A 54,173-nucleotide genomic window follows, 5' to 3' on the forward strand; every position below is an offset into this window, starting at 1 on the left:
ACTCACTCTCAAACAACTCTCCGCCCAACCCTCGCCTCTCCAAGCATCAACTCAACCTTTGTTCAGCGGATGACTCACGATCCTTCTGTTCTGCATCGCGTGTCGGCTTGGCACTCGATCCTTGCTTGCGTCCTAGAGCCAAGAACAGCACAACACGTCTGCCGCTGATCTCGGGCGCGGATTTATAATGCACCGATGCGAATGAATCACTCTGCCGGCCGAAATCACGCCGGCTCTGTACCTTTTTTGACCGCGGATGCGCGTCAGATTCGAAACTTGCAGCGCGACCTCGCGCGGGCTGTCGGGGAAAAAAAGGCCACGCTTCAGGCCAATCTGGCAGCGCTACTCGCCCGCTCGAGCGAACAGGCCGCCAAACGTCTGGGTGCGTTACCGAAGCCGACATTTGATGATGCCCTGCCAGTCAACGAGCGCCGCGATGAGATTGCGGCGCTGATTGCTGCGCATCAAGTCGTGATTGTCTGCGGCGAGACCGGATCCGGGAAAACCACGCAACTCCCCAAGATATGCCTCGAGCTGGGCATCGGTGCGCGGGGGCTGATCGGTCATACCCAACCTCGTCGCCTGGCGGCGCGCTCCGTGGCGACACGGCTCGCTCAGGAGCTGCAAACGCAGGTGGGGGCAGGTGTCGGGGTGAAAATCCGCTTCCACGACAAGTCGACCGTCGAGAGCTGGGTCAAACTGATGACGGACGGCATCCTCCTGGCCGAGTCGCAGTCCGATCCGTATCTGAATGCCTATGAGGCGATCATCATCGATGAGGCCCACGAGCGCAGCCTCAATATCGACTTTCTGCTGGGTTATCTCAAACAGTTGCTGCCGAAGCGTCCGGATCTGAAGGTGATCATTACCTCGGCGACGATCGATGCCGAGCGCTTCTCCGAACACTTCACGCTGAATGGCAAAAAGGCGCCGGTGATCGAGGTGTCCGGGCGCCTCTATCCGGTCGAGGTCCGTTATCGCCCGGTTGACGATCTCGACAAGCAGGACGATGAGCGCGACTTGTACGATGCCATTGTCGATGCCGCCGATGAACTGGCCCGCCTGGGGCCCGGCGATATTCTGGTTTTCCTGCCGGGTGAGCGCGAAATCCGCGAGGCGGCTGAAGCCTTGCGCAAACGGGCTTTGGCGCGCCCCGGCATGAGTGCGGCCCATGCCCCGGAAATCCTGCCGCTCTTTTCCCGTCTCTCTGCCGCCGAGCAGGATCGGATCTTCAAGCCCTCCGGCAATCAACGGCGCATCGTTCTGGCCACGAACGTTGCGGAAACCTCGCTGACTGTCCCCGGCATCCGCTATGTGATCGATACCGGCCTGGCTCGGATCAAGCGTTATTCCTATCGCAACAAGGTTGAACAGTTGCAGGTTGAACGCATTTCGCAGGCGGCCGCGCGGCAGCGTGCCGGCCGTTGCGGCCGGGTAGCCTCGGGCGTTTGCGTGCGCTTGTACGATGAGGCTGATTTCAACGCGCGTCCGCCCTTTACCGATCCGGAAATCCTGCGTGCCTCGCTGGCGGGCGTGATTTTGCGCATGAAGTCGCTGCGCCTGACCGATGTTGAAAGTTTTCCCTTCATCGAGCCGCCGCCCGCCAAGGCCATCAACGACGGCTACGCGCTCTTGCAGGAACTCGGCGCGCTGGATGACGACAAGCGCCTGACCCGGGTAGGGGATGCGCTCGCCAAGCTGCCGCTCGATCCGCGTATCGGACGGATGCTGGTCGCCGCGCGGGATCTGGGCTGCTTGAAAGAGGTGCTGATCATCGCTGCGGCCTTGTCGGTGCAGGACCCACGTGAGCGGCCGCAGGACCGTCAGCAGGCTGCCGACGAGAAGCACAAGCTGTGGGCGGATGAGAAATCGGAGTTCCTGACCTGGGTGAAACTCTGGGCGTGGTTCAAGCAGGCGGTCGACCATAAAAAATCGAACAAATCGCTGGTCGATGTCGTGCATGGCCACTTCCTCTCTTACCTGCGTTTGCGCGAGTGGCGGGAGGTACATGGGCAGCTGCATGCCATGGTCACCGAACTGGGCTGGAAGGAAAACGAGCTGCCCGGGACCTACGATGCCATTCATATGGCCTTGTTGTCCGGTCTGCTTGGCAATATCGGCTGTAAATCCGATGAGTCTGGCTATTACCTCGGCGCGCGGGGCATTCGCTACCTGATTCATCCCTCATCGCCGTTGCAGAAAAAGGGGGGGAAATGGATCATGGCCGCCGAGGTGACCGAAACGACCCGCCTGTTCGGCCGCTGTGTTGCAAAGATCGAGGCAGACTGGATCGAGAAGGTGGGCGCGCATCTGATCAAGCGTCAGTATTTCGACCCGCACTGGGAAAAGAAGGCGATGCAGGTCGCGGCCTGGGAGCGGACGACGCTGTATGGGGTGGTGATCAATCCCAAGCGGCGCATTCACTATGGCCCGCTGGCGCCCGCCGAATCACGCGAGATCTTCATCCGCCAGGGTCTGGTCGGGGAGGAGATCGACGAAGCCTTTGCCAAGCGCTGGCCGTTCTTTCAGCACAATCAAAAGCAGATCCGGGATATCGAGAAGATCGAGCACAAGCAGCGCCGCCAGGATGTGCTGGTTGATGACGAACTGATCTTCGCGTTTTACGACCACCTGATTCCCGCCGAGATTCACAACGGGGCGAGTTTCGACCACTGGCGTAAATCGGCCGAACAAGACAATCCAAAACTGCTCTACCTCGCCAAAGACGACCTGATGCGCCATTCAGCCGCCGGCGTGACGACCGAGGCGTTTCCGCACCACATCAAGGTGGGCGGCATAGAGTACGCGCTGACCTATCATTTTGAGCCGGGCTCGCCGCGTGACGGGGTTACGCTCACCTTGCCGCTGGCCCAGTTGAACCAGATTCCCGCTGCGCGCATGGAGTGGCTGGTGCCCGGCCTGATCAAGGAAAAGCTGGTGCAACTGATCAAGACCCTGCCCCAGCGGATTCGCGCCAAGCTGGTGCCGGTACCGGAATTCGTCGATGAATTCCTGTCGACCGTCGCCAGCAATGAAAAGAAGCTCGCGCAGGGTCTGATTCAGCCGCTGATCGACTACATTCTCGAAGCGCGTGGCCTGAATGCCCGCGGCTGGGCTGTGACGCCGGACGCCTTCCGTCCGGATGCGCTGCCCGCGCATTTCTCGATGAACTACAAGTTGATCGACGAGCATGGTCGCCAGCTGGATATGAACCGCAGCCTGGTCGCGCTGCGTGCGGAATGGGGCAAGGAGGCGAAACAGGAGTTTGCCGAGCTGCATGAAACGCCCTCTGAATACACCCGCCTCACCGACTGGACCTTCGGCGAACTGCCGGAACTGATGGAAGTCCCGGTTGGCGGCCAGACCATCATCGGCTATCCCGGGCTCCATGATGACGGCGAGACGGTCAGCCTGAAGGTCTTCGATTCTGCGGAGGAGGCTGCAGCCGTCCATCGCCAGGGCCTGTTGCGTCTCTTCATGCTGCAATTCAAGGAGCTGGTGAAGTATTTCGACAAGAATGTGCCGGGGCTGACCCAGATGGGCATGCAGTACATGGCGCTGGGCACAACCGACGAACTGAAGCGCCAGATTGTCGATCTGACTTTCGAGCGGGCCTGCCTGACCGAGCCGCTGCCGGCCACGGCCGAAGCGTTCAAGGGGCGTTGCGCGGAAGCGAAGGCGCGCCTTGGCCTGATCATCCAGGAGATCAGCCGCCTGGTCGGGACGGTGCTGACCGAGTGGCAGGCTGTCAGCAAGAAGTTGCCGGCTTACAAGGCCTATCCCGCGGTGATTCAGGATATCGAGGGGCAGCTCAAGCGGCTGATGGGCAAGCAGTTTGTGCTCGATACGCCTTTTGAGCGTTTGCAGCATTACCCGCGTTACCTCAAGGCCATCGGGGTCCGGCTTGATAAGCTGAAGGCCAATCCGGCGCGCGATACCCAGTCGATGGCGGAGTACAGCAAGCTGTGGACCAATTATGAGCGCCGGGCGATCCAGTTGGCCAAGCTGCAGGCGGCCGATCCGCAGATCGAGCAGTTCCGCTGGCTGCTGGAAGAACTGCGCGTCGGCTTGTTCGCACAGGAACTCCGGACGCCGGTGCCGGTCTCCGTGAAACGTCTGGAAAAACAGTGGGAGGGCATCAAGCATGGCTGAGGTGATGCAGGCCTTGTGGCGAACGCTGGCCAGCTTGCGCGAGGGCAAAGTCTGGCTCTATGTGCTGACGCCGGCCTTGTGCTCCCTCATTGCTTCTCTGGCGCTGGCGGTATGGGGCTTGGGCGTGCTGGTCGATGAAATGCTGACCTACCCGCCGATGACCCTGCTGATTGGCTGGGGCCTGGTCTGGCTGGCGCACCTCCTGGCCTATCTGGGCGGCTGGATGGCCATTTTTGCAGCGGCCTATCTGGTGGGTTCGCTGCTCGCGGCGATCGTGGTCATGCCCTTGATGCTGCGCCATCTCTCCGCAACGCGGTATCCGGACGTAGCCCTCATGGGGCGGGACAGTTTTACGTCGGCGACGGTCAACAGCCTGGGTGCTGCCATTTTGTTCGTGCTGGCCTGGGTGCTGACCTTGCCCTTATGGCTGATCCCTGGCTTCTCGCTGCTGATTCCCATGCTCTTGATGGCATGGCTGAACCGTCGTACCTTCGCCTACGATGCCTTGTCCATGCATGCGACGGATGCGGAATGGCTGGCCTTGCGACGCCAACATGCGGGGCCGTTTTTCATGCTCGGGCTGACCATGGCCCTGCTGGCCCATGTCCCGATCCTGGGCTTGCTGGTGCCTGCTTTGGCCGCCCTGGCCTTCGTTCATTACGCCCTGGCCGCGCTACAGGCAAGCCGCCGGGGCGCGTTGGTTACTCAGGAAGGAGGCATGCGATGACGCGTACTTTCGGCGCCATCATCATTGGCGATGAGATTCTTTCCGGCAAGCGCCAGGACAAGCATTTTGCGAAGATTGCCGAGTTGCTTGGCGCACGCGGCTTGCGCCTGAGTTGGGTCGAATACCTCGGCGATGACCGTCAGCGTCTGGCCGCGACTTTCAAGCGCACGATGGCTGCAGGCGATGTCGTTTTTTCCTGTGGCGGGATCGGCAATACGCCGGATGACCATACGCGGCAGGCCGTTGCGGCGGCCTTGGGCGTCGGCCTGCAGTTGCATCCCGAAGGCTTTGAGGAACTCAAGGTCCGCTTTGCCAACGAGGAGATCACCGCTGAGCGTAAGCTCCTGGTGACCTTCCCGGAAGACGTCGAGATCGTGCCTAATCCCTTCAACCGGATTCCCGGCTTCAGGGTGAATGAGCATTACTTTGTGCCGGGTTTTCCGCAAATGGCCCACCCGATGATCGAATGGGCACTCGATACCTTTTACAAGGATCTCTGCCAGCCCGTTGCGGCTCGTGTGGAAAAGGCCTTTTTGCTGACGGGCCCGAATGCCTACGAAAGTGCTTTGCTCGATCTGATGGAGAAGATCGTGGCCGCCTATCCCGACTTGCGCTTGTTTTCCCTGCCTTCTTTAGTCGGCAAGGAGCGCAAGCATCTCGAACTTGGCGTGGAAGGAACGCCTGAGCGGGTGGAGCAGGCGATGGCAGAAATTCGCAGTGAGATCGAGCGCCGCGGGATTACCTGGGTGTGGCGCCCTTGAGCGGGGCCTGACGGTCGACGTAAAAAAACCCGCGATTTCAAGCGCGGGTTTTTTATTGGGCTGTGTCGCCGGATTACTTGGCGGCAGCCTTCTTGGCGGCAGCCGAGGTGGCGCTCTTGGCCGGTGCGGCAACCTTGCCTGCGACTTGCAGGTTGGCTTCAGCGATGTCAGCCAGTTGCTTGGCCATGGAGCTCATGTTGCCGAAAGCCTGGTTGGAGGCGTTCAGCATGGACTGCATGGTGGCGGCGAAGACATCACCACCGACCGGTGCGGAGGCCTTGGCCTTTTGCACGGCGGATTCGGCATTCTTGGTGAAGCTGCTGTACTGCGCTTCCATGACAGAAGTGACTTCCTTCTGCATGTCGGACACCAGGTCATACACGTTGCGCGAGTATTCCATCAGCTTGTCGACGTTCGGCTTCGACAGGTCGGCATTCAGCTTGGCGACAGCACCGGCGTCCTTGGCGGACATCAGTTGCTGGGTGTTGGCGACGGACGCGTTGAAAAACTCGCGGGAAGCTGCCATGTTCAGGGCGGTCAGGCGCTCGATACCGTTGAAGGCAGTGCGCACCAGGGCCATCATGACTTCGGCGTTGGCTTTTTGTGCCTGCGCCAGTTGTTCGATATTTGCGTTGCTCATCTTCTTCTCCTGTCAGTGAAACTGGGTGTGGATGAAACAAAAACCCCCGCCGGAGCGGGGGTTGGAATGCATCGATTACTTCTTCTTGGCAGCAGCGGCAGTGGCGCCGACAGCCTTGACGGTGGCGTTGGTCGCGGCAGCCACGTTGGCTTCAGCGATTTCGGCGACTTGCTTGGCAGCCTTGTTCATGTTGTCGAAGGCGGAGTTGGCGGCAGCGATGGCGCTCTTGACGGCAGCGACGGCAACGTCGGAGCCAGCCGGGGCAGACTTGGCAGCCTTGTCGAGCAGGCCGGCAACGCTCTTCTGGAATTCGCCAAACTGGGACTCGACCATCTTGGCCAGTTCTTCCTGGGTCTGGGCGGTGATTTCGTAGACAGAACGGGAGTAGGCAACGGCCTTCTCAACGTTCGGCTGGGCCAGGGAAGCCTGGATGGACAGGGCTTCCTGTGCGTCCTTGGCACCCATCAGGGCCTTGGCGCCGGAAACGGAATCTTCCATCACGGAACGGGCGGTGTTCAGGTTCAGGGCAGCGATGCGCTCAGCAGAGGCCAGGGCGGTGTTAGCCAGGGACAGCAGGGAATCGACGGTAGCCTTGTTGGCGGCAGCGAATTGCTCCGGGGTGGTGAACATGGTGTTTCTCCTCAAATAATAAAGGTCATGCAAGACAGTACTTAAACCGTTGCAGCGCTTTTTGAAGCAATGTTGCACTGCACCATGTCTGTATTATTCGCGAAAAGAATCCCGCTGTCAACCTGATTTTGTGCAGTGCACAAAAAAACAATTTATACTTTTAAATCAAAGAATAAACGCGCTTTGTATTCTTTTGGTATGGCGTGTTTGTTGCACCCTCTGCACAATCAGGGTGCGCGGTCGCTGAGTTCCAGCGAGGTCGAACCACGTAAATCCAGTCGCTCCCCTTTGGTGGGGGCGATCGGGGCTTCACTGCCCTTGTTTTTGGGTTGCAGGATGGCGCGCACTCGCGGCGGGCCGGCCTTGGGATTGCGCTGCTCACCAGCAGTGGCGAGGTATTTTTCGTTGACCGAGTCGTACCAGATGTAGTCGCCCTTCACTTCATCGCCACCGCTTTTTACCCAGGCGCGGTGAAAAAGTTCGGCGATTTCCGTATTGGTGTCGTACTCGATACGCTCGGCCTCACCCTCGATGTATTCCTCTTTGCCTTCGCGCTTCTGGCGAAAGCGTGCCAGGCCGTCCTTGCCGGCGAAGGCGACGCCTTTTTGAAAACCATAGGCATCTTCCGTGATCACGACGCGGTCGGCCTTCAGGACCATGGTGCCTTTGGTGATCAGGACATCGCCTTCCAGAATCTGCAGTTTCTTGGCGTCGTCGATAGAGACGCGATTGGCCTCGAGTTGCATGGGCTTGTCGCGATCAGCGCGTTCGGCGTGAGCGGATGCGGCAGCAAGAAGGGCAATCGCCAGGCAGAGAGAGCGGAGCATCATGGCGTGGGTCGGATGTAGAGGCCGGTCACCTGCGAGCGCAGCACCAGGGTGGCGGCATTGTTGTCGAGTTCGGCGCCCGTGCCGCGCACCCAGGATTTGCCCTGGGTGATTTCAACGGGGCTGTTGGTGAAGGCAAAGCCGAGATCGGGCTGGATAACGAGATCGGGCATGCGCGCGGTCAGGGCGGCACGATCCGGGGTGGCGGCACGATGCGCGACCACGTTGTCCCACAGGAAGACGGTTTCGGCTTGTGCAGTGACTTTGGCGTGGTCGCCGGAAAGCGTCATCGGCGGGGCATCAGGCCGGTAGGCAACGAGGACCGGCGATTTGAGCAGCGCGGTGTCGTCATCCGGGAAGTGCATCATGTGCGGCCCGGTCAGTCGATATTTGATGGTGCCCGTTTCATCAAAACGGCGCATCTCGAAGTTTTCGGCGATCGAATCGGGATCGTGGCGTTGTTTGCCGTCGCGTCTGGGGTCTTCCATCTGGACGGCTTGTTGCAGCCAGAAACTCAGGGCAGCCACACAGCTGACCAGGACAAGCGGGAAGAGTTGGCTGGACCCGAGTTTCATGCGGTGGCGAGGTAGGGCGCGAAGGCGGCGGTCAACTTGTCCTGCGCGGCCAAAATGAATTCACAGGCTTCGCGGACAGCCCCCGCGCCGCCACCCGCCTGGGTGTGCAGGTGGATGAATTGGCGGACGACCGGGCGTGCGTTGGCGGGGGCGATGGCCAGGCCGCAGCGACGCAGGGCCGGGATATCGATCAGGTCGTCGCCCATGAAGGCGCATTCAGCCCATTCAAGTCCCAGTTGGCTACGTAGCTGATCCATGGTCGCCCCTTTGTCGCGTACGCCTTGAAAGACGTGTTCGATCTCCAGATCGCGCGCGCGGTTGGCCACGACGCCGGAGGTGCGGCCCGTCACGATGGCGATCTCGAAGCCGGCGCGCTGCATCAGCTTGATGCCGAGCCCGTCCTGGACGTTGAAGGTTTTCAATTCACCGCCCTCGTCGGTGTAGTGCAAGCCGCCATCGGTCATGACGCCGTCGATATCGAAGGCAATCAGGCGAATCCGGGCGGCGCGGGTGGTGGCATCCATCAGATGACTTTCGCGGTGAACAGATCGTGCATGTTGAGTGCGCCCAGCAGGCGCGTATCGGCGTCAGTGACGAGCAGGGCGTTGATGCGCAGCCGCTCCATCATCTCGACGGCTTCCACGGCCAGACGCTCGGCGCCGATGGTGCGCGGGGTCGGGTGCATCACGCTGGCGATGCTGCCTTGTTGCAGGTCCAGCCGTTTTTCAAAGGCGCGGCGCAGGTCACCGTCCGTGAAAATCCCCGCGATTTTGCCGTCGACCGTCGTGATGACAACCAAGCCGAGGCCGCCGCGCGACATGGCAATGATGGCATCGGTGATGGCCGTGTCGCCGGCCACGCAGGGCACCTTGTCGGCCGGGCGCATGACGTCGCGCACATGGGTCAGCAGACGCCGGCCCAGCGAGCCGCCCGGGTGCGAGCGGGCAAAGTCTTCCGGGCCAAAGCCACGGGCGTCCAGCAGGGCCACGGCCAGGGCATCGCCCAGCGCCAGTGCCGCCGTGGTGCTGGCCGTCGGGGCCAGATTGTGCGGGCAGGCCTCCTGCTCAACCCCCGCATCAAGATGAATGTCTGCTTCTTTGGCCAGCGTCGAGCCGGGCACGCCGGTCATGGCGATGACTTTCGCACCCTGGCGCTTGATGGCGGGCAGGATGCTGACGATTTCCGCCGATTCACCGGAGTTTGAGAGGGCAAGCAGGACATCGTCGCGCGTGATCATGCCAAGATCGCCGTGGCTGGCTTCAGCCGGATGGACAAAATAGGCCGGCGTGCCGGTACTGGCCATGGTGGCGGCAATCTTGCGTCCGATGTGGCCGGATTTTCCCATGCCGCTGACGATCAACCGGCCTTTGCTCTCGAGAATGAGGGCAACGGCAGCAGCAAATTGGTCGTCGATGCGTCCTTGCAGCGCCTCGACGGCGGCCGCTTCGATGCGCAAGGTCTGGCGACCCAGCTCCTGTGCGCGTTCCGGCGAAAAACGGGTGGGCGAAATGCTTGGGTTCATGGGCGAGCAGCGGTTATGATGGCCGAAGTATACCTGATTCAAGAAAAGCCCCCTTGAGCGCACTGTCTCTCGTCCTGCTCCTCCTTGGCGCTTCGGTGTTCGCGGTGGTCCTCTTCCGCCGCTTGAACCTGCCTCCTGTCCTGGCCTATCTGTTGGTCGGCAGTGTCATTGGGCCGCATGCACTGAACCTGATGCACGACGTGCATCGGGCCGAACATCTCGCCGAATTCGGCGTGGTTTTCCTGATGTTCTCGATCGGCCTCGAGTTTTCCTTGCCCAAGCTTTATGCGATGAAGCGCATCGTGTTCGGACTGGGCCTGCTGCAGGTCGGGCTGACCATGCTGCTGACGCTGGGCGGGGTCATGCTGCTGGGGGTCAGTTGGCAGCTCGGTATTGCGCTGGGCGGGGTCTTTGCCATGTCGTCCACGGCGGTGCTGACCAAATTGCTGGCCGAACGCTTGCAGCTGGATTCGGCCCACGGGCGCGAAATCATGGGGGTGCTGCTCTTTCAGGATCTCGCCGTCGTGCCCTTGCTGGTCTTGATTCCGTCCTTGACCCAGCCGCCGGAGAAACTCGCCATGTTGCTCGGCGTGGCCATCATCAAGGCCACGCTGGTGCTGGCGCTGATTCTGGTCTTCGGCCAGCGTCTGATGCGCAAATGGTTCCATTTTGTGGCCCGGGCCAAGTCGGCAGAGGTGTTCGTGCTCAACGTGCTTCTGATCACGCTGAGCCTGGCAGCTTTGACCGAGATTGCCGGCCTCTCGTTGGCCTTGGGGGCCTTTGTCGCCGGGATGCTGATTTCGGAAACGGAATACAAGCTACAAGTGGAAGAAGACATCAAGCCCTTCCGGGATGTCCTGATGGGCCTCTTCTTCGTCACGATCGGCGTGAAGCTCGATCTCCATATTCTGGTTGGCTTGTGGTGGCAGGTTCTGCTCTCCCTGCTGGTGTTGCTGCTGGTCAAGGCGGCGGTGGTGGGGATGCTGTCGTGGCGTCTGGGCAGTACCCCCGGCAATGCCATCCGCTCTGCGCTCTGGCTCTGTGCCGGCGGTGAGTTCGGTTTCGTGCTCTTGGGCGAAATTGCGCATCTGCCCAAGACCATCGAGCAAATCGCCCTGACCGTGTTGGTCCTCTCCATGTTGCTCGCGCCCTTCATCGTTCAGTACAGCGAAAAAGTCGTGATGCGTTTCGTGGCCAGCGAATGGTTGTTACGCTCGATGCAACTGACCAGCATCGCGGCGCAATCGATGGGGACCGACAAGCATGCCATCCTGTGCGGCTTTGGGCGGAATGGTCAGTATCTGGCCCGTTTTCTGGCGCAGGAAGGTGTGAACTACATTGCATTGGACCTCGATCCCGACCGGGTGCGTGAAGCTGCGGCAGGCGGTGAGTCCGTGGTCTTTGGTGATGCCGGACGCAAGGAAGCCTTGGTTGCGGCGGGTTTGATGCGGGCCAGCGTGATCGTGGTGACCATGTCCGATACGGCACTGGCAGAAAAAATCCTGCACCATGTTCAGGAGACACGGCCTGATTTGCCGGTGGTGGTACGTACCAGCGATGAGCGGGATATGGCGCGCCTTTCCAATGCGGGCGCGGCCGAAGTCGTTCCGGAAACCTTGGAAGCCAGCCTGATGCTCGCCTCGCACGCGCTGGTTCTGGTTGGGGTGCCGATCAACCGGGTGTTGAAACAGATTCGCCAGATACGATCCCAGCGCTACCGTTTCTTGCGTGGTTTTTATCGTGGCCTTTCCGATCGTGAAGAGGATGATGCCATCCAGCCCCGTCTGCATTCCGTCTGGCTGAATGAGGGCGCGGCGGCGATCGGGATGCATCTGGCCGATCTGGCGCTGGACAGCCTGGGGTGCGAAGTCAGCGCTATTCGCCGGCGCGGCATCCGGGCCTTGGAGCCGGATCCGGAGACCTGCCTGGAGGTCGGCGATGTGGTCGTCCTGCTGGGACCGCCGGAGGCGGTGGCGGCAGCCGAGTTTCGTTTGCTGAAACGTGAGCGGCCGCCGAAGCCGCTGGCTCAGAACGCGTAGCAGACGGTATAGCTGGACTGATCCAGCGGGTTTTCGACCGGGTCGGCTGCGGTCGACGTCGTGCCGCTGGCGTTTTCCATGACCTGAACCGAGCCCGTTCTGCTGTCGCCGTCATCCATCATGGTGTCAATTTGCTTTGCATAGCGGCCGCTGATCCCTTGGGAGCATGCAATGAAGGTGCCGGCGAGCGTTTTGATCGGTGAGGATGCGCCTCCCGTGATCCCCATCGGCCCGCCTTCGGCGTTGCGGGGGAGATAGTCCGCGTTGCCGGGGGTACTGCTGCCGCTGCTTAATCCCGCCAGGCGAACGTGCTGCCAGAACAGATAGCTTTCATCCGTCTGCGTGCTGGAGTTCCAGGCACCGTTGAGCGTGCCATTGCCCAGGGTGCCCGTCGGTGTGCTGGCTTTTGTGCCGTTTTGCAGGTGTGTGTCGGCCTTGGGGTCATCACCGGGCAGGCTGCGGAAACGATCCTGGTAGGTGTAGATCATGGTCGGCAGCGTGCGCAATTCGGTCGCCAGGCTTTTTACCCGGGCGCTGTGAATGAGCTCCTGTCCTTTGAGTGCGCCACCGAGCAAGAGGCCGATGACGACCAGGACCACGGCGATTTCAACCAGCGTAAAGCCTCGTTGGTGTGAGGGCATGAGATGTCTCCTGATAGGGTGAAGGAAATATGGTTATGCAATTTGCATGCCGCGTTGTGCGTGCCTTACGGCCTTGCGCTGTCTTGCTCGTCTGTTCGTATTGCCGGCTTTTCGACACTGTTTGACGGTTGACCGTCGCTCATGGGAGTTTGCCGACGCTGAGCAAGCGGGATTTGAGCAAGGCGGGACCGAACCAGAAGAGCCGGTCATCAAAGCCCGGACTTTCTGCATCGCTGACGAATTCAAGGTCGTTGTCCTGGTTTTCCTGTTCGTCGCTGCTCCGCGCACTCGCCAGGGCGCCGCGGCTGACGATGACTGCCGCGATATCGATGGCAATGCGCTGGCCGCCATGCACGTTGAGATTGCGGATATTGGCCAGGCCGGCATTGTTGGGCGCGACGCCCGTCTCGAGATCAAAGCCGGCAAGCACACCAGGCCCCGGTGTGCGGGTAAAGGCGCTCGCGGCAAAATAGAGGTAGCGGTTTCCCTCACATGCAGCGTGCCATCGTGATCTAAGGCGCGGTAGCGAAACCACATGGCGGTCCAATCACGCGCTCAACCTCTTCGAGCGTGGTATGCCCAGCTGCTGCGCACTGCAGGGCGCGTTGTTCGAGGGTGACCATGCCCGATTTGGCGGCATGTTGCCGGATGGCACTCAGGCCCGCCTTTTGGCTGATCAAGGCGGAGAGCTGAGGGTCCATGGCGAGGATTTCCAGGATGGCTCTGCGTCCGCGGTAGCCTTGTTGCGCGCATTGCGAGCATTGTCCGGCGGAGTAGACGGCTTGCGGGGGCTGGATGCCTGCGGTGATGAAGCGTGCTTGCTCTGCAGGAGTGGGCGTTCGGGGTTTGGTGCAGTGGCTGCACAATTGCCGGAGCAGGCGTTGCGCCAGAATGCCGTTCAAGCTGTTGGCGAGAATTTCCCCGGAGACGCCCAGATCGTACAGGCGGGGCAGGGCGGCGGTCGTTGCGCCGGCGTGCAGAGTACTTAATACCAGATGGCCGGTCAGTGCTGCGCGGAATGCCATTTGGGCCGTTTCACTGTCGCGGATTTCGCCAATCATCAGGATGTCGGGGTCTTGGCGCAGCAATGCCCGAATCCCTGAGGCGAAATCCAGCTTGGCGGATTCGCCGAGGGCAGTTTGACGGATACCGGGCAGGGTGTGCTCGACCGGATCCTCCAGGGTCATGATACTGACCGAAGGATCCTTGAGATGGGCCAGCGCCGCATACAAGGTGCTGCTTTTCCCGCTGCCCGTTGGGCCCGTGACCAAAAGCATGCCTTCCGGGCGTTGCAGGAGGCGTTTTAATTCACTCAGTTCGCCAGCGCTCAGGCCCAGGGTATCGAGCGCGGGATGCTGCCGGTGTTTGTCAATGATGCGCAGGACAATCGATTCTCCATGCAGGGTGGGCATGCAGGCGATGCGAAACTCGGCATCGAGGCCCGCTTGGCGCATGGCGCATTGTCCATCCTGGGCCAGCCGGGTTTCCGCAATATTGAGACCGCCCAGCACTTTCAGGCGGATGGACATGGCTGGCCAGAGCGAAGCATGCAGAAGGTGCATCGGGCGCAATAGGCCATCGATGCGGTAGCGAATGCGCAGGCAATTGGCGTCCGGCTCGAAGTGTACGTCCGACGCCCCTTGGTAGAGGGCCTCCCTGAGCAGGTGGTCGATCATCCGGACTGCAACGGTATCGTGTGGCACGGCCGGAGGGGCTTCCGTGCTGTGTAGTAATTGCTGGATCGCATCGTCCTGGCCGTAGTGATGCTCAAGCGCATGGTCCAGCGCCTGCTCGCTGGCCAAGCTGGTTTCAATGGAGACCTCGTCCCCGAGGGTGGCCTTGATTGAGGCCAGTGCGGTGAGGTCGTGAGGGTTGCTGACGGCAATTTCCAAGTGGCGGCGGATACGGTCGAATGCCAATGGAAGGATGCGGTGGCGGCGCGCCAGTTCCTTGGGGAGCGCATCAAGTGCTTCTTGAGAAATCGGCCTTTTCCAGAGGTCGACCGCCGGACGCGCAAGTGTTTTTGACAGGGTTTCGAGCAGGGCTCTCTCGCCGATGAAACCCATATCCGTGAGAATCCTGCCCAGGCGGCGCGGATTGCTGCGCTGGTCATGGAGTGCGACCCGGAGCTGATCCGTGGTCAGGTGGCCTGCTTCGATCAGGCATTCTCCGAGCGGCTTGAGATGAGGGCGATCAATCATGGTCGAGTTCGTTCAGTCGTTGCTGGAGCGTTTGAGAGGAAAAAAAGGCGGGACGGGATTGGCGGTGTTGCTGGGCCAGTCGATAGTGGTGGCGGGCGAGTTGGCTTTGATGCAGTCGATCGAGGCTGACTGCCAGGTTGTAGCGATAGTCGGGGTTGTTGCTGTCGCCACGAAGCGCCTGTGTGTAGGCGAGGTGCGCTTCGTGCCATCGACCTTGCTCGGCCAGCTGGTTGCCCAGCGCAAAGTGCAAGGGGCTGGCGCCAGGGCGATGGGCAAGATAGGTTCTGAGTTGTGTCTCGGCTTGTTCGGAGGGGAAGTGTTCCAGCAGCAACCAGCGATCATTGCCTCGTGCACTGAGTGGGGGAATTCTGATGCTCAGCACATTGAGTCGGTGGTAGAGGTCCTCCCTGAATTGGCCCGCCAGAATCATCGCGCGAAGATCCCGATTGGTGGCGGCGATTATCCGGGCCTTGGTGTACCGAGGGGTGGTGTCTCCCAGGCGGTGGTATTCCCCGTTTTCGAGCACACGCAACAGCTTGACCTGAAGTGCCAGCGGTAGATCGCCCACTTCGTCCAGAAAGAGGGTGCCGTTTGCTGCTTGCGTGAAATACCCGTCATGGTCTTGGTGTGCGCCCGTGAAAGCGCCTTTTTTATGGCCGAAGAGCGTGCTTTCCAGCAATTCCGGACTCAGGCTCGCGCAGTTGATGGCAAGCCAGGGGGCATCCTGGCGTATCGACTGGGCATGCAGATAGTCACGCGCTGCAATTTCCTTGCCGCAGCCTGATTCGCCAAGCAGCAGAATCGGCAGGGAGAGACTGGCGTAGCGCGCGAGGGTGTCACGCAGCCGCGTCATGCAGGGGTGCTGGCCGATCAGTGAGTGATTCATGCGTGATGACAAATGAATTTTTTGCCGATTCTACTCCTAGTTTTTCTGCGGTGCGACATGCATTTCTGCTAACATTCGCAAAATTTTTCGAAAGCGTTTTACCTTGGCTGATACCCCCCTCGTCGATATCGAGGATCTTCATTTCAACTATGATGGCCGGCCCGTGCTGCAGGGAATCAATATGAAGATTCCGCGTGGCAAGGTGGTGGCCATCATGGGTGGTTCCGGTTGTGGCAAGACCACGTTGCTGCGTTGTATCGGTGGGCAGTTGCGCCCGACCGGCGGACGCGTGCGCTTGGGCGACGCCCAGGTCTCAGCCATGAGCCAAGCGGAGTTGTATGCCTTGCGTCGGCAGATGGGGATGCTGTTTCAGTTCGGCGCCTTGTTTACCGACATGAATGTTTTCGAAAACGTGGCTTTCCCTATGCGTGAGCACACCGATTTGCCGGAAGAGTTGATCCGGGATCTGGTCTTGCTGAAGCTGGAGGCGGTGGGATTGCGCGGCGCTCATACCCTGATGCCGGGGGAGTTGTCCGGTGGCATGGCGCGCCGTGTTGCGCTGGCACGTGCTTTGGCCTTGGATCCGATGCTGGTGATGTACGACGAGCCTTTTACCGGGCTTGATCCGATCGCACTGGGCGTGATTGGTCAATTGATCCGGAAGTTGAATGATGCCCTTGGGGCAACCTCGATCATGGTGACGCACGATGTGCAGGAGTCCTTGCAGATCGTCGATTACATTTATTTCATGAATGGGGGGCGTGTCGTGGCTGAGGGGACGCCGGATGAAATTCGGGCGTCGGATGATCCGCTGGTGCACCAGTTTGTCCATGCGAGAGCCGATGGTCCTGTGCATTTTGACTATCCTGCCGCAACCATGCGTGAAGAGTTCTTGTCGCAGGTGAAGCGTGCTTAATCCGATTGAACTGATTCGTCGTCTCGGGCACGCGACGGTCGACCGCGTCTGGCGACTGGGTTTCGCAACGCGGTTTTTCTTTGCCCTGCTGCGTCATTCGGGCATGTCTTTCGCCCGCCTGCCACTGACGCTGCGAGAAATCTATTTCAGCGGTGTGCTGTCGCTGTTGATCATTCTCGTTTCCGGCCTCTTCGTCGGGCTTGTCCTGGGCTTGCAGGGCTACGAAACTTTGCAGCGCTACGGTTCAACCGAGGCGCTGGGCATTCTTGTGGCGCTTTCCCTGACCCGGGAGTTGGGGCCTGTCGTGGCAGCTTTGTTGTTTGCTTCGCGTGCCGGCTCTTCGGTCACGGCTGAAATCGGCTTGATGAAGGCGACCGAGCAGTTGAAGGCGATGGACATGATGGCAGTGAATCCGATTGCCCGTGTCGTGGCCCCACGGTTTTGGGGTGGCGTCATTTCGATGCCGCTGCTGGCTGCGATGTTCTCTGCGATGGGTGTGATCGGTGGCTGGTTGATTGGCGTCGTCTTCATTGGTGTCGATGACGGCGCTTTCTGGTCGCAGATGCAGGCCGGTGTCGATTTTCGCTATGACATCTGGAATGGTGTTATCAAGAGTTTTGTCTTTGGTGTCGCGGTATCGCTGATCGCTGTGTTCGAGGGGTATGACTCCGTGCCGACTGCCGAAGGCGTGTCGCGGGCCATTACGCGTACTGTGGTGACGTCCGCAATGGCCATCTTGGCGCTGGATTTTGTCCTGACCTCGTTTATGTTCCGGGGAACTTCATGAATCGTACTGTCCTCGACCTTTGGGTTGGTTTTTTTGTGGCCATTGGTGTGGCTGCACTGTTGTTTTTGGCACTCAAAGTGGGAAATTTGTCATCAGGTCGAATTTCAGATACCTACGTCCTGCAGGCCAAATTTGATAACATCGGCGGTCTGAAAGTGCGTGGGCCGGTCAAGAGCGCGGGTGTGCTCGTTGGTCGGGTGACCGATATCCGTTTTGATCCGGCCAGCTATGAGGCGGTGGTGACGATGGATATCGATGGCCGCTATCGCTTCCCCAAGGATACCTTCGCATCGATTTTTACTGCGGGCCTGCTGGGTGAGCAGTACATCGGCTTTGATGTCGGTGGCGATGAAAAGATGTTGCAGCCAGGCGAGACGATTGCGAAAACGCAGTCTGCGGTGGTGCTGGAAAAATTGATCAGCCAGTTCATGTTCAACAAGGCAGCAGACGGAACGGATAAAAAATGATGACGGAGAAGCAGGGTAAATTGCGCCAGTTGTGGCGGGGTGTTTTGTTGGCAGGCCTGGTGTTCTCCGGCGTGTCTGTCGCACAGGCTGAGGCCAATCCGCGTGATCCGTATGAGGGATTCAACCGCGGCATGTTTGCTGTGCATGAAACCCTGGATAGTTATGCTTTCAAGCCGGTGGCTCAAGCGTATGACAAGGTTGCCCCCCTCCCGGTCAAAGCAGGCGTGGGAAACTTCTTCGGTAATGTCGGCGATCTCTGGATTGGCGCAAACAGCGCCATGCAAGGCAAGTTTGGCGATGCTGGGAACGATTTTGCCCGTTTGCTGATCAATTCGACGGTTGGTATCTTCGGGCTGTTTGATGTGGCCAGCGAACTTGGCCTGGACAAGCATGAAGAGGACTTCGGGCAAACCATGGCTGTCTGGGGCGTCCGTGATGGTGGTTACCTGTTCTGGCCGGTCATCGGGCCGCGCACGGTGCGTGACACGGTTGGTTTTGGCGTGGACGCTTACGCAGATCCCGTTTGGCATGTGCACAATCAGGTGGCGACCCGTAACAGCCTGGTTGCCCTGCGCGCCGTGGATGTGCGTGCCAGCTTGTTGCCGGCTGATAAAGTGGTGGAGGAGGCCGCGCTGGATAAGTACTCCTACATCCGTGACGCGTACCTGCAGCGTCGGAATAACCAGATTTACGATGGCCGTCCGCCGCGTAACGATGATTGAATAGTGGTGTTGAATTGATGAAAAAACTGTTTGCTTTCTTTGGTGCCTGTTTGGCTTCGCTTACCGTCATGGCGCAGGATGCGCCGGATGCGCTGGTGCAACAGGTTACGGAAGAAGTGCTGGAGGTCGTCCGCAAGGATAAGGACATCCAGAACGGCAATACGCAAAAGGTCATTGAACTCGTCGAGCGCAAAGTCCTGCCGCATTTCAATTTTTCCCGCATGACCGCGCTGGCCGTGGGTAAGGACTGGCGTAAGGCCTCGCCGCAACAGCAGCAACAGCTGACGCACGAGTTTAAAACCTTGCTGGTGCGTACGTACTCCAATGCCTTGACCGGGTATCGCAATCAGAAAATCGTGTACAAGCCGTTCAAGATGAACGCGGGCGATACCGAGGTATTGGTGCGGACGGAGGTCCTGCAGCCGGGGTCTAAGCCGGTTCAGCTGGATTACAGCCTGGAAAAGCAGGACAGTGGCTGGAAGGTGTTTGATGTGGTGGTGGCCGGGATCAGCCTGGTGACCAACTATCGTGACCAGTTTGGTCAAGAGGTCCGTGCGGGCGGTATTGATGGCCTGATTTCGGCAATTGCGACCAAGAACAAGTCTCTGGAATCTGCGCAAGGCAAGAAATGATCGAGCGCTGTAATGGGGGGCTGCGTGTGACGGTCCCCATGACCATGGCAAATGCCCGCGGCCTGCTGGATGCAGGCCGTTCTGCTTTGCAGGCCGGGGAGCAGGTGGTGGATCTGTCTGCTGTCGCTGAAGTGGATTCCTCAGCAATCGCCACGATGCTGGGCTGGTTGCGTGAGGCAGATCGCGTACGGTCGACGCTGAAATTTAAGGCAATTCCGCCCGCTGTCCTCTCCCTGGCCGAGGTGTACGGCGTCAGCGAACTCCTGCCGCGCGCTTGAGTGTTTCGATGACGGCGGCAGTATCCATTCGCGATGTGGTGAAACATTTCGGTGCGCTCAAGGCGCTGGCCGGGGTGTCGCTTGAAATTGAACCGGGTGACTTCTTCGGCTTGTTGGGGCCGAATGGCGCCGGGAAAACCACCTTGATTTCCGCGTTGGCGGGGTTGGTTCGTCCTGATGCGGGGGCGATCAGCGTGATGGGCCACGACGTGATTCGGGATTTTCGGGAGGCGCGGCGTCGCCTCGGGGTTGTCCCGCAAGAACTGGTGTTTGATCCCTTCTTTAATGTCCGCGAAACCTTGCGTATCCAGTCCGGCTATTTCGGGATTCGCAAGAATGATGACTGGATTGACGAAATTCTGGCCAATCTCGATCTGACGCAGAAGGCTGACGTGAACATGCGCCGCTTGTCCGGTGGCATGAAACGTCGCGTACTGGTGGCACAGGCACTGGTTCACAAACCGCCGGTCATCGTGCTGGATGAGCCGACGGCCGGGGTTGATGTGGAGTTGCGCCAGGGCTTGTGGCAGTTCATCCGTCGTCTGAATGGCGAAGGTCATACCATCATTCTGACCACGCACTACCTGGAGGAAGCCGAGGCCTTGTGCAACCGGATCGCCTTGATGAAACAAGGGCGTTTGGTGGCGCTGGATACCACGGCCAATCTGATGGCGGCTCACCCCGGTGCGTCATTGGAGGATGTTTTCGTGCGGACCTTGCAATCGTGATTGGTTTCCTGACCCTGCTCGAAAAGGAGTTCCTGCGTTTCTGGAAGGTGGCTTTCCAGACAGTGGCGGCTCCGGTCCTGACGGCGCTGCTCTATCTCCTGATTTTTGGCCATGTACTGGATGAGCACGTCCAGGTGCACGGTGTCCGTTACACCAGTTTTCTGGTGCCGGGGTTGGTCATGATGCAGGTGTTGCAGAATGCCTTTGCGAACTCGTCCTCAAGCCTGATTCAGGCCAAAATCACGGGCTCCATCGTGTTCGTGCTTTTGCCGCCGATTTCGTATGGGGCGTTCTTTACGGCCTATGTCTTGGCCGCCATCCTGCGCGGCCTGATGGTGGGTGTCGGCGTTTTGCTGGCAACGATCTGGTTTGTTGAGTTGCGGCTTGCTGCGCCAGTCTGGATTCTCGTTTTCTCCATGCTGGGGGGCGCCTTGTTTGCTGCTCTGGGCATGATTGCCGGCATCTGGTCCGAGAAGTTCGATCAGCTCGCGGCCTTTCAGAATTTCCTGATCATGCCCCTGACGATGCTCTCGGGCGTCTTCTACTCGATTTACACTTTGCCTACGTTCTGGCAAGGGGTGTCGCATTACAATCCCGTTTTTTACATGATTGACGGCTTCCGTTATGGCTTTTTTGGCGTTTCCGATGTGGCGCCGGAGTACAGCCTGATGGTGGTCGTTGCCTGCTTCGCAGCAGTGGCCTGGCTGACCCTGAGCCTCCTGAAGCGTGGCTGGAAGCTTAGAGCCTGACCGATGCATCCTGAAGAAATCAAACGTCTCATCCTGGCCGGGATGAACTGTGACCACCTTGAACTCGACGGCGATGGCCAGCACTTTCTGGCCGTGGTGGTGAGTGCCGAATTCGTCGGCAAAAATCGCGTTCAGCGTCAGCAGCGCGTCTATCAGACCCTGCAGGACAAATTGGCAACGGGCGAGTTGCATGCCCTGTCGTTCAAGACATTGACCCCGGAAGAATGGAGCGCCCAGCGTGGATAAATTGTTGATTCAGGGCGGGAACGTCCTTTCCGGTGAGGTGGCGATCTCGGGTGCCAAAAATGCTGCGCTGCCCATCTTGTGTGCCTCGCTGCTCACCGCCGAACCGCTGCACCTGACCAATGTGCCGCATCTGAACGACATTGCGACCATGCTGCGCCTGCTGGGCGAGATGGGCGTCGGCGTGACGATGGATGGTGTCGATGGCCTCGTTCTGAATGGCGGGGGGCTGAATAACCCCGTTGCCTCCTACGAGATGGTCAAGACCATGCGCGCCTCCATTTTGGTCCTGGGGCCCTTGCTGGCGCGTTGCGGCGAGGCCCGGGTATCGCTGCCCGGCGGCTGTGCCATTGGCGCCCGTCCGGTGGATCAGCACATCAAAGGTCTGCAGGCCATGGGAGCCGAGATCAAGGTCGAGCAGGGCTATGTCCATGCCAAGGCCGCACGCCTCAAAGGGGCGCGCATCTGTACCGACATGGTGACGGTGACCGGCACTGAAAACCTGATGATGGCGGCCTGTCTGGCGGAAGGTGAGACCATCATCGAAAACGCCGCCCGGGAACCGGAAGTGGTGGATCTGGCCAACTGTCTCGTCAGCATGGGGGCCCGTATTTCCGGTGCCGGGACGGATGTCATCCGTATTCAGGGTGTCGAGAAACTGCATGCCGCCACGCATGCCATCATGCCGGATCGTATCGAGACAGGGACCTATCTGTGTGCTGCGGCCGCAACCGGCGGGGATGTCCGGTTGCTCAAGACTTCGGCTGCCTATCTGGATTCGGTGGTCGACAAGCTGATGGATGCCGGCTGTGAGATCACGGTTGAGCGGGACGCGATTCGACTGATCGCGCCGAAGCGTCTGAAGGCGGTCAGTTTGCGTACGGCACCGTATCCCGCGTTTCCGACCGACATGCAGGCGCAGTTCATGGCCATCAACTGCGTGGCCGAGGGTGTTGCGACCATTCGCGAGACCATCTTTGAAAACCGCTTCATGCACGTCAATGAATTGATGCGCCTGGGGGCCAATATCCAGATCGAAGGCAATAATGCTATCGTGCGCGGGGTTGACCGTCTGGAAGGGGCCAATGTGATGGCGACCGATCTGCGTGCCTCTGCCTCGCTGGTGATTGCCGCCCTGGTGGCACAAGGCGAAACCCTGATCGACCGGATCTACCATCTGGATCGGGGCTACGAGCGGATTGAAGAAAAGCTGGCGCGTCTCGGCGCTTCCGTGAAGCGCGTCAATTAAGCCTCTGCTGGCCTGGACGCCTCGCAACCCCGTCCTTGTGACGGGGTTTGTCCTTTCTGGGGGTGTTGTTTTTATGCCAAACAAAGATGTGTCTTATAGTTGACTATAAAAATTTGGCAAAAACACTTTGCAGAATCGTGAATCGGCCCCATACTGCGGCTTGCGGGATTTCCAGGCGGTGTTCAGTGCCTGCGCCATTTGGTCTGTCAGCTCCTCGGTCTTGATTCTCGTGTGTTCCGGGTCGTCTTTCGGCGGCTCATGTAAGGTTTGTTTTTAAAGGATGCTTCAAATGGCAACTGGTACCGTCAAGTGGTTCAACGACGCCAAGGGTTTTGGTTTCATCACGCCGGAAGGCGGCGGTGAGGATCTCTTCGCTCACTTCTCTGCAATCGCCGGCAATGGCTTCAAGAGCCTGGCCGAAAACCAGAAGGTCAGCTTCGACATCGTCACTGGCCCGAAGGGCAAGCAAGCTGCCAACATCGTCAAGATCGACTAATTCGATTTGAGATGTCTGAGAGCCCGGCAATGCCGGGCTTTTTGCTTTTTGGGGCGCCTTGCGCTGCGGCGCACCCACCGCGCATAATGCTCCGCTCATGACTATAACGAGGAGCTTTCGATGTTGCGTAGAACATTCGCGCTGAGCGCTGCCGCTTTGGCTTTGTGTGCCAGTGGCTGGGTTCAGGCCCAGACCTACCGTGCCGAGTATCGCTTGTCCACCACGCTGGGAACGGCTTTCCCCTGGGGGCAGGCGGGCGAGCGCTGGAGCGAGCTGGTCAAGGAAAAAACGCAAGGGCGCATCAATATCAAGCTCTATTCAGGCAACTCCCTGGTGGGCGGGGAGCAGACGCGTGAATTTACCGCCATTCGCCAGGGCGTGATCGACATGTCGATCGGCTCGACCATCAACTGGTCGCCGCAGGTCAAAGAGCTGAATCTCTTCTCCCTGCCGTTCCTGATGCCGGACTACAAGGCGATGGATGCGCTGACCCAGGGTGAGGTGGGCAAGGACATTTTTGCTGCGCTCGAGAAGCGCGATGTCGTGCCACTGGCCTGGGGCGAAAACGGTTTCCGCGAAATGTCCAACTCCAAGCGTCCGATTGCCTCGCCGGCGGACATGAAGGGCATGAAGTTCCGTGTTGTCGGATCGCCGCTCTATAACGAGACTTTTTCTGCACTGGGGGCCAACCCGACCCAGATGAGTTGGGCAGACGCCCAGCCCGCCCTGGCTTCGGGGGCGGTCGACGGTCAGGAAAACCCGCTTTCCGTTTTTGTTGCCGCCAAGCTGCCGACCGTCGGTCAGAAGTACCTGACCCTTTGGCACTATGTCGCCGATCCGCTGATTTTTGTCGTGAGCAAGCAAGTCTGGAACAGCTGGTCCGCTGCTGATCGAGAGGCTGTGCGCCAGGCTGCCATCCAGGCAGGGCGTGAAAACATCGACAAGGCCCGCAAAGGGATTGCCGGTAGCGACAATGCCGTCCTCAAGCAGATTGAGGCGAGCGGCGTGACGGTGACGCATTTGACGCCTGAACAGCGCAAGGCCTTTGTTCAGGCAACCCGGCCGGTTTACGACAAATGGTCCAAATCGATCGGGGCTGACCTTGTTAAAAAGGCCGAGGACGCGATCGCCAAGCGCTGAGCGCTGAACGTGTGCGCCACGCTTTCACCGCGTGGCGTTTTCTTTTGTTTGTTCCGGTTTGCTCATGTCTGATTCAAAATCCGCCGCTTCCAGCGGCAAGCTGACCCTGGCCGCTGTGGAGCGTTTTCTCATGGCGGCTTCTATGGGGGTCTTGTGCCTGCTGACCATGGCGAATGTCCTGGTCCGCTATTTCACCGATATCTCTTTTGCGTTTACCGAGGAAATCTCGGTTGCCTTGTTGGTGGTCATGACGCTGGTCGGTGCCTCGCATGCGTTTGCCACCAACCACCATATTGCCATTACTTTTTTCGTTGACCGTCGCCCGGTGTTTCAAGCCTGGTCGCGTCATCTTGCACTCATGGCTTCGTTGGTCATGTTCGGCTTGCTGGCCTGGTATGGGGTTTTCATGGCCTGGGACGATTACAGTTTTGAAGTGACCTCCCCATCCCTGGGAGTGCCGCAGTGGTGGTACACGATTTGGTTGCCGCTGCTTGCAATCGTGATTGTGTTGCGTCTGCTGGCTCAGTGGTGGAAGGGGGCGCGCTGATGGACTGGTTGCTCTTTGGCTTGTTTGCCGGCTTGATGCTGGCCGGTGTGCCGTTGGCGGTGGCCATGGGGCTGGCCGGCGTATCGGTGGTCTGGCTGGCCGACTTGGGGATGCTTTCCCTGCCGACCAATGTCTATACGGGGATTGCCAAATACCCGCTGATGGCGATTCCGGTGTTCGTGATTGCCGGTCTGATTTTTGAGCGTGCCGGCGTTGCGGCAACCATCGTCCGCTTTGCTTCCGCCTTGGTCGGGCAGCGCCGTGGCAGCCTGGCCATCGTGGCCATTCTGGTGGCGATGATCTTGGGCGGGATTTCCGGTTCCGGCCCTGCAGACTCGGCCGCGGTAGGGGCGGTCATGTTGCCCTCCATGCTCAAGGCAGGTTATCCGCGATCGTTCACTGCGGGCGTGATTGCCGCAGCGGGGTCTACGGACATTCTGATTCCGCCTTCGATCGCATTTGTGATCTATAGCCTGCTGGTGCCTCAGGCGTCTGTCCCTGCCTTGTTTGCAGCGGGGATGATCCCGGGCATCCTGTCCGGGCTGACCTTGATCCTGGTCGCGTGGTGGTTGTCGGTCAGGCATGGCTTCGAGGCGGATGTGCAGGAAGATCGCCCGCCGTTTTGGCAGAGTCTGAAAGAGGCAGGCTGGGGCTTGGCAGCACCGGTCATCATTCTTGGGGGCATGCGCAGCGGATTTTTCACACCGACCGAGGCGGCTGTCGTGGCGGTGTTCTATGGCATCGTCGTCGGCATGCTGATCTACCGCAGCCTGCGCTGGCAGCATGTGTACGAAGTCTTGGTGGAGTCCGCTGAAATTTCTTCTGTCATCCTGACTGTGGTTGCGCTGGCCAGTGTCTTTGCCTGGGCCAGCAATACGCTGGGCACCTTCGATCATCTGGCGGCAGCGTTGCTCGGCACCGGGTTGTCCGAAATCGCGATGCTCTTGAGTATCCAGCTGCTTTTGCTCATCGCAGGGATGTTTCTGGACGCGATTTCCATCTATTTCATTTTCCTGCCATTGCTGGTGCCCATCGCGCTTCACTTCAACTGGGATCTGGTCTGGTTTGGCGTGATCATCACCATGAACATGGCGCTCGGCCAGTTTCATCCGCCCCTGGGTGTCAACCTGATGGTGACGTGCCGGATGGCCGGCGTCTCCATGGAGTCCACCGTGCCCTGGGTGTTGTGGATGATTGCGGCGATGGCCGGAACGATGTTCCTGGTCACCTTTGTGCCCGACATCGCGCTGTGGTTGCCGCGCCATCTTGGCTACCTGTAAAGGCCGCTGATCAAGCCCCGGAAATCCGGGGCTTTTCGTTTTAGACGGTCAGCGTGTTGCCGCAATTAGACGCAGACTCTTCAAAAGCTGCGGGCCTTGATGCAGTAAGAGTCCGGCCAGAATGCAGCCCGAGCCTGCGGCAAGACGAATGCCGACGGCTTCGCCGTTCAGCGCGTGCCCCAGCCACAGCGCAATCACTGGGGTGATCAGCGTAATCAAGGCGATGCGTGAGGCGTCCAGATGCATGATGACGTAGTAGTAAAGCGCAAAGCCGATTACGGAGCCAAAAACACCCAAGTAGAGGATGGCGCTGACCGAGCGTGCACCCAGTGTGCTCGGCCACTGGCCGTCCGTTAGCCACCAGAGGATGCCGAAGAGCGGCAAGGCAACGCCCAGTGATCCGACGGTCGTGGCGAGGGGCGGGCTATCATCCGCAATCCGCTTGAGTCCGACCAGGCCTGCTGAATACAGGGTGACGGCACTCAGCACGGCACCGAGTCCGAGCAGGGTGTGCGGGCCTTCCAGATGTTGCCCGTGAATGAAAATCACGGCGAGCCCGGTCATGCCCAGCAGGATGCCAAGCCATTGGCCGCGATGCAGTTGATGTTCTCTCTGGAGCGCCTGTGCCAGCAGGCTGGTGATGAGCGGCGAGAGGCCGAACAGCACCGACACGAGGCCGGAATGAATGAAACGGGCGCCCCAATAAGTGAGCGCCATGGCAAAGAACAGCGAAATCCCCCCAAGAAGATAGGCGCGGCGGGCACGGGCATGCAAAGGAAAGCCGATGCGCCAGATGCACACAATCAATCCGGCAACCACAAAACCGATGAGCATGCGGGCAAAAACGGCAAACGAAAACCCCGCTTCTTGGGCGCTCCATTGAATGGCAAGCGGTGTCGTGGACCAGATGAGGACAATGCCGAGGTAGGCAGCAGGAACGGACATGGTGTGCTCCGGAAATCAGGACTGAGGGGGCGGGTGCAAAGCGGCATGCGTGGCATGCTCCATTTCGATAAAGGCGCTGATCATGGCCTGCCAGACAGCGGCCACCACGGGGCGCGGCGCGCCATGAGCCAGCGCCAGGTCGTCTACGTGGGCCAGAACCTGGGCCACACGCTGCGGTGCGGGAATTTCCGCCCGTGTTCGCTTGAATGCGGCGGCTTGGCGTACGTAGTCGCCGCGCTGCGCGATGAGGCGGACCAGGACCTCATCCAGGCGATCGATGTGCTGGCGAACCTCGTCCAGCGACGTGCAAATGTTCGGGTTGGGCATGCAATGCTCCTTGCAAAGGCGGTTGGAAAAAAGGGAAATAAAAAAGGCCGCGGGGGAGTCCGCGGCCTTTTGAGGGAATTCGGGGAAGGGAAAGGTCAGTGCCTTTCAGGCCACGGCAATGCGAATGCGCGCCACAGGCGCAGGGCGCGGCAGCAAATCGACAAGCGGGTGGCGAAAATTGACATGGTCATGCTGGTGATTCTGACGGCTGTGGCGGGATTGGTCAATCGTTGGCGGAAGATCGCAAAAAGGGGGGGCGGAAACTTTTTTCGAGGTTTCCGTTGCTTCTTGCGCCGGAGTCAGTACGAAGCGGCATGGCTTGGGCCGCCCCTCTGTTAAAATGTGCCTTTCGCCTTTTTAGCAAGTCCTGCCCGTGACGACCATCACCATCGCCCTGTCGAAGGGCCGCATCTTCGACGAAACCCTGCCCCTGCTGGCCGCGGCCGGGATCGTTCCGACCGAGAATCCGGAAACCTCGCGCAAGCTGATCATTGAAACCAATCAGCCGAACGTGCGCGTGGTTATCGTCCGGGCCACCGATGTGCCGACCTATGTGCAATATGGCGCAGCCGATATTGGTGTGGCCGGCAAGGACGTGCTGATCGAGCACGGGGGAGAAGGCCTCTATGCGCCGCTCGACCTCAATATCGCCAAGTGCCGCATGATGGTGGCCGTGCAGGAAGGCTTTGACTACCAGAACGCCGTGCGTCAGGGGGCGCGTCTCAAGGTGGCGTCCAAGTACATCAAGATGGCGCGGGAACATTTCGCCAGCAAGGGCGTCCATGTGGACCTGATCAAGCTCTACGGCTCGATGGAGCTGGCGCCGCTGGCTGGCCTGGCCGATGCCATCGTCGATCTGGTGTCGACCGGTGGCACGCTGAAGGCCAACAAACTGGTCGCGGTGGAGCACATCATGGACATTTCTTCGCGCCTTGTCGTCAATCAGGCTTCCCTGAAGGTCAAGCGCGAGACCCTGCAACCGATCATCGACGCCTTTGCCCAGGCGGTGGAGAAGTAACATGGTGGCGATCCAGCGACTCTCGACGGTCGACGCCGATTTTTCGGCCAAATTGAAAACCCTGCTCGCCTTCGAGGCGGCATCAGATGAGCAGATCGAGCGGACGGTCGCTGGCATTCTGGCCGACGTGAAGGTGCGGGGCGATGCCGCCGTGGTCGACTACACCACGAAGTTTGATCGCGTCTCAGTGACGGCCATGGCCGATCTCGAACTCGGCAAGGCGGAGCTTCAGGCTGCGCTGGACAGCCTGCCGGCCGATCGCCGTGCTGCATTGGAAGCCGCCGCGGGTCGGGTGCGCGCCTATCACGAGCGCCAGATCCAGCAAGGCTGGTCCTACACCGAGGCCGATGGGACGATGCTCGGCCAGATGATTACCCCGCTCGACCGCGTCGGCCTCTATGTGCCGGGTGGCAAGGCGGCCTATCCGTCGTCGGTGCTGATGAACGCGATGCCGGCCAAGGTGGCGGGCGTCAAGGAACTGATCATGGTCGTGCCGACCCCGGGTGGCGAAAAGAATCCGCTGGTGCTGGCGGCGGCCTGCCTGGCCGGGGTCGATCGTGTGTTCACCATCGGCGGTGCGCAGGCGGTCGGTGCGCTGGCGTACGGCACGGAAACAGTGCCGCAGGTAGACAAGATCGTCGGGCCGGGTAATGCCTATGTGGCGACCGCCAAGCGCCGCGTCTTCGGCATTGTCGGCATCGACATGGTGGCCGGTCCGTCGGAAATCCTGGTCGTTTCGGATGGCTCCGGCAATCCGGACTGGGTGGCGATGGATCTGTTCTCGCAGGCAGAACACGATGAACTGGCGCAGTCGATCCTGATCTGTACCGATGCGGCCTTCCTCGACAAGGTGCAGGCCAGCATCGAGAAGCTGTTGCCGACCATGCCGCGTCAGGAGGTCATCCGCACCTCGCTGACCAATCGCGGTGCCTTCATTCTGGTGCGCGACATGGACGAGGCCGTGGCCATCGCCAACCGGGTGGCGCCGGAGCATCTCGAGCTGGCGCTCGACAACCCGGATCCGTGGGTTGAAAAAATCCACCATGCCGGCGCGATTTTCATCGGGCACTACACCTCCGAGTCGCTGGGCGACTACTGTGCCGGTCCGAACCACGTGCTGCCGACTTCGGGCTCAGCGCGTTTTTCCTCGCCGCTCGGTGTGTACGATTTCCAGAAGCGCACCAGCCTGATCAAGGTGTCCAAGGCCGGCGCGCAGACCCTGGGCAAGATCGCCTCGACCCTGGCGCACGGCGAAGGCTTGCCGGCGCACGCCAAGTCGGCCGAATTCCGCCTGGAAAACTGAGGCTGAGACCAGGTTGACCGTCGGACAGCCGCCTCCAGAAAACCGCCCGGATCTCCGGGCGCTTTTTTTCGCCTTTTCCACCGTGGGCTTGTCCGGCTTTGGCGGCGTCCTGCCCTTTGCGCGCCGCATGCTGGTGGAGGAGCGGCGCTGGATGACGGCGGATGCGTTCAATACGCAACTGGGACTCTGTCAGTTCCTTCCGGGGCCGAATGTGGTCAATCTCGCCGTGGTGGTGGGCAAGCAGTATCGCGGCTGGGCCGGGGCCATCGTGGCGCCGCTCGGGTTGCTGCTGGGGCCGTTTCTGGTCGTGTTGCTGCTTGGCATGCTCTATGACCACTGGGGTCACCTGCCGATGGTGCAGGGCATGTTGCGCGGCATTGCGGGGGTCGGCGTGGGCCTCCTGTTTGCCATGGCCTGGCGCATGGGGACGGCCCTCAAGGCGCGGGCGATTTTTCTGCCCTTTACGGTGTTGACCGTCGCCGCCGTGGCTTTCCTGCGCTGGCCCTTGCCGGCGGTCATGCTGGGCGGGCTGGTCCTGTCCGGCGCCGTGGCGTACTGGCATCTGGGGCGGCGATGATCGTCCTGCAACTCTTTCTGGATTTTGCACTGCTCTCCTTTGTCGCCTTCGGTGGCGCCACCGCCCTGCTGCCGGAAATGCATCGCGTGGTGGTCGAGCAGCATCACTGGCTGAATGACGCGACCTTCACTCATCTGTACGCCATTGCGCAGGCTGCGCCCGGACCGAATGTCCTGGTCGTGACCTTGATTGGCTGGGAAGTCGCCGGGCTGGGCGGTGCGTTGGCGGCCACGTTGGCCATGTGCTTGCCGATGAGCATCCTGATCTACCTCTTGATTGACCGCTGGGAAGGCTTTGCCGGCAAGCGCTGGCAGCAGGCGATCAGCCTGGGTGTCGCCCCGCTGGCGGTGGGGCTGATTTTTTCCGGCGCGACCCGTATCGGGATGGCGGCCGGCTTTGGCCCGGCGGCCTGGGCCTTGGTTGGACTGGCTGCCCTGGCCAATACGCGTCTGAAGCTGCATCCCTTGTGGTTCATCGGCGTGGGTGCGGTCTTGGGTGCGCTGGGCGGAGTGTGAGGCTGACGATGTTCAATGCGCTCTCTTGCCCGCTCGACGGCGCGCCGCTGACGCAACAGGCCCACAGCTGGCGCTGCCCCGCCGGGCATTGTTTTGACGTCGCGCGAGAAGGCTATCTCAATCTCTTGCCGGTGCAGCGCAAGCGTTCGCTGGATCCGGGCGACAGCAAGGAGATGGTCGCGGCACGCCGGCGCTATCTGGGTGCCGGCTTCTATCAACCGATTGCGGATAAGGTGGCCGACTGGGCGCTGGCGGATGTTGTCGCCGGGGAGCAGCGTGCCTGTCTCGATGCCGGTTGCGGCGAAGGGTTCTACCTGAATGCCGTGCTGGCGCGGGCGGCAGCGGCGGGCTGCGATGTGCAGGCGGTCGGGCTCGATATCTCGAAATGGGCGGTGATTGCGGCGGCCAAGGCGCAGCGTGAGGCGCGCTGGCTGGTCGGGACCAATGCCGCCTTGCCGATTGTCTCCGGGACGCTGGACAGGCTGATGTGCCTGTTCGGCTTTCCGGTCTTCGACGAGTTCGCGCGGGTGCTGAAAAGCGGCGGCGAGCTCCTGATGGTCGATGCCGGGCAGGACCATCTGCGCGAGTTGCGCGAGATCATTTATCCGCGCCTGAAAACGCCCCGTGAATCGACGTTGACCATCGGAGAGGCCTTTGTGCCGGTGTCGGAAGAGACGCTGCGCTTCCCCATCCGTCTGGGCGACAACGCGACGATCAGCGATCTCCTGGTCATGACACCGCACCTGTATCGCGCGCCACCGGACGGCCGGGCGCGCGCAGCGGCCCTGACGGCGCTCGACCTGACGGTCGATGTCGTTTTCCGCCGTTTCCGGCGCGTGTAAAAGCGGACGGCTCAGTCGGGCTGGTAAGGATTGACCAGCCCGCTGATGACTTCCAGAAAAACGGCGCGGATCTGACTTTCCTCGCACTCCATCAGCAGGGCATCCTCGAAGGCGTCCTGCGCCATCTGGCGCAGTTCTTCGAGGTTTTCCCGCAGGACCTTGATCTTCTCGGTGCAGGCGACGATGCTGCCATCCGGGCGGCGCCAGAGGATGGTCGCGTCGCTCACGCCAGGATGTCGCCCAGTGCCTGAGTCAGCGCGGTACATTCGGCATCGGTGCCGACCGTGATGCGCAAGAACTGATCGATGCGCGGCAGCTTGAAGTGGCGCACGATGATGCTGCGTTCGCGCAAAGCCTTGGCAAGTTCGCCGGCGTCGCGCCCCAGGTGGCGGGCAAAGACGAAGTTGGCGCCGGACGGCAGCACCTCGAAACCCAGTTGAGTCAGCTCGGCCGTCAGCGTCTCGCGGGTGGCGATCACCTTGCGGCAGCAATCGGCAAACCAGGCATCATCTTCGATGGCCGCGACGGCACCGGCGATGGCCAGACGATCCAGCGGATAGGAGTTGAAGCTGTTCTTGACGCGCTCCAGGGCTTCGATCAGCGCCGGATGACCGATCGCGTAACCGACGCGCAAGCCGGCCAGCGAGCGGGATTTGGAGAGCGTGTGGATGACCAGCACGTTATCGAAGCGGCGGGTCAGCGGGATCGCCGTCGTGCCGCCGAAGTCGATGTAGGCCTCGTCGACCACGACCACCGAATCCGGATTGGCGCGGGCAATGTCGGCAATGGCATCGAGGGCCAGCACGCGGCCGGTCGGCGCATTCGGGTTGGGGAAAATGATGCCCCCGTTCGGTCGACCGGCGTAATCGGCGGCATTCAGGGTGAAATCCTCGGCCAGCGGCACGGTCTCGTAATCGATATCGTACAGGCCGCAATACACCGGGTAGAAGCTGTAGGTGATGTCCGGGAAGAGAATCGGCGCATCGTGCTTGAGCAGGGCCAGGAAGGCGTGCGCCAGCACCTCGTCCGAACCGTTGCCGACGAAGACCTGATCCGGCGTGGCGCCGTAGCGGCGGGCAACGGCCTGTTTCAGCAGATCGGCGTTCGGGTCCGGATAAAGGCGCAGACGGGCGCCGTCCTCACCCAGCTCGGCCTGCATGGCCGCCACAGCCTTGGGCGACGGCGGATACGGGTTCTCGTTGGTGTTGAGCTTGATCAGGTTGGCGATCTTGGGCTGCTCGCCCGGCACGTAAGGGGTAAGGTCGCGGACGACCGGGCTCCAGAAACGGCTCATTGGCTACTCGGAAAAGGCATCAGAAGAGTCTGAAATGGTATCATGCCCGACTGTTACAACGTTTTCAGCGACCAGCCATGCGGCAAGCCGAAGTTACCCGTAATACCCTCGAGACGCAGATTACCGTGCGCCTCAACCTCGATGGCACCGGCCAGGGCAAGTTCGATACCGGCGTGCCCTTCCTCGATCACATGCTGGACCAGATCGCCCGTCACGGATTGATCGACCTCGATATCGTCGCCAAGGGTGACCTCCATATCGACGCTCACCATACGGTCGAAGACCTCGGCATCACCCTGGGGCAGGCGCTGGCCAAGGCCTGGGGCGACAAGAAAGGCCTGACCCGTTACGGTCACAGCTATGTGCCGCTGGACGAGGCCCTGTCGCGTGTGGTCATCGACCTCTCCGGCCGTCCGGGTCTGGAATACAACGTCGAGTATACCCGCGCCGTGATCGGCAGTTTTGACGTCGATCTGTTCAGCGAATTCTTCCACGGTCTGGTGAACCATGCCGGGATGACGCTGCACATCGATAATCTGCGCGGCAAAAATGCGCATCATCAGGCCGAGACCATCTTCAAGGCCTTCGGTCGCGCGTTGCGCATGGCGGTGACGCCGGATGCCCGCATGGCCGGGATCACCCCGTCGACCAAGGGGACGCTGAATGGCTAAGCCGGTGATTGCCGTCATCGACTACGGCATGGGCAACCTGCGTTCCGTCTCCAAGGCCCTTGAACATGTGGCCGGCGATCGCGCCGTGGTGGTGACTGCCGATCCCGCCGTTGTCGCTGCCGCCGAACGTGTCGTTTTTCCCGGTCAGGGCGCGATGCCCGACTGCATGCGCGAACTCGAAGCGCGTGGCCTGCGCGACGCCGTGATCCAGGCTGCGCAGGACAAGCCTTTTCTCGGTATTTGCGTCGGTGAACAGATGCTCTTCGAGCACAGCGAAGAAGGCAATGTGCCTGGCCTGGGGATTTTCCCGGGTGAGGTGAAGCGTTTTCCCGATGCGCAGATGGTCGACCGTAGCGGTGCCCGTCTGAAAGTTCCGCATATGGGCTGGAACGAAGTCATTCAGGTGCCGCATGCCCTGTGGCGCGACATCGCCGATCGTTCCCGTTTTTATTTCGTGCACAGCTACTGTGTACAGCATGTCGATCCGGCCCTGACGACCGGTACATGCGAGTACGGCATCCCCTTTACCTGTGCGGTGGGGCGGGATAATATCTTCGCGGTTCAATTCCACCCCGAGAAAAGCGCTCGCGACGGCCTGCAACTCCTGAAAAACTTCGTCGAATGGCGTCCGTAACCGGACGTTTCCCCGAGTTCCTTCCCGCTGAATCCCCATGCTGATTATCCCCGCCATCGATCTCAAGGACGGCCAGTGCGTCCGTCTGAAGCAAGGCCTGATGGAACAGGCCACCGTGTTCTCCGACAGCCCCGCCGAAATGGCCCGTCATTGGGTCAGTCAGGGCGCCCGTCGCCTGCATCTGGTTGACTTGAACGGCGCCTTTGCCGGCAAGCCGAAGAATGCCGCCGCCATCAAGGCGATCCTCGCCGAAGTCGGTGACGACATTCCGGTCCAGCTCGGCGGCGGTATCCGCGACCTCGACACCATCGAAGCCTGCCTGGACGGCGGTTTGTCCTATGTCATCATCGGCACCGCTGCGGTCAAGAACCCGGGCTTCCTGCACGATGCCTGCACCGCCTTTCCCGGCCATATCATCGTTGGCCTGGACGCCAAGGATGGCAAGGTGGCCACGGATGGCTGGTCCAAGCTGACCGGTCACGATGTCGTCGATCTCGGCAAGAAGTTCGAGGACTACGGCGTGGAGTCCATCATCTACACCGATATCGGGCGTGACGGCATGCTGTCCGGGCTCAATATCGAAGCGACGGTGCGCCTCGCCCAGGCGCTGACCATTCCGGTGATCGCCTCCGGCGGTCTTTCCAATCTCGACGATATCCGCAATCTGTGCGCCGTCGAGGGCGAAGGCGTGGTCGGTACCATTGCCGGTCGTGCCGTCTATGATGGCTCGCTCGACTTCAAGGCGGCGCAGGATCTGGCCGACGAGCTGGGCGCCTGATGCTCGCCAAACGAATCATTCCCTGCCTGGACGTCACGGCTGGCCGTGTCGTCAAAGGCACCAACTTCGTCGGTCTGCGCGATGCGGGCGACCCGATCGAGATCGCCCGGCGCTACAACGAGCAGGGCGCAGACGAAGTCACTTTCCTCGACATCACGGCCTCCAGCGATCAGCGCGACATCATCCTGCATATCGTCGAAGCCTGTGCCGAACAAGTCTTTATTCCGCTGACGGTGGGTGGCGGCGTGCGCAAGGTGGAAGACGTGCGCCGTTTGCTCAATGCCGGTGCGGACAAAGTCTCGATGAATACGGCGGCTGTCCAGAATCCGGATCTCGTGTTCGATGCATCGAGCAAGGTCGGTTCCCAGTGCATCGTGGTGGCGATCGACGCCAAGCAGGTTGGCCCGAACCAGTGGCATGTGTTCACCCATGGTGGCCGCAACGATACCGGGCTCGATGCCATCGAATGGGCCAAAAAAGTAGAAGCCCTGGGGGCGGGAGAAATCCTGCTGACCAGTATGGACCGGGACGGCACGAAAAATGGCTTTGATCTGGCGTTGACCCGCGGGGTCTCCGATGCCGTCAAAATTCCGGTGATCGCTTCCGGCGGCGTCGGCAATCTCGATCATCTGGCCGACGGTGTCTCGCTCGGCCGTGCGGATGCGGTACTTGCCGCCTCGATCTTCCATTTCGGCGAATACACGGTGCGTCAGGCCAAGGAACACATGGCAGCCCGTGGTATTGAAGTACGACTCTGATGGCTGATCTCGATCCGTCACTGCCCTGGCTCGACGCGCTCAAGTGGGACGCCGATGGCATGATTCCGGCGATTGCCCAGGATGCCAGCGGGCGCATCGTGATGTTTGCCTACATGAATCGCGATTCGCTCCAGGAAACGCTGGCCTGCGGCAATGCCGTGTATTGGTCGCGCTCCCGCAAGCGCCTGTGGCGCAAGGGCGAAGAGTCCGGCCATTTCCAGAAGGTGCGGAGTATCCGCACCGATTGCGACGGTGATGTCCTGTTGCTCGAAATCGAGCAGGTGGGCGGCATTGCCTGCCACACCGGCCGTGAAAGCTGCTTTTTCCATGAATTGAACGGGGACCGCTGGGTGCCTGTTGATCCGGTTATCAAAGACCCGAAGGATATTTACCAATGAGCACGCATGACATTCTGCATCGTCTCTCCGAGACGCTGGCCTCCCGCCGCAATGCCGATCCGGAGAAGTCCTACACCGCCAAGCTCTTTTCCGAAGGTCCGGATTCCATCCTGAAGAAAATCGGCGAAGAGTGCGCTGAACTGATCATGGCCGGCAAGGAAGGCAAGCGCCTGAAGATCGTCTGGGAATCGACCGATGTGATCTATCACATCCTCGTCCTGCTGGCCTTCTATGGCCTGTCCATCGAAGATGTCTCCCAGGAAATGCGTCGCCGTGAGGGCATCTCCGGCATCGACGAAAAAGCGGCCCGGGCCCAGAAATGAGCGACTGCCTCTTCTGCCGGATCGTGGCAGGGGAAATCCCGTCTTCCAAGGTTTATGAAGACGACGATATCCTTGCCTTCAAGGACATTCATCCGGCGCGTCCGGTGCATATCCTGGTCATTCCGAAGAAGCACATCACCTCGTTGGCGACGGTCTCGGTGGACGATCAGGCCGTGCTCGGTCGCATCCTCGTCAGGGCCAATGAAATTGCGGTCGCTCAAGGCAGCCCGGATGGCTTCCGTGTGATCATCAATACTGGGCGCGTCGGGCAGCAGGAAGTCCCGCACCTGCACGCGCATATCGTCGGCGGACCGGACCCGGTCGGGCCGATGCTGAAACGACTCTAAGGTTTAGGAGACATTCATGGGCAGCTTTTCCATCTGGCACTGGCTGATCGTTCTGGTCATCGTCATGCTCGTTTTCGGTACCAAGAAACTGCGCAACATCGGCCAGGATCTGGGCGGTGCGGTGAAGGGTTTCAAGGATGGCATGAAGGAAGCCACGGCTGACAAGGCGGCTGAAGCCCCGGCGCAGCCGCAGCAGGTGAGCGGTCAGACCATCGATGTCGACGTGAAGGAAAAGACCAAGTCCTGACGTGACGCGGCGGCGGATTTCGCCGCCCCGGCGTCGGTCTTGAACGCATCATGTTCGATATCGGCTTTTCAGAACTGCTCGTGATCGGGATTGTGGCGCTTGTCGTTATCGGTCCTGAACGCCTGCCCAAGGTGGCGCGCACCCTCGGCCACCTGCTGGGTCGGGCGCAGCGTTATGTTAACGACGTGAAGTCGGACATCAACCGCGAAATTCAGCTGGATGAGCTGAAAAAGCTGCAGTCGCAGGTGACCGATTCGGCGCGTGCGCTGGAGTCGTCGGTGCGCCAGGAGTTCGATGCCGCCAAGACGGCGCTGGAGGCCCCTGTGCATGAAGCTCAGGCGGCTGTTGCCGAACTGGAGTCGGTGGCTTCGCCGGCAGTGGTCGATGCGACAGCGCCGGCCGTTGAAAATCAGAACAAGCCCGCGGCATGAGCGACACTCAAGAAGAATCCTTTATCTCGCACCTGATCGAGCTGCGTGACCGCCTGTTGCGCAGCCTGATCGCCATTGCGGTGATCATGGTCGGGTTGTGCATCTATCCCGGCCCGGGGGTGATTTACGATGTGCTGGCCGCGCCGCTGACGCAGGCCCTGCCTGAAGGCACCAAAATGGTGGCGATCGGCGTCATCACGCCGTTTATGGTGCCACTCAAAGTGACCGGCATGGTCGCTTTTGTCTTTGCCTTGCCGTACATCCTGTTTCAGGCCTGGGCTTTCGTTGCGCCTGGGCTGTATGCCCACGAGAAGCGACTCGGGATCCCGCTGATCATTTCGAGCACCGTGCTTTTCCTGATGGGCATGTCATTTTGCTACTTCTTCGTATTCGGGCAGGTTTTCCACTTCATCGCCAGCTTTGCTCCCAAGAGCATCACGCCGGCGCCGGATATCGAGGCTTACCTCTCGTTCGTGCTGACCATGTTCATGGCCTTTGGCCTGTCCTTCGAGGTGCCGGTGGCCTTGGTGGTCATGGTCAAGCTGGGCGTGGTGACGGTTGAAAAGCTGAAAGAGTGGCGCTCCTATTTCATCGTCGGTGCCTTTGTCGTCGCGGCCGTCGTGACGCCGCCGGATGTGGTGTCTCAGTTGGCGCTGGCCATTCCGATGTGCCTGCTGTACGAACTGGGGATATTGGCCTCGCGCATGGTCAGCAGCCCGACGGTCAACACCCCGGCGGATGCCGAAATGGATGCGGCAGAGGCCCAGTTCCGCCAACTCTCCGATAAGTAATTCCGCCGGGCTTTTTGATCTGAGCTTTCAGCTTTGGGTCGGATTCCCTTCTGCAAGCGGCGACCGCGCGCATGCCGCTGAACGGCGTGCGTTCAGCGTTTCTTTTCCGGGCCGGGCAGCGTGGCGCTGTGTCGGACCGCTTCCCCATCCTCAAACCACCACAGGGTGCCTGGCGCCATGGTGGTCCAGTGCTCATTGTCGGTCAGCGGCTGGGTGGCGATCACCGCCACACGGTCGTTCGGCGTGGTGACGGCGTCGAAGTCGATGGTCACATCCTGGTCGCTCAGATGGGCCTGACTGAAGGGCGCCTGGCGCACGATATAGGACAGCCGGGTCGAGGCGTGCGCAAACAGACAGTCGCCATTCGAGAGCAGGAAATTGAATTCGCCGTGCTGGGCAATCCTGACGGTCAACCGCTGAATTTCCTCAAAAAGCAGCGGCATGGCCGGTGCCTCGTGTCCGAAACGTTGACGCAATGACTGGAGCAGCCAGCAGAAGGCGCGCTCGCTGTCCGTTCGGCCAACCGGAAGGAAGCTGCCGTCGAGGGTGGGGGCGAAGTCGATCAGGTTGCCATTGTGGGCAAAGATCCAGTACCGGCCCCAGAGCTCGCGCATGAAGGGGTGGGTGTTCTCCAGCCCGATGGCGCCTTGCGTGGCTTTGCGGATATGCGCGATGACGTTGGTCGACCGGATCGGGTAGGCGCGCACCAGTTCTGCGACAGGGGAGGTGCAGGAGGGTTGCGGATCGAGGAAGAGGCGGGTGCCCTTACCCTCGAAAAAAGCGATTCCCCAGCCGTCGGAGTGCACATCCGTTGCGCCGCCACGGGCCTGAAAACCGGTAAAGGAAAAACAGATGTCGGTCGGGACGTTGCAGTTCATCCCCAATAGCTGGCACATGACCTAGTCTCGCTCGGCGCGGATGGGCGGGCGCTTTCCGATACGCACCGGCACTTCCAGGATGTTGCGGTCGCGCCGCAGCCGGAAATTGGCGCGTTCATCCGGGCGCAGGCTGGCAATCAGGTCCAGCATGACTTGCGGGTCCTTGACCGGTTTGCCGGCAACAGCCAGCAGGACGTCGCCGGGGCGAATGCCGGCAGTGTCTGCCGGGCTGCCCCGCACGACCCCGGCGATCAGGGCGCCTTCCGTATCGGGCAGACCAAACGATTCCGCCAGTTCGCTGGTGATTTCCTGCGCTTCGACGCCAATCCAGCCGCGTGTCACGGCCCCCTGACGAATGATCTGCTCCATGATGCTCTTGGCACTGGAAACGGGAATGGCAAACCCGATGCCGTGCGAGCCGCCAGTCCGCGAGTAGATGGCGGTGTTGATACCGATCAGGTTGCCCGCGACATCGACCAGGGCACCACCGGAATTGCCGGGGTTGATCGCGGCATCGGTCTGAATGAAGTTCTCAAAGGTGTTGATGCCGAGGTGCGAACGTCCGAGGGCGGAGACAATCCCCATCGTGACCGTCTGGCCGACGCCAAAGGGATTGCCGATGGCAAGGACAACATCGCCGACACGCAGGCTTTCCATCTGGCCGAAGACGATGGCCGGCAAGGGCTTTTCTGTCTTGATGCGGAGCACGGCGAGGTCGGACTCCGGGTCGCTGCCGATGAGTTTGGCCTTGTAGGTTTTGCCGTCGTTCAGTGCGACCTGAATGTCGTCGGCTGATTCCACCACATGAAAATTGGTCAGGATGTAGCCTTCGGGGCTGACAATCACGCCGGAGCCGAGGCCGGAGTTGCGTTGGGAGGGGCCGTCCGGACGTTCGCCGAAGAAATGACGAAAAATCGGGTCTTCAAAAAGCGGATGCCGCGGGGTACGGATTTCCTTGGTGGTGTAGATATGCACCACGGCCGGCAGGGCGGTGCGGGCGGCATCACGGAAGGAGCCGGCCGGCGGGGGCGTGTTCTCATCCGTGCCGGGAGCCACTTCGCGCAAGGCCACGCTCTGCGTCCGTTGGGGCATCCATTCCGGCTTCAGCGTGCCGACCACAAAGATGATTGCCAGCGCAACGGTGACCGTTTGTGCAAAAATCAGCCACAACCTCTGCATGAAAGTGTCCGAAGTGATGAAACGTGAAGAATTGATGAATTATCTGGAAAGCCTGCTGCAACCGGGACTTTTCAAGGATTATTGCCCAAACGGGCTGCAAGTGGAAGGTCGGGACGAGATCCGGCGGATCGTGGCCGGTGTCACGGCCAGTCAGGCCTTGCTGGATGCGGCGGTCGACCGTCAGGCCGATGCCATTTTGGTCCACCACGGCTATTTCTGGAAAGGCGAGGATGGGCGGATTACCGGCATGCGCCGGCAACGCCTCGGTGCGCTGATCCGGCACGACATCAACCTGATTGCTTACCATCTGCCGCTGGATGCCCATCCGGAACTGGGTAACAACGCCCAATGGGCGCAGCAGATGGGCTGGCAGCCGGAAGGGCGCTTTGGCGATCAGCAGATCGCCTGGGTCGGCAGCCTGCCGACAGCGAGTACGGTGGATGCCCTGGCCGCGCAACTGGCCACGGTGCTGGGGCGGACCCCGCTGGTCATCGGCGAGGGCGCACGCCCGGTGCGCCGTGTGGCCTGGTGTTCCGGTGGTGCGCAGGGCTATTTCGAACAGGCGATTGCCTTGGGTGTGGATGCCTACCTGTCGGGTGAAATTTCCGAGCAGACTGTGCATCTGGCACGCGAGAGCGGGGTGGCTTATTTGGCCTGCGGGCATCATGCGACAGAGCGCTTTGGCGCGCGGGCGCTGGCAGCCCATTTACAGGCAAATTTCCCCGTTCAATGCGAATTCATTGATATCGCCAATCCGGTTTGAGCGACGCTGTATGGGGCCGCGAGGGCCAGAGGTGGCCTGGTGGCTCCGTGTGGGCGGTCAGGAACGGGGGCGGGACAGGCTGCGGCGAATCAAAATTGCCGCGACGATGGATGAAATGAGACCACCGCCCAGTGCGGCCAGGAGCAACGCCATCCAGTCAATGCCGCCGGTGCGCGCGGGGGCGACGGGGGCTGCTGTGCCGATGTCGGGGCTGGCCTGCGGGAGCGAAAGTTGCTGCGCCAATTGCAGTTCATGACGCGCTTGTGCGGCCCGGGCGCCGGTTTCTACCGCTTCGTGGAGCTTGTCGACTTCGCTTTTCAGTGAGTGCAGGCTGTCCTCCATGCGCAGCATGCGGATTTCCATCTCTTCAACCTGTGCCTGAGCCGGATTGGCCGCGAGATCGGCGGGTGGTGCACCCAATTGAAGGCGGGGGCCGGCTGGCTCCGGGGCCGGGTTCGCTGGCGGCATGGCCCGTGGCTTGGCAGCCGGGGGGCTGCTGGCCTTCTGCGGTGGTTTGCGCTCCTTGGCGGGGGGCGCGGCAGTGTAGGCGGAAGGCGAGGGGATGGGCGCAGGGTCGCTCATCGCTGCGGGTGCCCGGCTGGTCGGGACGATGAGCGGCTGGTTTTGCGTTGGGCTGGGGCTGTCCGGCGCCAGAATGTAATCACGTTGCCAGCCCAGTCCGCAGCCGGCTTGTAGTCGCAGCAGGGCCAGCGGGTCCAGGAGCGGCGCTTGTCCCTCGATCAGGAGCTTTGCGCTGGATTCGTTACGCCAGAGTCGAATCCGGGCGCGAGTGACCGCAGGTAAATCGCCGGCATCACCGGCGCGCAGGCTGAAACAGCTCGCGTCGAGGGTTTCCTGGCCGTTCAGTTGCAGGGTGATTTCAGCTTGCAGGCGTTCGCCCAGCCGTGACAACAGGGCGATATCGCCAACGCCTGCCGCCATGGCGGGGGGCGCGGCCAGCAGGAGGCTGGCAAGAAACGGGCGAAAAATTGCCTTTGTCATGAAAAGTGATTTGGCGCGGACGAACAAGGGATAAGCGAGGCCTGCTGAATGTAGCATCGAGTTGGCGTCGCCATGTAAAAAAATGCACACTGCCGTCTTTTGCACGGAGTGTGTGCCATGTCTTTTGTCTTCGAGCCGCATTCGATCACGACCGTTCCTGTCCGAAATGAGGGCGCAGATTTTCCCGTTCGGCGTATTTTTTGTGTCGGGCGAAATTATGCCGAACATGCACGGGAAATGGGCGCAGTGGATCAGGCGACCGGCCTGGAGCCGCCTTTTTTCTTCATGAAGCCCAGCGATGCCTTGGTTACGGGGGCGGGGGCGCTCATGGTGGATTACCCGCCGGCGACGGCCAATCTGCATCATGAGGTGGAAATGGTGGTTGCCTTGTCTGCAGGCGGGGCGAATCTGACGGTCGACCAGGCGCAAGCCGCGATTTTCGGGTACGGCATCGGCCTTGATCTGACGCGCCGGGACATGCAGGCGCGCGCCAAGGAAAAGGGGCATCCCTGGGATATGAGCAAGGGCTTTGACCAGTCGGCTGTGTGCGGCCCCTTGAGCCGGCGAGAGGGCACGGGGCTGCTGACGCAGGGCGCGATCTGGCTGGAGGTGAATGGCGTACGGCGGCAGCGTGGTGACCTCGCGGACATGCTCTGGAATGTGGCGGCTGTGATCGCCAATCTGTCGACCCTGGTCAGTCTGGCTGCAGGCGATCTGATCTACACCGGGACGCCCTCTGGGGTTGGCCCCCTGGCGCGGGGCGATCAGTTGCTGGCGGGTGTCGATGGGCTCGGAACCTTGCGTGTCTCGATTCGCTGAGGCGCAGTCGGCTCCGCCACCTGGGGCATGGGCAATCCTGCGTGCCCTGTTGAGCCATGCCCTGCCGGTCTTGGTGGCGCAGCTCTCCTCGATCGGCATGATGGTGGTGGATACGGCGCTGCTTGGCCATGTGAGTGCAGCTGACCTGGCCGCCGTCGCGATCGGCGGGGGGGTCCATGTGTCGATTGTTTTCGGGTTGGTCGGAATTTTGCAGGCGGTGGCACCCGTGGTTGCCCATTTGCATGGGGCGCAACGCGATCGGGAGGTGGCCGGGGTCCTGCAGCAGGGCTTCTGGCTGGCGCTCTTGCTCTGTATTCCAGGGTGCCTGTTGCTGCTGTGGCCGGACTGGCTGATCCGCGGGGCGGGGATGGATGAATTGGTCGAGGCCAAGGTGCGGGCTTATCTGGCTTTGCTGGCCTGGGGGCTGCCCGCAGCCCTGTTTTATCGGACGTTTTATGCCTTCTGCAATGCCTTGGGTGCGCCGCGTGTGCTGATGCTGATCGGCGTGGGGAGCCTGGGGGTGCATACGCTGCTGGCGTGGGGGCTGGCTGTGTCCGGCTGGGTCCCCGGCGTGAGCGGGGTCGAGGGCTGTGCGCTGTCGAATATCGTGATTGCCTGGGGCGCATGCATGCTGGCTGGCGTGTATCTGGCGCGCAGCACCCTGGCTGAGCGTTTCCATCCCTTCGCGCAGTGGCAGGGGCCGCGCTGGCGCACCTGGCGCGAACTGCTGCGCCTGGGCTTGCCGATGGGCATGTCGAACCTGATTGAAATCACCGCATTCACGCTGGTTGCGTTATTTGTTGCGTCGCTGGGTGCCAGTGTTGTCGCTGGCCATCGCATTGTGGCGAATTTATCTGCGCTCACTTACATGCTTCCGCTCTCGCTGGGCATTGCAGCCATGGCTGCCATTGGTCGGGCGGTCGGGGGGCGGAATTTGGCCCTGGCCAGGCTGACTGTCCGGGTTTCCCTCTATTTCTCCGCCGGGGCTGCCCTCATCATCGGCGGCGTGTTGTGGTGGTGGACCCAGGCCCTGGTTCAGGCTTACACCAATGACCCGCAGGTGGCCGAGATTGCTGCCGCATTGGTGATCTACATTGCGATTTACCAGTTTTTCGATGCGCTGCAGACATTGGCAGCGCATGCGCTGCGTGCTTATCGGGTCACATTTCTGCCGATGCTGGCGCAAATTGTCTGTTTTTGGGGCGTGGGTTTGTTGGGCGGGGCTTGGTTGTGCTACTGGTCGCCAGCCCCTATGGGGGTGGCCGGTTTCTGGCTTGCCTCCGTGATCAGTCTGGTGATTCTCGCTGCGATGCTGCTGCCCATGCTCTGGAAAGTGATGCAAGCCACGGAATCGACTCCGTAATTATGAATTTTGACCTGCAATAATTTTTTTCGAGTGTGGTAACATTTTCAGTTCAAGACGGTATAACCGGGCGGGGTCGGGGGGAACTACGGCCACCGTCCATTGCTCGCAACTCAACTAAACGCAAGGAAAGCGCATGAAAATTCACGAATATCAGGGCAAACAAATCCTGAAGAAATTCGGCGTTACGGTTCCGCGCGGGATTCACTGCACCACCGTGGAAGACGCGGTCAAGGCAGCTGAAACCCTGGGCGGCAAGGTCTGGGTCGTCAAGGCTCAGATTCACGCTGGTGGCCGTGGCAAGGGCGGCGGCGTCAAGGTCGCAACCTCCCTGGAAAAAGTGCGCGAATACGCAAGCCAGATTCTGGGCATGCAACTGGTCACGCACCAAACCGGTCCGGAAGGCCAGAAGGTTCGTCACCTGCTGATCGAAGAAGGCGCCGACATCCAGCACGAATACTACGTTGCTGCACTGACTGATCGCGCGACCCAGTCCGTTGCCATCATGGCATCGTACGAAGGTGGTATGGACATCGAGGAAGTCGCTCACAAGACCCCGGAAAAGATCGTCAAGGTCTTCGTCAATCCGCTGGTTGGCCTGACCGACGAGCAGGCACTGACCCTGGCCAAGGGCATGGGCATGCAGGAAGCCTCCATTCCGCAGTGTGTCGACACGCTGAAGAAGCTGTACACCTGCTACATGGAAACCGACGCTTCCCTGGCTGAAATCAACCCGCTGATCCACGAAGCCGACGGTACCGTCAAGGCGCTCGACGCCAAGTTCAACTTCGACTCCAACGCCCTGTACCGTCAGGAAGAAATCGTCGCCATGCGCGATCTGGACGAAGAAGATGCGGACGAAATCGAAGCCTCCAAGTTCGACCTGGCCTACATCTCCCTGGACGGCAACATCGGCTGTCTGGTGAACGGTGCCGGTCTGGCCATGGCCACGATGGACACCATCAAGCTGTTCGGCGCCGAGCCGGCCAACTTCCTCGACGTCGGTGGCGGTGCCACGACCGAGAAAGTCACCGAAGCTTTCAAGATCATGCTCAAGAACACCAAGGTCAAGGGCATTCTGGTCAACATCTTCGGCGGCATCATGAAGTGTGACACCATCGCGACCGGCGTCGTTGCTGCCGCGAAGGAAGTCAACCTGTCCGTACCGCTGGTCGTCCGCATGAAGGGCACCAACGAAGATCTGGGCAAGAAGATCCTGAAGGATTCCGGTCTGCCCATCATCTCTGCCGATTCCATGGCTGAGGCCGCCACCCAGATCGTTGCTGCGGTCAAGTAAGGAGCTACCGAATGTCTATCCTGATCAACAAAAACACCAAGATCATCACCCAGGGCATCACCGGCAAGACCGGTCAGTTCCATACGGAAAAGTGCCAGGAATACGCAAACGGCAAGGAGTGCTTCGTTGCCGGCGTGAACCCGAAGAAGGCTGGCGAGTCCATCTTCAATATCCCCATCTACGCTTCGGTCAAGGAAGCTGCCGCTGAAACCGGCGCGACCGTGTCCGTCATCTACGTGCCGCCGGCTGGTGCCGCTGCCGCGATCTGGGAAGCTGTTGAAGCCGACCTCGATCTGGCCATCTGTATCACCGAAGGCATCCCCGTCCGCGACATGCTGATGGTGCGCAACAAGATGAAGGAGAAGGAAGCCAAGGGCGGCAAGAAGACCCTGCTGCTCGGCCCGAACTGCCCTGGCCTGATCACCCCGGACGAAGTGAAGATCGGCATCATGCCGGGTCACATCCACAAGAAGGGTCGTATCGGTGTCGTTTCCCGTTCCGGCACGCTGACCTACGAAGCCGTGGGTCAGCTGACCGAACTGGGCCTCGGCCAGTCCTCCGCCGTCGGTATCGGTGGTGACCCGATCAACGGTCTGAAGCACATCGACGTCATGAAGATGTTCAACGACGATCCGGATACGGACGCCGTCATCATGATCGGCGAAATCGGCGGTCCGGACGAAGCCGAAGCTGCCCAGTGGTGCAAGGCCAACATGAAGAAGCCGATCGTCGGCTTCATCGCTGGTGTGACCGCACCGGCCGGCAAGCGTATGGGCCACGCGGGTGCCCTGATCTCCGGTGGTGCTGATACCGCCGATGCCAAGCTCGCCATCATGGAAGAGTGTGGCTTCAAGGTCACCAAGAACCCGTCCGAAATGGCCAAGCTGCTCAAGGCCATGCTGTAAAATCGGGGCTGGACTCCACCAGAAGGCGGGCCATGTGCCCGCCTTTTTTTTGCCCTTGTAACGGGCCTTGGCGTGTTATGGAACTTGATTTTACCTCTGCTGCATTTTGGCTGGCCGTTGGCCAGATTATCCTGATTGATCTTGTTTTGTCTGGCGATAATGCTGTTGTAATTGCTTTGGCGTGCCGTAATCTCGCGCCGGATTTGCGCAAAAAGGGGATTTTCTGGGGCGTGGCTGGCGCCGTCTTGTTGCGTGTTGTTTTGACTGCAGGGGCGGCTTTGGTCATGGGCTTGCCCTGGCTGAAACTGCTGGGCGGGGTATTGCTGCTCTGGATTGCGGTCAAACTCTTGGTCCCTGAAGAGGAAGACGGACACGATATCGAGGCTTCTGCGCATCTTTGGGGGGCGGTGAAGACGATCATTGTTGCCGATTTTGTGATGAGCATTGACAATGTCATTGGTGTGGCCGGTGCTGCGCACGGTAGCATTGCCCTGTTGTTATTTGGCTTGCTGGTCAGCATTCCGCTGATCGTTTGGTCGAGCCAGCTGATCATGCACTGGATGGAGCGTTTCCCCATCATCGTCGTGTTGGGGGCTGCCTTGCTGGGCTACGTGGCGGGTGTCATGATCATGACGGATCCGGGAGTGACGGGGTTACTCCCTGCGCTACCCGCTTGGAGCGCGACTGCGGTGGGGGCCGCTGGCGCCTTCTTGGTGGTCGGGCTTGGGCGCTGGCTGGAGCGGCGCATCCTGGCGCAGCAAGATGTGACGATTGTGTAAGGGGGAGCGCGTGGCGCTTTATTTGTCGGAAAAGGATGTCCGTAAGCTGTTGACCGTCGAGATGGCGCTGGAGGCGGTTGAGTCCGCGCATCGCGATCTGGCTGAAGGGCTCGCAGTGGATGTGCCGCGGGCGCGCAGCAGATTGCCGCAAACAGTCCTGCATATTCTGCAAGGCGCCCTGCCAGCTCAGGGCGTGATCGGCTACAAGGCATATACCAGCAACCGCTCGGGAAATCGTTTTCTTGTGCACGTTTTCGATTCGGCAACCGGTGTTTTACGGGGCGTTCTGGAGGCGGATTTCCTTGGGATGATGCGCACGGGGGCGGCGAGTGCCGTGGCCAGTCGCTATTTGGCACCTAAAGGGAGTGTTGTGGCAGGGGTTTTTGGCGCGGGTTGGCAGGCTGAAGGTCACATTCGTACCTTGTGTGCGGCATTGCCCATGCAAAGCATCAAAGTCTGTGCCCGAGATGCGGACAAACTGACGAACTTTTGCGCGCGCCTTGAAACTGAAATGGGCGTCCGGGTACGTCCTAGCAATCCCGAAGAGACAGTCCGTGAGAGCGATATTGTCGGGACGGTCACCACGTCTGCGACACCGCTGTTTCAGGAGGGTTGGCTCAAGCCCGGTGTCCATCTGAATGGGGCCGGATCGAACGCGCTGATCCGCCAGGAAATCAGTGAGGCCGTCATTCGGCGCTGTGCGCCGATTGTCGTGGATTCGATTCCCACCGCCTTGGCTGAAGCGGGGGACTTGTTGCCGCTTTTGGAAAAGGGGCGCTTGCATGCCCGGCAATTGGTCGAGTTGGGCGATATCATCATTGGCCGTCATCCGGGGCGGGTGGATGATCAGGCAATGAGCTTGTTTGAGTCGCAAGGGCTGGCCATTCAGGATCTGGCGCTTGCAAAGCGCGTGCTGGATGCGGCCGAGTTGGCCGGGCTCGGGCAGAATTGGCCCCTGCAGATGGAGTCATGATGAGCGCGATGCACTGGCTGACCATGAGCGCAGTGACGGACCCGGGGCGGGTCCGTGAGCAAAACGAAGATGCTGTCCATATCGATCCGGATGCCGGGCTGGCGATTTTGGCCGATGGGATGGGGGGCTATAACGCGGGAGAAGTGGCTTCCGGGATGGCGGTCTCCCTCCTGGGGGGGCGGCTGGGCGAATTTATGCGGGCCGGCGCGGTAGAGATGGCTGGAGAGGGCGCGGCCTCATGGGTAAGGCAGGCGCTGACGCGCGATATTGCCGCAGTGAATCACGAGGTGCTCAGCTTGTCCTTGCGGGAGGTTCAGTATGCCGGCATGGGGACAACGCTGGTCGCGTGCTGTTTTTACCGCGGTCACCTGAGCGTGGCGCATCTTGGCGATTCCCGGCTTTATCGCCTGCGTGCCGGCGAACTTTCGCGGCTGACCAAAGACCATTCTCTGCTTCAGATTCAGATCGATGCTGGCATCATCAGTGAAGAAGAGGCGCGTTACGCGGATAACAAGAATCTGGTCACGCGGGCTCTCGGCGTCGAGCCGGAGATCGAGATCGAAATCGGGGAATATGAGGTCGCGCCCGGCGATCTCTATTTATTGTGTTCCGATGGCTTGAATGACATGCTGGACGACACGGAAATCCGTGACGCTTTGCTGGCCCCTGAAGATACCCTGGCGCAGCGGGGGCAACGCCTTGTCTCCCTCGCGAACGAGGCGGGGGGGCGGGATAATATTTCCGTGGTCCTGGTCGAGGTCGACCGTAACGAACCGGCAGGGGCTGGTTGGTGGCAGCGACTGATGGATCGTTTGAAATATTGAGGAAGATGCAATGGCGAAATTGATCCTCTCGATGGACGGCCTGGTGCTCAAGGAAGTGCAGCTTGAGCAGACGCGGCTGACCATCGGCCGCAAGGCGCATAACGATATTCAGATCGACAACCTGGCCATCTCCGGTGAGCATGCCGCGGTGGTGACGATTCTTAACGACTCATTCCTGGAAGACCTGAACAGTACCAACGGCACCTTGGTGAATGGTCAGCCGATCAAGAAGCACGTCCTGCGCAATAACGACATCATCGAATTGGGAAAGTATTCCCTCAAATACGTGGCGGATACGAATCTTCCCGTCGAAGTTGATCTGGCACGTTCCATGACAGCTTCCCGCTCATCCACCGACTCTGCAATTCGCTCTGAAGATCTAAGAATTGAAGAAGATGCGCCGCGTAGCCACCTGATTTCGACGGGCATCCGCAATCGCGCCGAGGCGGCACGTTTGGGCGTGATTCAGGTGCTCAATGGCCCGAATGTGGGTAAGGAACTGGAGTTGCTGAAGAACATTACGACCCTGGGCAAGCCGGGTGTTCAGGTCGCGGTGATCGCCCGTCGTCCTGCTGGTTACTTCGTCACGCACGTTGAAGGTGCGACCTTTCCGACGGTTAACGGTCAGCCCATTGATGCTCAAGGGTGCCAGCTTGCTGAGCATGATGTGCTGGAGATCGCGGGGGTGAAGATGGGGTTTTTTCTGAGGGTATGACGTGTCGGTTTTTGGCGGTGAGTGACGATTTTTGTCACATTTTGCAGGGGGGCTAAGAGACTAGCCCATAAAATCGACCTGTCTGCCTTGGCACGAAAAGTGTTTAGTAATGCTCAGTCAGCAATTTTCGCTGTCACTTTTCAGGAGATGCTCATGAACAAAGTTCAAAAAGGTTTTACCCTGATCGAATTGATGATCGTTGTTGCCATCATCGGTATTTTGGCTGCCGTTGCGCTGCCTGCCTATAAGGATTACACGATTAAAGGTGCTAATAATGGTTGTCTTGCCGAAGGCAAGGCTTACGCTAACGCAGCTTTTATTGCCCTGACTCAGGGTGAAGCCGTTCCGGCTTATACTGCGTCTGCTTGTACCTCTCTGGCTGCGGCACCGACTGCACTGAGCGGCACCATCACTTTTGCAAAGAAGTCCCCTGGAACGCAAGGTGTTGAATGTGATATGACATCTGGCACCTGCAAGCTCAAGCCGTAAGCTTGATTTAGTCTCTTTTCTGTTAAGGATTTTTTATGAACAAGATGCAAAAAGGTTTTACCCTGATCGAATTGATGATCGTTGTTGCCATCATCGGTATTCTGGCTGCGGTCGCTTTGCCGGCCTATAAGGATTACACGATCAAGGGTGCTAATAACGGGTGTTTGGCAGAAGGTAAGGCCTATGCAAATGCGGCTTTCATCGCCTTGACCCAAGCTGAAGCTGTGCCCGCTTATACTGCTTCGGCCTGCACCTCCTTGGCTGCCGCGCCGACTGCGCTGAGCGGCACCATTACTTTTGCGAAGAAGTCGCCGGGTACCAAGGATGTTGAGTGCGACATGACTTCTGGTACCTGTAAGCTTAAGCCGTAATCTGCGTTTAAAGCTCAACGATATTTGCGGGCCCAAAGCGAGTTACGTGTTTGGCAATGCTGAGATTGAATGAGTTTTAAAACTGATGGGGAAAAAGCCCGATGATATTTTCATCGGGCTTTTTATTTGATTGTCTATGGTGGTGATGAGTTGACTCAGTAAATCGCTCCGGCGCTACCAGGCACGCTGCAGTCGGTTGAAATACTGCTTTTCCAACGCTACCAGAGAAACGTCGTTGGCATGACTGTGACGACGTTTCGGGTTGTAGAGCATTTCGATGTAATTGAAGACGTCACTGAAGTCATCACGCGTTGCCTTCTCACGGTCGAAACAGACCTTGCGACGGATACCCTCGCGCTTGAGCAACTGAAAGAAGCTCTCTGCGATCGCATTGTCGTAGCAGTCCCTTTAACTTACTGACACTCGAGGCCCCGTTGCACCATCAAATCCTAGGGTGGGCAATGTTTTTAATTCCTCTGCTGTCTGTACCCCCTCCGCAATCACTGTCAGTCCAATCCCGTGTGCAATTGAGCACAAGCCTTTCAGGAAGGCCTGATTGCCCGGGGTTTGGTCGATGGCGCGGATGAAGCTGCTATCGACTTTCAGGTAATCTAAGCCGATATCGTGCAGCTTGCCGATTTCACTGAACTGGCGGCCAAAGTGTTCGATGCCGAGGCGGCAGCCAAAGGGGCGGATGGCTTGGCAGAAGGCGCGGAAGGCGTCGAAGTGCTGGAATGCACCGATTTCGGAGACTTCCAGCCAGAGGCGTTTGGCGCTGTCTTTGTTCTCCTGAATCAAGGCCGTCAGTTGGGTGACGAAGGCTGGGTTCAAAATCGACTCGCCGGAGAGGTTGACCGCAACCGATCCGCTTTCACGCTTGAGTCGTTGTAAGGCCAGTCGTGCTGCAGCCAGGTCGAGGTCGCTGGTCATTGCCAGTCGGCTGGCCATGGGCATGAAGCGGCCTGCTGCTAGCCATTCGCCGTCTTCGTCGGCCTGGAGGCGGAGTGGGCATTCCAGATGCAGCAGCCCTCCGTCGTTGGCGGCGACGGGGAATTCGATCAGGCGCAAGCGCTGGGTGGTGATTGCCCCTTCCAGCAGGCGCTTCCAGTCTGCGTTCGAGGTCGGGGTGCCGCTGGTTTCGGTCTCGGCTTTGCACCATCCCAGATTGCTTTGTTGCTCCGCTGCGGCCAGTGCGGCATCCAGTTGGGCCAGGAGTTGTGAGATCGATTGGCCGTGTGCATAGGTCAGGGTGGCGATATGTCCCACCCCTTCCTGCTCGATCAGGCCTGCCGCCGACAGTTCCCGAAGCTCTCGCAGCAGCAGTTCTGCATACGGCGAGGGATCATCGAGTCCCGGCATCAAGAGTGCGAAATCGGCGCCATTGAGACGCGCCCCGGTAAACATCTGGCTGTCGTCGTCAATCTGGGCAATGGCACTCCCAATCCGGCGGAGGACCGCATCGGCCGTTTCTCGACCGGCATGACGGTTGATGCCCGCCAGGTCGGCAATGCGCAGGATAAGCAGGCTGCCGTCAGCCAGCGCATCGTCGGCATGCAAGGCTTTGTCCAGCTGATTCATGAAATAGCTGCGGTTGGCCAGTCCGGTGAGTGCATCTAGCGTGGCCTCCCGGCGAACTTGCTCCAAGCGTTGTGCCTCTTCGTCGAACATTGCTTTCACGCGCTGGACCATCGCATTCATGGCGCTCGCCACGCTTTTGAGCTCCGGGACAGCGGGTTCATCAATACTGACAAAACGACGTTCGCTGATGGCCTTGGCCTGACCGACGACAGCATCGAGCGGGCGTTTGATCCGTCCCAGGAAACGCATGCCAAGAAAACCAAGGAGCGTCCCGCCGATCAGGAACCAGGCGAGAAGCTGCATGCCGCCGCGCCAGAGTTCTTCGTAAGCGAAATGGCTGTGGCTGACGAGCTCGATGGTGCCAACCTGGCTCCAGCCATCGGTCACCTGAGCACTGCCGGGGCGGGAGCTGATCGGGAATATCCGGACAAACCATTCCGGCACGTCGCCGGCCATCGGCGGGCTGCTGCGTTCGATTTGGGTTTTTCCCTCCGGGTCAATCAGTCGGACGCTTGCGTACTGCCCGCTGTCGAATACGGCCGCCAGTTGCAGTTCCACCGTGACCGGATCCTTGCTCTGCTGTGACATGGAGAGCGCCAGGGTGGCCGCGTTATCGTTGTTCTTGGTGGCGAGCTGTTGCTCAAGATACGTCCGGGCGGTCAGCATGCTGGCCACAAAGCTGCCGGCGAAGGCGAGCAGGGTGGCGGTGATGACGGCGAGCCAGATTTGGCGAAACAGGGACATGACGGATTACCTCAATCGAAACCTTCTGCTCTCGCACGGGCCAGCAGATCCTGCCAGCGCGAGAGGTTGCTTTTGCTGCTTTGGTTGCCGGTCCCCATCCAGAGGCCGGCGCTGTTGAAGCTGAAAACAGGGGAGAGGTCGCTGCGTTGCGACGCGGGGCGGATATCCACCACCAGATTGTCCAAGACCAGCGGATCGGCGCTGGGCTTGGCGTAGTAAGCAAGCACCATGTGTGCTTGCTGAATGGGGCCGCCCGGGCCATTTTGCAAGGCTTTGACATAAACCAGCCGAAGCTTGCTGATGGGAATGCCCAGCGCAATCAGTGAGTAGTACTTGGCGATGGAAAAGTCTTCACAGTCGCCCGCACCTTGCCCGATGAATTCGATGGGGGTGGCCCAATAGTCGGTTTGCCGCCAGGTGCGGATATCGTCATCGAAGAGCATCCGGCGGTTGAAGAAATCATTGACGCGCACCAGACGCTCCGTTTCGGAGAGGCGTTGCCCGTCGTTCAGCATCAGTCGCCAGTCGTTAAACAGGGCGATTTGATTGCTGCCAAAACGCGTGGTTAAGGTTTGCTGCAGACGGTCAAAATCGAGCCCGGCGATACTGTGGACGACCAGCACCAAGCTGGTCAGCGCCAGAAGGACGCTGACCAGTCGATGCCCAAGCCGGGACAGTGCGCCGTTCACCGGGTGACTCGCCTCAGGCGAGTGCCGGATTTAGCGTGTAGGTGCCGGTGAGGCTGGCTTGCGCCAGCACATGGCCCGCCATCGCCGCGCGAACATCCGGGCCGCCAAAACGCCCTTGAACCGGAAGTTGCTCGATATCCAGCGCATACACGGTAAAAACGTAATGGTGGATGATCTCGTCGTTCCACGGGGGGCAGGGGCCGTCGTAGCCGTAATAATCCCCACGCATGTCGTTATCGCCGGCAAACCAGTCCGTGTAATTGTTGACGCCCTGCCGGCTGCCGTGTGCCGCTTGCGGGCCGGGCTTGCCGCGCGGAACAACATCGTTGCTGAATTCGCCTGCCTGAATGTGGTTGACCGTCGCCGGCAGATCCACCAACACCCAATGGAAGAAATCGACGCGGGGCAGGCTCGCCGGTACCGTTCGTCCCGCCTGGTTCACGTCGTCCCCTTTGCTGGGAACATCCGGGTCGTGGCAGATCAGCACAAAGGAGCGCGTATCCGCCGGTGCATCTGTCCAACTCAGGGCCGGATTCAGGTTTTTCCCGAGGCAGACGTGGCGAGTCGGGTCAGGAATGCAGAACGCAAAGTTGCCCGGAATGGGCTGGCCATCGGTAAAGCTGCTGCTGGTCAGTTTCATCAGTCTCTCTCCGGTAACAGTCAGCGGGCTGCCTGGCGGCGGAAGTCGCGCAGTCGGAAGCCCAATAGCCATAGTGTAGCGAAATACGCTGTTGCGCCAAGGGGAACCAGCCAGCATAAATGCAGGGTGCG

At 60.2% G+C, this 54,173-nt stretch carries 62 protein-coding genes and 4 pseudogenes (1 of these 66 running past the window's edge); 44 read left to right on the top strand and 22 right to left on the bottom strand.

Annotated elements, in window-relative coordinates:
* The first annotated feature begins 195 nt into the window (after window positions 1-195).
* The 3 genes from hrpA to AACO21_RS14390 are packed head-to-tail and all read left to right on the top strand — an operon-like array spanning window position 196 to window position 5,640.
* Window positions 196-4,152: an ATP-dependent RNA helicase HrpA gene (gene hrpA / locus AACO21_RS14380; protein WP_346193218.1), complete on the top strand. Its 3,957-nt coding sequence runs from the start codon at window positions 196-198 to the stop codon at window positions 4,150-4,152.
* Complete coding sequence (locus AACO21_RS14385) at window positions 4,145-4,879, top strand: EI24 domain-containing protein (protein ID WP_346193219.1); 735 nt, start codon at window positions 4,145-4,147, stop codon at window positions 4,877-4,879. The genes hrpA and AACO21_RS14385 overlap by 8 nt, the downstream gene beginning before the upstream one ends.
* Window positions 4,876-5,640 (top strand): molybdopterin-binding protein, encoded by a 765-nt coding sequence (locus AACO21_RS14390; protein WP_346193220.1) that lies wholly within the window; start codon window positions 4,876-4,878, stop codon window positions 5,638-5,640. Before AACO21_RS14385 ends, AACO21_RS14390 begins: the two co-directional genes overlap by 4 nt.
* A gap of 73 nt (window positions 5,641-5,713) precedes the next feature.
* On the opposite strand, the gene AACO21_RS14395 is transcribed toward AACO21_RS14390, so the two are convergent.
* The 6 genes from AACO21_RS14395 to AACO21_RS14420 all read right to left on the bottom strand — a co-directional run bounded on the left by AACO21_RS14395 (window position 5,714) and on the right by AACO21_RS14420 (window position 9,834).
* Entirely contained in the window at window positions 5,714-6,280 is a 567-nt protein-coding gene (locus AACO21_RS14395) for a phasin family protein (protein ID WP_346193221.1), read from the bottom strand.
* A 75-nt stretch (window positions 6,281-6,355) separates the two neighbouring features.
* Window positions 6,356-6,910 carry a phasin family protein gene (locus AACO21_RS14400; RefSeq protein ID WP_346193222.1) on the bottom strand — a complete coding sequence of 185 codons (555 nt, stop codon included), beginning with the start codon at window positions 6,908-6,910 and terminating at the stop codon, window positions 6,356-6,358.
* Window positions 6,911-7,137: 227 nt separating this feature from the next.
* Complete coding sequence (gene lptA / locus AACO21_RS14405; RefSeq protein ID WP_346193223.1) at window positions 7,138-7,740, bottom strand: lipopolysaccharide transport periplasmic protein LptA; 603 nt, start codon at window positions 7,738-7,740, stop codon at window positions 7,138-7,140.
* Window positions 7,737-8,312, bottom strand: a complete 576-nt coding sequence (lptC, locus tag AACO21_RS14410) for an LPS export ABC transporter periplasmic protein LptC (protein ID WP_346193224.1) — start codon at window positions 8,310-8,312, stop codon at window positions 7,737-7,739. Before lptC ends, lptA begins: the two co-directional genes overlap by 4 nt.
* On the bottom strand, window positions 8,309-8,836 hold the full coding sequence (locus tag AACO21_RS14415) for an HAD-IIIA family hydrolase (protein WP_346193225.1): 528 nt from the start codon (window positions 8,834-8,836) through the stop codon (window positions 8,309-8,311). Before AACO21_RS14415 ends, lptC begins: the two co-directional genes overlap by 4 nt.
* Window positions 8,836-9,834 carry a KpsF/GutQ family sugar-phosphate isomerase gene (locus AACO21_RS14420; protein ID WP_346193226.1) on the bottom strand — a complete coding sequence of 333 codons (999 nt, stop codon included), beginning with the start codon at window positions 9,832-9,834 and terminating at the stop codon, window positions 8,836-8,838. The genes AACO21_RS14415 and AACO21_RS14420 overlap by 1 nt, the downstream gene beginning before the upstream one ends.
* 53 nt (window positions 9,835-9,887) lie before the next feature.
* Here AACO21_RS14420 and AACO21_RS14425 point away from each other — a divergent pair, with 53 nt between their 5' ends.
* Window positions 9,888-11,873: a monovalent cation:proton antiporter-2 (CPA2) family protein gene (locus AACO21_RS14425; RefSeq protein WP_346193227.1), complete on the top strand. Its 1,986-nt coding sequence runs from the start codon at window positions 9,888-9,890 to the stop codon at window positions 11,871-11,873.
* Here AACO21_RS14425 and AACO21_RS14430 read toward each other — a convergent pair.
* The 4 genes from AACO21_RS14430 to AACO21_RS14445 form a co-directional block, all read right to left on the bottom strand.
* Window positions 11,861-12,514: a prepilin-type N-terminal cleavage/methylation domain-containing protein gene (locus AACO21_RS14430; protein WP_346193228.1), complete on the bottom strand. Its 654-nt coding sequence runs from the start codon at window positions 12,512-12,514 to the stop codon at window positions 11,861-11,863. The two genes, AACO21_RS14425 and AACO21_RS14430, sit on opposite strands and share 13 nt — an antisense overlap.
* 139 nt (window positions 12,515-12,653) lie before the next feature.
* A complete protein-coding gene (locus tag AACO21_RS14435; protein WP_346193229.1) occupies window positions 12,654-12,944 on the bottom strand; it encodes a hypothetical protein in 291 nt (96 codons plus the stop codon).
* 82 nt (window positions 12,945-13,026) lie between these two features.
* Window positions 13,027-14,715, bottom strand: coding sequence for a GspE/PulE family protein (locus AACO21_RS14440; protein WP_346193230.1), 1,689 nt, complete (start codon window positions 14,713-14,715; stop codon window positions 13,027-13,029).
* Window positions 14,708-15,601, bottom strand: coding sequence for a sigma 54-interacting transcriptional regulator (locus AACO21_RS14445; RefSeq protein ID WP_346193231.1), 894 nt, complete (start codon window positions 15,599-15,601; stop codon window positions 14,708-14,710). The genes AACO21_RS14440 and AACO21_RS14445 overlap by 8 nt, the downstream gene beginning before the upstream one ends.
* A 103-nt stretch (window positions 15,602-15,704) precedes the next feature.
* Here AACO21_RS14445 and AACO21_RS14450 point away from each other — a divergent pair, with 103 nt between their 5' ends.
* The 14 genes and pseudogenes from AACO21_RS14450 (at window position 15,705) to AACO21_RS14515 (ending at window position 25,835) form a co-directional block, all read left to right on the top strand.
* Window positions 15,705-16,517, top strand: coding sequence for an ABC transporter ATP-binding protein (locus AACO21_RS14450; protein WP_346193232.1), 813 nt, complete (start codon window positions 15,705-15,707; stop codon window positions 16,515-16,517).
* A complete protein-coding gene (gene mlaE / locus AACO21_RS14455) occupies window positions 16,510-17,304 on the top strand; it encodes a lipid asymmetry maintenance ABC transporter permease subunit MlaE (protein WP_346193233.1) in 795 nt (264 codons plus the stop codon). Before AACO21_RS14450 ends, mlaE begins: the two co-directional genes overlap by 8 nt.
* On the top strand, window positions 17,301-17,771 hold the full coding sequence (gene mlaD, locus AACO21_RS14460) for an outer membrane lipid asymmetry maintenance protein MlaD (RefSeq protein WP_346193234.1): 471 nt from the start codon (window positions 17,301-17,303) through the stop codon (window positions 17,769-17,771). Before mlaE ends, mlaD begins: the two co-directional genes overlap by 4 nt.
* Window positions 17,768-18,493, top strand: coding sequence for a VacJ family lipoprotein (locus tag AACO21_RS14465; RefSeq protein ID WP_346193235.1), 726 nt, complete (start codon window positions 17,768-17,770; stop codon window positions 18,491-18,493). Before mlaD ends, AACO21_RS14465 begins: the two co-directional genes overlap by 4 nt.
* Window positions 18,494-18,510: 17 nt before the next feature.
* On the top strand, window positions 18,511-19,125 hold the full coding sequence (locus tag AACO21_RS14470; protein WP_346193236.1) for an ABC transporter substrate-binding protein: 615 nt from the start codon (window positions 18,511-18,513) through the stop codon (window positions 19,123-19,125).
* A complete protein-coding gene (locus AACO21_RS14475; protein WP_346193237.1) occupies window positions 19,122-19,403 on the top strand; it encodes an STAS domain-containing protein in 282 nt (93 codons plus the stop codon). The genes AACO21_RS14470 and AACO21_RS14475 overlap by 4 nt, the downstream gene beginning before the upstream one ends.
* A gap of 8 nt (window positions 19,404-19,411) precedes the next feature.
* Window positions 19,412-20,074, top strand: a pseudogene (locus AACO21_RS14480) (ABC transporter ATP-binding protein); the annotation flags it as partial.
* 53 nt (window positions 20,075-20,127) lie between these two features.
* Complete coding sequence (locus AACO21_RS14485; RefSeq protein ID WP_346193238.1) at window positions 20,128-20,880, top strand: ABC transporter permease; 753 nt, start codon at window positions 20,128-20,130, stop codon at window positions 20,878-20,880.
* A gap of 3 nt (window positions 20,881-20,883) precedes the next feature.
* Entirely contained in the window at window positions 20,884-21,126 is a 243-nt protein-coding gene (locus tag AACO21_RS14490) for a BolA family protein (RefSeq protein ID WP_346193239.1), read from the top strand.
* Window positions 21,119-22,372 carry a UDP-N-acetylglucosamine 1-carboxyvinyltransferase gene (gene murA, locus AACO21_RS14495; protein ID WP_346193240.1) on the top strand — a complete coding sequence of 418 codons (1,254 nt, stop codon included), beginning with the start codon at window positions 21,119-21,121 and terminating at the stop codon, window positions 22,370-22,372. The genes AACO21_RS14490 and murA overlap by 8 nt, the downstream gene beginning before the upstream one ends.
* Before the next feature lie 289 nt (window positions 22,373-22,661).
* Complete coding sequence (locus AACO21_RS14500) at window positions 22,662-22,868, top strand: cold-shock protein (protein ID WP_346193241.1); 207 nt, start codon at window positions 22,662-22,664, stop codon at window positions 22,866-22,868.
* A gap of 120 nt (window positions 22,869-22,988) precedes the next feature.
* Entirely contained in the window at window positions 22,989-24,008 is a 1,020-nt protein-coding gene (locus tag AACO21_RS14505; RefSeq protein ID WP_346193242.1) for a DctP family TRAP transporter solute-binding subunit, read from the top strand.
* Between the two features lie 64 nt (window positions 24,009-24,072).
* Entirely contained in the window at window positions 24,073-24,555 is a 483-nt protein-coding gene (locus tag AACO21_RS14510) for a TRAP transporter small permease (RefSeq protein ID WP_346193243.1), read from the top strand.
* Window positions 24,555-25,835 (top strand): TRAP transporter large permease, encoded by a 1,281-nt coding sequence (locus AACO21_RS14515; protein WP_346193244.1) that lies wholly within the window; start codon window positions 24,555-24,557, stop codon window positions 25,833-25,835. The genes AACO21_RS14510 and AACO21_RS14515 overlap by 1 nt, the downstream gene beginning before the upstream one ends.
* Window positions 25,836-25,883: 48 nt before the next feature.
* Here the strand turns inward: AACO21_RS14515 and AACO21_RS14520 are convergent, their stop codons facing one another.
* Both AACO21_RS14520 and AACO21_RS14525 read right to left on the bottom strand, forming a co-directional pair.
* Window positions 25,884-26,780, bottom strand: coding sequence for a DMT family transporter (locus tag AACO21_RS14520; RefSeq protein ID WP_346193245.1), 897 nt, complete (start codon window positions 26,778-26,780; stop codon window positions 25,884-25,886).
* Window positions 26,781-26,795: 15 nt separating this feature from the next.
* A complete protein-coding gene (locus AACO21_RS14525) occupies window positions 26,796-27,107 on the bottom strand; it encodes a chorismate mutase (protein WP_346193246.1) in 312 nt (103 codons plus the stop codon).
* Window positions 27,108-27,480: 373 nt separating this feature from the next.
* Between AACO21_RS14525 and hisG the strand changes: the two genes are divergently transcribed.
* From hisG to AACO21_RS14550, 5 genes are read left to right on the top strand one after another with little or no spacing between them, the layout of a single operon-like run.
* The gene (hisG, locus tag AACO21_RS14530; RefSeq protein WP_346193247.1) at window positions 27,481-28,125 is read left to right on the top strand and encodes an ATP phosphoribosyltransferase; all 645 of its coding nucleotides are present in this window, start codon (window positions 27,481-27,483) and stop codon (window positions 28,123-28,125) included.
* Window position 28,126: 1 nt separating this feature from the next.
* Window positions 28,127-29,428 carry a histidinol dehydrogenase gene (gene hisD / locus AACO21_RS14535; protein WP_346193248.1) on the top strand — a complete coding sequence of 434 codons (1,302 nt, stop codon included), beginning with the start codon at window positions 28,127-28,129 and terminating at the stop codon, window positions 29,426-29,428.
* A 13-nt stretch (window positions 29,429-29,441) separates the two neighbouring features.
* Window positions 29,442-30,005: a chromate transporter gene (locus AACO21_RS14540; protein WP_346193249.1), complete on the top strand. Its 564-nt coding sequence runs from the start codon at window positions 29,442-29,444 to the stop codon at window positions 30,003-30,005.
* A complete protein-coding gene (locus AACO21_RS14545; protein WP_346193250.1) occupies window positions 30,002-30,520 on the top strand; it encodes a chromate transporter in 519 nt (172 codons plus the stop codon). Before AACO21_RS14540 ends, AACO21_RS14545 begins: the two co-directional genes overlap by 4 nt.
* Before the next feature lie 8 nt (window positions 30,521-30,528).
* Window positions 30,529-31,362 (top strand): putative RNA methyltransferase, encoded by an 834-nt coding sequence (locus AACO21_RS14550; protein ID WP_346193251.1) that lies wholly within the window; start codon window positions 30,529-30,531, stop codon window positions 31,360-31,362.
* A gap of 11 nt (window positions 31,363-31,373) precedes the next feature.
* Here the strand turns inward: AACO21_RS14550 and AACO21_RS14555 are convergent, their stop codons facing one another.
* Window positions 31,374-31,589 (bottom strand): hypothetical protein, encoded by a 216-nt coding sequence (locus AACO21_RS14555; RefSeq protein ID WP_346193252.1) that lies wholly within the window; start codon window positions 31,587-31,589, stop codon window positions 31,374-31,376.
* Window positions 31,586-32,656, bottom strand: a complete 1,071-nt coding sequence (gene hisC / locus AACO21_RS14560) for a histidinol-phosphate transaminase (RefSeq protein ID WP_346193253.1) — start codon at window positions 32,654-32,656, stop codon at window positions 31,586-31,588. Before hisC ends, AACO21_RS14555 begins: the two co-directional genes overlap by 4 nt.
* A 77-nt stretch (window positions 32,657-32,733) precedes the next feature.
* Between hisC and hisB the strand changes: the two genes are divergently transcribed.
* From hisB to tatC, 10 genes are read left to right on the top strand one after another with little or no spacing between them, the layout of a single operon-like run.
* Window positions 32,734-33,327 carry an imidazoleglycerol-phosphate dehydratase HisB gene (gene hisB / locus AACO21_RS14565; protein WP_346193254.1) on the top strand — a complete coding sequence of 198 codons (594 nt, stop codon included), beginning with the start codon at window positions 32,734-32,736 and terminating at the stop codon, window positions 33,325-33,327.
* Window positions 33,320-33,961 (top strand): imidazole glycerol phosphate synthase subunit HisH, encoded by a 642-nt coding sequence (gene hisH, locus AACO21_RS14570; protein ID WP_346193255.1) that lies wholly within the window; start codon window positions 33,320-33,322, stop codon window positions 33,959-33,961. Before hisB ends, hisH begins: the two co-directional genes overlap by 8 nt.
* A 37-nt stretch (window positions 33,962-33,998) precedes the next feature.
* Window positions 33,999-34,739 carry a 1-(5-phosphoribosyl)-5-[(5-phosphoribosylamino)methylideneamino]imidazole-4-carboxamide isomerase gene (gene hisA, locus AACO21_RS14575; RefSeq protein ID WP_346193256.1) on the top strand — a complete coding sequence of 247 codons (741 nt, stop codon included), beginning with the start codon at window positions 33,999-34,001 and terminating at the stop codon, window positions 34,737-34,739.
* A complete protein-coding gene (gene hisF, locus AACO21_RS14580) occupies window positions 34,736-35,497 on the top strand; it encodes an imidazole glycerol phosphate synthase subunit HisF (protein WP_346193292.1) in 762 nt (253 codons plus the stop codon). Before hisA ends, hisF begins: the two co-directional genes overlap by 4 nt.
* Window positions 35,497-35,895 (top strand): phosphoribosyl-AMP cyclohydrolase, encoded by a 399-nt coding sequence (hisI, locus tag AACO21_RS14585; protein ID WP_346193257.1) that lies wholly within the window; start codon window positions 35,497-35,499, stop codon window positions 35,893-35,895. Before hisF ends, hisI begins: the two co-directional genes overlap by 1 nt.
* The gene (locus AACO21_RS14590; protein ID WP_346193258.1) at window positions 35,892-36,218 is read left to right on the top strand and encodes a phosphoribosyl-ATP diphosphatase; all 327 of its coding nucleotides are present in this window, start codon (window positions 35,892-35,894) and stop codon (window positions 36,216-36,218) included. Before hisI ends, AACO21_RS14590 begins: the two co-directional genes overlap by 4 nt.
* A complete protein-coding gene (locus AACO21_RS14595; RefSeq protein WP_346193259.1) occupies window positions 36,215-36,565 on the top strand; it encodes a histidine triad nucleotide-binding protein in 351 nt (116 codons plus the stop codon). The genes AACO21_RS14590 and AACO21_RS14595 overlap by 4 nt, the downstream gene beginning before the upstream one ends.
* A 16-nt stretch (window positions 36,566-36,581) precedes the next feature.
* Entirely contained in the window at window positions 36,582-36,812 is a 231-nt protein-coding gene (tatA, locus tag AACO21_RS14600; protein WP_346193260.1) for a Sec-independent protein translocase subunit TatA, read from the top strand.
* Window positions 36,813-36,862: 50 nt separating this feature from the next.
* Window positions 36,863-37,243, top strand: a complete 381-nt coding sequence (gene tatB, locus AACO21_RS14605) for a Sec-independent protein translocase protein TatB (RefSeq protein WP_346193261.1) — start codon at window positions 36,863-36,865, stop codon at window positions 37,241-37,243.
* Window positions 37,240-38,034 carry a twin-arginine translocase subunit TatC gene (gene tatC, locus AACO21_RS14610; protein ID WP_346193262.1) on the top strand — a complete coding sequence of 265 codons (795 nt, stop codon included), beginning with the start codon at window positions 37,240-37,242 and terminating at the stop codon, window positions 38,032-38,034. Before tatB ends, tatC begins: the two co-directional genes overlap by 4 nt.
* Window positions 38,035-38,126: 92 nt before the next feature.
* On the opposite strand, the gene AACO21_RS14615 is transcribed toward tatC, so the two are convergent.
* Window positions 38,127-38,930: a class II glutamine amidotransferase gene (locus AACO21_RS14615; RefSeq protein WP_346193263.1), complete on the bottom strand. Its 804-nt coding sequence runs from the start codon at window positions 38,928-38,930 to the stop codon at window positions 38,127-38,129.
* A gap of 3 nt (window positions 38,931-38,933) precedes the next feature.
* Entirely contained in the window at window positions 38,934-40,091 is a 1,158-nt protein-coding gene (locus AACO21_RS14620) for a Do family serine endopeptidase (protein ID WP_346193264.1), read from the bottom strand.
* Between the two features lie 16 nt (window positions 40,092-40,107).
* Between AACO21_RS14620 and AACO21_RS14625 the strand changes: the two genes are divergently transcribed.
* Window positions 40,108-40,854, top strand: a complete 747-nt coding sequence (locus tag AACO21_RS14625; RefSeq protein WP_346193265.1) for a Nif3-like dinuclear metal center hexameric protein — start codon at window positions 40,108-40,110, stop codon at window positions 40,852-40,854.
* 57 nt (window positions 40,855-40,911) lie between these two features.
* Here the strand turns inward: AACO21_RS14625 and AACO21_RS14630 are convergent, their stop codons facing one another.
* Window positions 40,912-41,856, bottom strand: coding sequence for a hypothetical protein (locus AACO21_RS14630; protein WP_346193266.1), 945 nt, complete (start codon window positions 41,854-41,856; stop codon window positions 40,912-40,914).
* Between the two features lie 117 nt (window positions 41,857-41,973).
* On the opposite strand from AACO21_RS14630, the gene AACO21_RS14635 reads away from it, so the two are divergent.
* From AACO21_RS14635 to AACO21_RS14680, 10 genes and pseudogenes are all read left to right on the top strand, one after another.
* A complete protein-coding gene (locus AACO21_RS14635) occupies window positions 41,974-42,675 on the top strand; it encodes a fumarylacetoacetate hydrolase family protein (protein ID WP_346193267.1) in 702 nt (233 codons plus the stop codon).
* The gene (locus AACO21_RS14640; RefSeq protein ID WP_346193268.1) at window positions 42,659-44,038 is read left to right on the top strand and encodes an MATE family efflux transporter; all 1,380 of its coding nucleotides are present in this window, start codon (window positions 42,659-42,661) and stop codon (window positions 44,036-44,038) included. The genes AACO21_RS14635 and AACO21_RS14640 overlap by 17 nt, the downstream gene beginning before the upstream one ends.
* Window positions 44,039-44,174: 136 nt before the next feature.
* Window positions 44,175-45,335, top strand: coding sequence for an ADP-forming succinate--CoA ligase subunit beta (gene sucC, locus AACO21_RS14645; protein ID WP_346193269.1), 1,161 nt, complete (start codon window positions 44,175-44,177; stop codon window positions 45,333-45,335).
* 11 nt (window positions 45,336-45,346) lie between these two features.
* Window positions 45,347-46,240, top strand: a complete 894-nt coding sequence (gene sucD / locus AACO21_RS14650) for a succinate--CoA ligase subunit alpha (protein WP_346193270.1) — start codon at window positions 45,347-45,349, stop codon at window positions 46,238-46,240.
* A gap of 77 nt (window positions 46,241-46,317) precedes the next feature.
* The gene (locus AACO21_RS14655; protein WP_346193271.1) at window positions 46,318-47,019 is read left to right on the top strand and encodes a TerC family protein; all 702 of its coding nucleotides are present in this window, start codon (window positions 46,318-46,320) and stop codon (window positions 47,017-47,019) included.
* 10 nt (window positions 47,020-47,029) lie between these two features.
* Window positions 47,030-47,992: an ornithine cyclodeaminase family protein gene (locus AACO21_RS14660; RefSeq protein ID WP_346193272.1), complete on the top strand. Its 963-nt coding sequence runs from the start codon at window positions 47,030-47,032 to the stop codon at window positions 47,990-47,992.
* On the top strand, window positions 47,989-48,816 hold the full coding sequence (locus AACO21_RS14665) for a Stp1/IreP family PP2C-type Ser/Thr phosphatase (RefSeq protein ID WP_346193273.1): 828 nt from the start codon (window positions 47,989-47,991) through the stop codon (window positions 48,814-48,816). Before AACO21_RS14660 ends, AACO21_RS14665 begins: the two co-directional genes overlap by 4 nt.
* 10 nt (window positions 48,817-48,826) lie before the next feature.
* On the top strand, window positions 48,827-49,531 hold the full coding sequence (locus AACO21_RS14670; RefSeq protein WP_346193274.1) for an FHA domain-containing protein: 705 nt from the start codon (window positions 48,827-48,829) through the stop codon (window positions 49,529-49,531).
* A gap of 153 nt (window positions 49,532-49,684) precedes the next feature.
* A pseudogene (locus tag AACO21_RS14675) lies at window positions 49,685-49,786 on the top strand (prepilin-type N-terminal cleavage/methylation domain-containing protein); the annotation flags it as partial.
* A 269-nt stretch (window positions 49,787-50,055) separates the two neighbouring features.
* Window positions 50,056-50,391, top strand: a complete 336-nt coding sequence (locus AACO21_RS14680) for a prepilin-type N-terminal cleavage/methylation domain-containing protein (RefSeq protein ID WP_346193275.1) — start codon at window positions 50,056-50,058, stop codon at window positions 50,389-50,391.
* A gap of 174 nt (window positions 50,392-50,565) precedes the next feature.
* Here the strand turns inward: AACO21_RS14680 and AACO21_RS14685 are convergent.
* The 5 genes and pseudogenes from AACO21_RS14685 to murJ all read right to left on the bottom strand — a co-directional run.
* A pseudogene (locus tag AACO21_RS14685) lies at window positions 50,566-50,811 on the bottom strand (IS3 family transposase); the annotation flags it as partial.
* Between the two features lie 21 nt (window positions 50,812-50,832).
* Window positions 50,833-52,713: pseudogene (locus AACO21_RS14690) on the bottom strand (EAL domain-containing protein); the annotation flags it as partial.
* Between the two features lie 11 nt (window positions 52,714-52,724).
* Window positions 52,725-53,402, bottom strand: coding sequence for a transglutaminase-like cysteine peptidase (locus tag AACO21_RS14695; protein ID WP_346193276.1), 678 nt, complete (start codon window positions 53,400-53,402; stop codon window positions 52,725-52,727).
* A gap of 13 nt (window positions 53,403-53,415) precedes the next feature.
* Complete coding sequence (locus AACO21_RS14700; RefSeq protein WP_346193277.1) at window positions 53,416-54,042, bottom strand: YbhB/YbcL family Raf kinase inhibitor-like protein; 627 nt, start codon at window positions 54,040-54,042, stop codon at window positions 53,416-53,418.
* 20 nt (window positions 54,043-54,062) lie between these two features.
* A protein-coding gene (gene murJ, locus AACO21_RS14705) for a murein biosynthesis integral membrane protein MurJ (RefSeq protein WP_346193278.1) crosses the window boundary here: on the bottom strand, window positions 54,063-54,173 show its end. Its footprint extends 1,440 nt past the window's final position; the window shows 111 of its 1,551 coding nt (coding positions 1,441-1,551); the start codon falls outside the window, past its right edge; its stop codon occupies window positions 54,063-54,065.

The organism is Dechloromonas sp. ZS-1 (assembly GCF_039649255.1).
Taxonomy (GTDB): domain Bacteria; phylum Pseudomonadota; class Gammaproteobacteria; order Burkholderiales; family Rhodocyclaceae; genus Azonexus.

What these genes read in the sequence shown, in the direction of transcription:
- hrpA (WP_346193218.1), top strand. Translation starts at nt 196, where the DNA reads ATGCGAATGAATCACTCTGCCGGCCGAAATCACGCCGGCTCTGTACCT.
- AACO21_RS14385 (WP_346193219.1), top strand. Translation starts at nt 4,145, where the DNA reads ATGGCTGAGGTGATGCAGGCCTTGTGGCGAACGCTGGCCAGCTTGCGC.
- AACO21_RS14390 (WP_346193220.1), top strand. Translation starts at nt 4,876, where the DNA reads ATGACGCGTACTTTCGGCGCCATCATCATTGGCGATGAGATTCTTTCC.
- AACO21_RS14395 (WP_346193221.1), bottom strand. Translation starts at nt 6,280, where the DNA reads ATGAGCAACGCAAATATCGAACAACTGGCGCAGGCACAAAAAGCCAAC.
- AACO21_RS14400 (WP_346193222.1), bottom strand. Translation starts at nt 6,910, where the DNA reads ATGTTCACCACCCCGGAGCAATTCGCTGCCGCCAACAAGGCTACCGTC.
- lptA (WP_346193223.1), bottom strand. Translation starts at nt 7,740, where the DNA reads ATGATGCTCCGCTCTCTCTGCCTGGCGATTGCCCTTCTTGCTGCCGCA.
- lptC (WP_346193224.1), bottom strand. Translation starts at nt 8,312, where the DNA reads ATGAAACTCGGGTCCAGCCAACTCTTCCCGCTTGTCCTGGTCAGCTGT.
- AACO21_RS14415 (WP_346193225.1), bottom strand. Translation starts at nt 8,836, where the DNA reads ATGGATGCCACCACCCGCGCCGCCCGGATTCGCCTGATTGCCTTCGAT.
- AACO21_RS14420 (WP_346193226.1), bottom strand. Translation starts at nt 9,834, where the DNA reads ATGAACCCAAGCATTTCGCCCACCCGTTTTTCGCCGGAACGCGCACAG.
- AACO21_RS14430 (WP_346193228.1), bottom strand. Translation starts at nt 12,514, where the DNA reads ATGCCCTCACACCAACGAGGCTTTACGCTGGTTGAAATCGCCGTGGTC.
- AACO21_RS14440 (WP_346193230.1), bottom strand. Translation starts at nt 14,715, where the DNA reads ATGATTGATCGCCCTCATCTCAAGCCGCTCGGAGAATGCCTGATCGAA.
- AACO21_RS14445 (WP_346193231.1), bottom strand. Translation starts at nt 15,601, where the DNA reads ATGAATCACTCACTGATCGGCCAGCACCCCTGCATGACGCGGCTGCGT.
- mlaD (WP_346193234.1), top strand. Translation starts at nt 17,301, where the DNA reads ATGAATCGTACTGTCCTCGACCTTTGGGTTGGTTTTTTTGTGGCCATT.
- AACO21_RS14465 (WP_346193235.1), top strand. Translation starts at nt 17,768, where the DNA reads ATGATGACGGAGAAGCAGGGTAAATTGCGCCAGTTGTGGCGGGGTGTT.
- AACO21_RS14470 (WP_346193236.1), top strand. Translation starts at nt 18,511, where the DNA reads ATGAAAAAACTGTTTGCTTTCTTTGGTGCCTGTTTGGCTTCGCTTACC.
- AACO21_RS14475 (WP_346193237.1), top strand. Translation starts at nt 19,122, where the DNA reads ATGATCGAGCGCTGTAATGGGGGGCTGCGTGTGACGGTCCCCATGACC.
- AACO21_RS14490 (WP_346193239.1), top strand. Translation starts at nt 20,884, where the DNA reads ATGCATCCTGAAGAAATCAAACGTCTCATCCTGGCCGGGATGAACTGT.
- AACO21_RS14500 (WP_346193241.1), top strand. Translation starts at nt 22,662, where the DNA reads ATGGCAACTGGTACCGTCAAGTGGTTCAACGACGCCAAGGGTTTTGGT.
- AACO21_RS14505 (WP_346193242.1), top strand. Translation starts at nt 22,989, where the DNA reads ATGTTGCGTAGAACATTCGCGCTGAGCGCTGCCGCTTTGGCTTTGTGT.
- AACO21_RS14510 (WP_346193243.1), top strand. Translation starts at nt 24,073, where the DNA reads ATGTCTGATTCAAAATCCGCCGCTTCCAGCGGCAAGCTGACCCTGGCC.
- AACO21_RS14515 (WP_346193244.1), top strand. Translation starts at nt 24,555, where the DNA reads ATGGACTGGTTGCTCTTTGGCTTGTTTGCCGGCTTGATGCTGGCCGGT.
- AACO21_RS14520 (WP_346193245.1), bottom strand. Translation starts at nt 26,780, where the DNA reads ATGTCCGTTCCTGCTGCCTACCTCGGCATTGTCCTCATCTGGTCCACG.
- AACO21_RS14525 (WP_346193246.1), bottom strand. Translation starts at nt 27,107, where the DNA reads ATGCCCAACCCGAACATTTGCACGTCGCTGGACGAGGTTCGCCAGCAC.
- hisD (WP_346193248.1), top strand. Translation starts at nt 28,127, where the DNA reads ATGGTGGCGATCCAGCGACTCTCGACGGTCGACGCCGATTTTTCGGCC.
- AACO21_RS14545 (WP_346193250.1), top strand. Translation starts at nt 30,002, where the DNA reads ATGATCGTCCTGCAACTCTTTCTGGATTTTGCACTGCTCTCCTTTGTC.
- AACO21_RS14550 (WP_346193251.1), top strand. Translation starts at nt 30,529, where the DNA reads ATGTTCAATGCGCTCTCTTGCCCGCTCGACGGCGCGCCGCTGACGCAA.
- hisC (WP_346193253.1), bottom strand. Translation starts at nt 32,656, where the DNA reads ATGAGCCGTTTCTGGAGCCCGGTCGTCCGCGACCTTACCCCTTACGTG.
- hisB (WP_346193254.1), top strand. Translation starts at nt 32,734, where the DNA reads ATGCGGCAAGCCGAAGTTACCCGTAATACCCTCGAGACGCAGATTACC.
- hisH (WP_346193255.1), top strand. Translation starts at nt 33,320, where the DNA reads ATGGCTAAGCCGGTGATTGCCGTCATCGACTACGGCATGGGCAACCTG.
- hisA (WP_346193256.1), top strand. Translation starts at nt 33,999, where the DNA reads ATGCTGATTATCCCCGCCATCGATCTCAAGGACGGCCAGTGCGTCCGT.
- hisI (WP_346193257.1), top strand. Translation starts at nt 35,497, where the DNA reads ATGGCTGATCTCGATCCGTCACTGCCCTGGCTCGACGCGCTCAAGTGG.
- AACO21_RS14590 (WP_346193258.1), top strand. Translation starts at nt 35,892, where the DNA reads ATGAGCACGCATGACATTCTGCATCGTCTCTCCGAGACGCTGGCCTCC.
- AACO21_RS14595 (WP_346193259.1), top strand. Translation starts at nt 36,215, where the DNA reads ATGAGCGACTGCCTCTTCTGCCGGATCGTGGCAGGGGAAATCCCGTCT.
- tatA (WP_346193260.1), top strand. Translation starts at nt 36,582, where the DNA reads ATGGGCAGCTTTTCCATCTGGCACTGGCTGATCGTTCTGGTCATCGTC.
- tatB (WP_346193261.1), top strand. Translation starts at nt 36,863, where the DNA reads ATGTTCGATATCGGCTTTTCAGAACTGCTCGTGATCGGGATTGTGGCG.
- tatC (WP_346193262.1), top strand. Translation starts at nt 37,240, where the DNA reads ATGAGCGACACTCAAGAAGAATCCTTTATCTCGCACCTGATCGAGCTG.
- AACO21_RS14615 (WP_346193263.1), bottom strand. Translation starts at nt 38,930, where the DNA reads ATGTGCCAGCTATTGGGGATGAACTGCAACGTCCCGACCGACATCTGT.
- AACO21_RS14620 (WP_346193264.1), bottom strand. Translation starts at nt 40,091, where the DNA reads ATGCAGAGGTTGTGGCTGATTTTTGCACAAACGGTCACCGTTGCGCTG.
- AACO21_RS14625 (WP_346193265.1), top strand. Translation starts at nt 40,108, where the DNA reads ATGAAACGTGAAGAATTGATGAATTATCTGGAAAGCCTGCTGCAACCG.
- AACO21_RS14630 (WP_346193266.1), bottom strand. Translation starts at nt 41,856, where the DNA reads ATGACAAAGGCAATTTTTCGCCCGTTTCTTGCCAGCCTCCTGCTGGCC.
- AACO21_RS14635 (WP_346193267.1), top strand. Translation starts at nt 41,974, where the DNA reads ATGTCTTTTGTCTTCGAGCCGCATTCGATCACGACCGTTCCTGTCCGA.
- sucC (WP_346193269.1), top strand. Translation starts at nt 44,175, where the DNA reads ATGAAAATTCACGAATATCAGGGCAAACAAATCCTGAAGAAATTCGGC.
- sucD (WP_346193270.1), top strand. Translation starts at nt 45,347, where the DNA reads ATGTCTATCCTGATCAACAAAAACACCAAGATCATCACCCAGGGCATC.
- AACO21_RS14655 (WP_346193271.1), top strand. Translation starts at nt 46,318, where the DNA reads ATGGAACTTGATTTTACCTCTGCTGCATTTTGGCTGGCCGTTGGCCAG.
- AACO21_RS14665 (WP_346193273.1), top strand. Translation starts at nt 47,989, where the DNA reads ATGATGAGCGCGATGCACTGGCTGACCATGAGCGCAGTGACGGACCCG.
- AACO21_RS14670 (WP_346193274.1), top strand. Translation starts at nt 48,827, where the DNA reads ATGGCGAAATTGATCCTCTCGATGGACGGCCTGGTGCTCAAGGAAGTG.
- AACO21_RS14680 (WP_346193275.1), top strand. Translation starts at nt 50,056, where the DNA reads ATGAACAAGATGCAAAAAGGTTTTACCCTGATCGAATTGATGATCGTT.
- AACO21_RS14700 (WP_346193277.1), bottom strand. Translation starts at nt 54,042, where the DNA reads ATGAAACTGACCAGCAGCAGCTTTACCGATGGCCAGCCCATTCCGGGC.